The 55751-nt window shown below is 37.5% G+C and carries 49 protein-coding genes (1 of these 49 running past the window's edge); 23 read left to right on the forward strand and 26 right to left on the reverse strand.

Annotated elements, in window-relative coordinates:
- Positions 1–263, reverse strand: partial view of a cytochrome c biogenesis protein CcsA gene (ccsA, locus tag MED217_RS09180; protein WP_009780234.1) — the beginning only. It extends 2983 nt beyond the left edge of the window; 263 of the gene's 3246 nt are visible here — the first part of the coding sequence; its start codon is at positions 261–263; its stop codon lies beyond the left edge, outside the window.
- 112 nt (positions 264–375) lie between these two features.
- On the opposite strand from ccsA, the gene MED217_RS09185 reads away from it, so the two are divergent.
- Together MED217_RS09185 and MED217_RS09190 are read left to right on the forward strand one after the other, a co-directional pair.
- The gene (locus MED217_RS09185) at positions 376–1134 is read left to right on the forward strand and encodes a Rossmann-like and DUF2520 domain-containing protein (protein WP_040532697.1); all 759 of its coding nucleotides are present in this window, start codon (positions 376–378) and stop codon (positions 1132–1134) included.
- The gene (locus tag MED217_RS09190; RefSeq protein ID WP_009780236.1) at positions 1124–1663 is read left to right on the forward strand and encodes a KdsC family phosphatase; all 540 of its coding nucleotides are present in this window, start codon (positions 1124–1126) and stop codon (positions 1661–1663) included. The genes MED217_RS09185 and MED217_RS09190 overlap by 11 nt, the downstream gene beginning before the upstream one ends.
- 77 nt (positions 1664–1740) lie before the next feature.
- Here MED217_RS09190 and MED217_RS09195 read toward each other — a convergent pair whose 3' ends face one another.
- The 7 genes from MED217_RS09195 to MED217_RS09225 all read right to left on the reverse strand — a co-directional run bounded on the left by MED217_RS09195 (position 1741) and on the right by MED217_RS09225 (position 8847).
- Positions 1741–2355, reverse strand: coding sequence for an inorganic diphosphatase (locus MED217_RS09195; RefSeq protein ID WP_009780237.1), 615 nt, complete (start codon positions 2353–2355; stop codon positions 1741–1743).
- Positions 2355–3443, reverse strand: coding sequence for a glycoside hydrolase family 43 protein (locus MED217_RS09200; RefSeq protein ID WP_009780238.1), 1089 nt, complete (start codon positions 3441–3443; stop codon positions 2355–2357). Before MED217_RS09200 ends, MED217_RS09195 begins: the two co-directional genes overlap by 1 nt.
- A gap of 3 nt (positions 3444–3446) precedes the next feature.
- Positions 3447–3866: a PH domain-containing protein gene (locus tag MED217_RS09205; protein WP_009780239.1), complete on the reverse strand. Its 420-nt coding sequence runs from the start codon at positions 3864–3866 to the stop codon at positions 3447–3449.
- A gap of 79 nt (positions 3867–3945) precedes the next feature.
- A complete protein-coding gene (locus tag MED217_RS09210) occupies positions 3946–4470 on the reverse strand; it encodes a DinB family protein (protein ID WP_009780240.1) in 525 nt (174 codons plus the stop codon).
- Positions 4470–7055, reverse strand: coding sequence for a phosphoenolpyruvate carboxylase (locus MED217_RS09215; RefSeq protein ID WP_009780241.1), 2586 nt, complete (start codon positions 7053–7055; stop codon positions 4470–4472). The genes MED217_RS09210 and MED217_RS09215 overlap by 1 nt, the downstream gene beginning before the upstream one ends.
- A gap of 81 nt (positions 7056–7136) precedes the next feature.
- The gene (locus MED217_RS09220; RefSeq protein ID WP_009780242.1) at positions 7137–7616 is read right to left on the reverse strand and encodes an Lrp/AsnC family transcriptional regulator; all 480 of its coding nucleotides are present in this window, start codon (positions 7614–7616) and stop codon (positions 7137–7139) included.
- A 55-nt stretch (positions 7617–7671) separates the two neighbouring features.
- The gene (locus MED217_RS09225; protein WP_009780243.1) at positions 7672–8847 is read right to left on the reverse strand and encodes a M14 family zinc carboxypeptidase; all 1176 of its coding nucleotides are present in this window, start codon (positions 8845–8847) and stop codon (positions 7672–7674) included.
- A 291-nt stretch (positions 8848–9138) separates the two neighbouring features.
- Between MED217_RS09225 and MED217_RS09230 the strand changes: the two genes are divergently transcribed.
- The 3 genes from MED217_RS09230 (at position 9139) to MED217_RS09240 (ending at position 12096) form a co-directional block, all read left to right on the forward strand.
- Entirely contained in the window at positions 9139–9567 is a 429-nt protein-coding gene (locus MED217_RS09230) for a helix-turn-helix domain-containing protein (protein WP_009780244.1), read from the forward strand.
- Between the two features lie 62 nt (positions 9568–9629).
- Entirely contained in the window at positions 9630–10031 is a 402-nt protein-coding gene (locus tag MED217_RS09235; protein WP_009780245.1) for a hypothetical protein, read from the forward strand.
- Positions 10032–10335: 304 nt separating this feature from the next.
- A complete protein-coding gene (locus MED217_RS09240) occupies positions 10336–12096 on the forward strand; it encodes a tetratricopeptide repeat protein (RefSeq protein ID WP_154648927.1) in 1761 nt (586 codons plus the stop codon).
- Here MED217_RS09240 and MED217_RS18520 read toward each other — a convergent pair.
- The 5 genes from MED217_RS18520 to MED217_RS09265 all read right to left on the reverse strand — a co-directional run bounded on the left by MED217_RS18520 (position 12089) and on the right by MED217_RS09265 (position 20050).
- The gene (locus MED217_RS18520) at positions 12089–14146 is read right to left on the reverse strand and encodes a response regulator (protein ID WP_009780247.1); all 2058 of its coding nucleotides are present in this window, start codon (positions 14144–14146) and stop codon (positions 12089–12091) included. The two genes, MED217_RS09240 and MED217_RS18520, sit on opposite strands and share 8 nt — an antisense overlap.
- Before the next feature lie 129 nt (positions 14147–14275).
- Positions 14276–14728 (reverse strand): large conductance mechanosensitive channel protein MscL, encoded by a 453-nt coding sequence (gene mscL / locus MED217_RS09250; RefSeq protein WP_009780248.1) that lies wholly within the window; start codon positions 14726–14728, stop codon positions 14276–14278.
- 3 nt (positions 14729–14731) lie between these two features.
- Positions 14732–17359, reverse strand: a complete 2628-nt coding sequence (locus tag MED217_RS09255; protein WP_009780249.1) for a DNA gyrase/topoisomerase IV subunit A — start codon at positions 17357–17359, stop codon at positions 14732–14734.
- 40 nt (positions 17360–17399) lie between these two features.
- A complete protein-coding gene (locus tag MED217_RS09260; protein WP_009780250.1) occupies positions 17400–19256 on the reverse strand; it encodes a DNA topoisomerase IV subunit B in 1857 nt (618 codons plus the stop codon).
- 116 nt (positions 19257–19372) lie between these two features.
- Entirely contained in the window at positions 19373–20050 is a 678-nt protein-coding gene (locus MED217_RS09265) for a DUF2461 domain-containing protein (RefSeq protein ID WP_009780251.1), read from the reverse strand.
- Positions 20051–20179: 129 nt separating this feature from the next.
- Between MED217_RS09265 and MED217_RS09270 the strand changes: the two genes are divergently transcribed.
- On the forward strand, positions 20180–20611 hold the full coding sequence (locus MED217_RS09270) for a hypothetical protein (RefSeq protein ID WP_009780252.1): 432 nt from the start codon (positions 20180–20182) through the stop codon (positions 20609–20611).
- A gap of 115 nt (positions 20612–20726) precedes the next feature.
- On the opposite strand, the gene MED217_RS09275 is transcribed toward MED217_RS09270, so the two are convergent.
- Positions 20727–21635 carry a GIY-YIG nuclease family protein gene (locus MED217_RS09275; RefSeq protein WP_009780253.1) on the reverse strand — a complete coding sequence of 303 codons (909 nt, stop codon included), beginning with the start codon at positions 21633–21635 and terminating at the stop codon, positions 20727–20729.
- Between the two features lie 29 nt (positions 21636–21664).
- Positions 21665–22771: a magnesium/cobalt transporter CorA gene (corA, locus tag MED217_RS09280; RefSeq protein WP_009780254.1), complete on the reverse strand. Its 1107-nt coding sequence runs from the start codon at positions 22769–22771 to the stop codon at positions 21665–21667.
- A gap of 109 nt (positions 22772–22880) precedes the next feature.
- Here corA and MED217_RS09290 point away from each other — a divergent pair.
- Positions 22881–24118, forward strand: a protein-coding gene (locus MED217_RS09290; RefSeq protein WP_230199236.1) for an IS3 family transposase whose coding sequence is annotated in 2 segments (ribosomal slippage) — positions 22881–23223 and positions 23223–24118 — 1239 coding nt in all. Because the reading frame shifts where the segments join, the coding sequence is not laid out codon by codon here.
- 47 nt (positions 24119–24165) lie between these two features.
- Here the strand turns inward: MED217_RS09290 and MED217_RS09295 are convergent.
- On the reverse strand, positions 24166–24711 hold the full coding sequence (locus MED217_RS09295) for a type 1 glutamine amidotransferase domain-containing protein (RefSeq protein WP_009780255.1): 546 nt from the start codon (positions 24709–24711) through the stop codon (positions 24166–24168).
- Positions 24712–24864: 153 nt separating this feature from the next.
- Entirely contained in the window at positions 24865–25650 is a 786-nt protein-coding gene (locus MED217_RS09300) for a tRNA pseudouridine synthase A (RefSeq protein ID WP_009780256.1), read from the reverse strand.
- A gap of 64 nt (positions 25651–25714) precedes the next feature.
- Between MED217_RS09300 and epsC the strand changes: the two genes are divergently transcribed.
- From epsC to MED217_RS18525, 3 genes are all read left to right on the forward strand, one after another.
- Complete coding sequence (epsC, locus tag MED217_RS09305) at positions 25715–26524, forward strand: serine O-acetyltransferase EpsC (protein ID WP_230199254.1); 810 nt, start codon at positions 25715–25717, stop codon at positions 26522–26524.
- A 23-nt stretch (positions 26525–26547) separates the two neighbouring features.
- A complete protein-coding gene (cysM, locus tag MED217_RS09310) occupies positions 26548–27432 on the forward strand; it encodes a cysteine synthase CysM (protein WP_009780258.1) in 885 nt (294 codons plus the stop codon).
- Positions 27433–27540: 108 nt separating this feature from the next.
- Positions 27541–28233 carry a DUF1853 family protein gene (locus tag MED217_RS18525; RefSeq protein WP_262494760.1) on the forward strand — a complete coding sequence of 231 codons (693 nt, stop codon included), beginning with the start codon at positions 27541–27543 and terminating at the stop codon, positions 28231–28233.
- A 10-nt stretch (positions 28234–28243) separates the two neighbouring features.
- On the opposite strand, the gene MED217_RS09320 is transcribed toward MED217_RS18525, so the two are convergent.
- Positions 28244–28708, reverse strand: a complete 465-nt coding sequence (locus MED217_RS09320; RefSeq protein WP_009780260.1) for a cold-shock protein — start codon at positions 28706–28708, stop codon at positions 28244–28246.
- 307 nt (positions 28709–29015) lie between these two features.
- On the opposite strand from MED217_RS09320, the gene MED217_RS09325 reads away from it, so the two are divergent.
- From MED217_RS09325 to MED217_RS09335, 3 genes are read left to right on the forward strand one after another with little or no spacing between them, the layout of a single operon-like run.
- Positions 29016–29630, forward strand: coding sequence for a hypothetical protein (locus tag MED217_RS09325; RefSeq protein WP_009780261.1), 615 nt, complete (start codon positions 29016–29018; stop codon positions 29628–29630).
- Positions 29631–29633: 3 nt separating this feature from the next.
- Entirely contained in the window at positions 29634–30281 is a 648-nt protein-coding gene (locus MED217_RS09330; protein ID WP_009780262.1) for a hypothetical protein, read from the forward strand.
- A 7-nt stretch (positions 30282–30288) separates the two neighbouring features.
- Positions 30289–30930: a hypothetical protein gene (locus MED217_RS09335; protein ID WP_009780263.1), complete on the forward strand. Its 642-nt coding sequence runs from the start codon at positions 30289–30291 to the stop codon at positions 30928–30930.
- Positions 30931–30943: 13 nt separating this feature from the next.
- Here MED217_RS09335 and MED217_RS09340 read toward each other — a convergent pair whose 3' ends face one another.
- The gene (locus MED217_RS09340; protein ID WP_009780264.1) at positions 30944–31402 is read right to left on the reverse strand and encodes a DUF6428 family protein; all 459 of its coding nucleotides are present in this window, start codon (positions 31400–31402) and stop codon (positions 30944–30946) included.
- A gap of 163 nt (positions 31403–31565) precedes the next feature.
- Between MED217_RS09340 and MED217_RS09345 the strand changes: the two genes are divergently transcribed.
- From MED217_RS09345 to MED217_RS09355, 3 genes are all read left to right on the forward strand, one after another.
- Positions 31566–32036: a ferritin-like domain-containing protein gene (locus tag MED217_RS09345; RefSeq protein ID WP_009780265.1), complete on the forward strand. Its 471-nt coding sequence runs from the start codon at positions 31566–31568 to the stop codon at positions 32034–32036.
- Between the two features lie 238 nt (positions 32037–32274).
- The gene (locus tag MED217_RS09350) at positions 32275–33465 is read left to right on the forward strand and encodes a pyridoxal phosphate-dependent aminotransferase (protein WP_009780266.1); all 1191 of its coding nucleotides are present in this window, start codon (positions 32275–32277) and stop codon (positions 33463–33465) included.
- 2 nt (positions 33466–33467) lie between these two features.
- Positions 33468–34619 carry an AEC family transporter gene (locus MED217_RS09355; protein WP_009780267.1) on the forward strand — a complete coding sequence of 384 codons (1152 nt, stop codon included), beginning with the start codon at positions 33468–33470 and terminating at the stop codon, positions 34617–34619.
- Between the two features lie 363 nt (positions 34620–34982).
- Here the strand turns inward: MED217_RS09355 and MED217_RS09360 are convergent, their stop codons facing one another.
- Together MED217_RS09360 and MED217_RS09365 are read right to left on the reverse strand one after the other, a co-directional pair.
- Positions 34983–37436 carry a zinc-dependent metalloprotease gene (locus tag MED217_RS09360; RefSeq protein WP_009780268.1) on the reverse strand — a complete coding sequence of 818 codons (2454 nt, stop codon included), beginning with the start codon at positions 37434–37436 and terminating at the stop codon, positions 34983–34985.
- 108 nt (positions 37437–37544) lie between these two features.
- Positions 37545–38489, reverse strand: a complete 945-nt coding sequence (locus tag MED217_RS09365; RefSeq protein WP_009780269.1) for an aldo/keto reductase — start codon at positions 38487–38489, stop codon at positions 37545–37547.
- A 354-nt stretch (positions 38490–38843) separates the two neighbouring features.
- Here MED217_RS09365 and MED217_RS09375 point away from each other — a divergent pair, with 354 nt between their 5' ends.
- The 3 genes from MED217_RS09375 (at position 38844) to MED217_RS09385 (ending at position 41446) form a co-directional block, all read left to right on the forward strand.
- Positions 38844–39398 carry a sugar O-acetyltransferase gene (locus MED217_RS09375; protein ID WP_040532706.1) on the forward strand — a complete coding sequence of 185 codons (555 nt, stop codon included), beginning with the start codon at positions 38844–38846 and terminating at the stop codon, positions 39396–39398.
- Positions 39399–39676: 278 nt separating this feature from the next.
- Positions 39677–40633, forward strand: coding sequence for an ion channel (locus MED217_RS09380; protein ID WP_009780271.1), 957 nt, complete (start codon positions 39677–39679; stop codon positions 40631–40633).
- Between the two features lie 81 nt (positions 40634–40714).
- The gene (locus tag MED217_RS09385; RefSeq protein ID WP_009780272.1) at positions 40715–41446 is read left to right on the forward strand and encodes a phosphatase PAP2 family protein; all 732 of its coding nucleotides are present in this window, start codon (positions 40715–40717) and stop codon (positions 41444–41446) included.
- 3 nt (positions 41447–41449) lie between these two features.
- On the opposite strand, the gene tamL is transcribed toward MED217_RS09385, so the two are convergent.
- Both tamL and MED217_RS09395 read right to left on the reverse strand, forming a co-directional pair.
- A complete protein-coding gene (gene tamL / locus MED217_RS09390; RefSeq protein WP_009780273.1) occupies positions 41450–43744 on the reverse strand; it encodes a translocation and assembly module lipoprotein TamL in 2295 nt (764 codons plus the stop codon).
- Positions 43734–48725, reverse strand: coding sequence for a translocation/assembly module TamB (locus MED217_RS09395; RefSeq protein ID WP_009780274.1), 4992 nt, complete (start codon positions 48723–48725; stop codon positions 43734–43736). The genes tamL and MED217_RS09395 overlap by 11 nt, the downstream gene beginning before the upstream one ends.
- 174 nt (positions 48726–48899) lie before the next feature.
- Here MED217_RS09395 and MED217_RS09400 point away from each other — a divergent pair, with 174 nt between their 5' ends.
- Positions 48900–49166 carry a hypothetical protein gene (locus MED217_RS09400; RefSeq protein WP_040532710.1) on the forward strand — a complete coding sequence of 89 codons (267 nt, stop codon included), beginning with the start codon at positions 48900–48902 and terminating at the stop codon, positions 49164–49166.
- 98 nt (positions 49167–49264) lie between these two features.
- Here MED217_RS09400 and MED217_RS18530 read toward each other — a convergent pair whose 3' ends face one another.
- Positions 49265–50056, reverse strand: coding sequence for a hypothetical protein (locus MED217_RS18530; RefSeq protein WP_050759322.1), 792 nt, complete (start codon positions 50054–50056; stop codon positions 49265–49267).
- A 165-nt stretch (positions 50057–50221) separates the two neighbouring features.
- Here MED217_RS18530 and MED217_RS09410 point away from each other — a divergent pair, with 165 nt between their 5' ends.
- Together MED217_RS09410 and MED217_RS09415 are read left to right on the forward strand one after the other, a co-directional pair.
- Complete coding sequence (locus MED217_RS09410) at positions 50222–51502, forward strand: carboxypeptidase-like regulatory domain-containing protein (RefSeq protein WP_009780278.1); 1281 nt, start codon at positions 50222–50224, stop codon at positions 51500–51502.
- Between the two features lie 55 nt (positions 51503–51557).
- Positions 51558–52079, forward strand: coding sequence for an ExbD/TolR family protein (locus tag MED217_RS09415; protein ID WP_009780279.1), 522 nt, complete (start codon positions 51558–51560; stop codon positions 52077–52079).
- Here the strand turns inward: MED217_RS09415 and MED217_RS09420 are convergent.
- Positions 52068–54323: a response regulator gene (locus tag MED217_RS09420; RefSeq protein ID WP_195891559.1), complete on the reverse strand. Its 2256-nt coding sequence runs from the start codon at positions 54321–54323 to the stop codon at positions 52068–52070. The genes MED217_RS09415 and MED217_RS09420 overlap by 12 nt on opposite strands.
- Before the next feature lie 233 nt (positions 54324–54556).
- On the opposite strand from MED217_RS09420, the gene MED217_RS09425 reads away from it, so the two are divergent.
- Positions 54557–55180: a WbqC family protein gene (locus tag MED217_RS09425; RefSeq protein ID WP_009780281.1), complete on the forward strand. Its 624-nt coding sequence runs from the start codon at positions 54557–54559 to the stop codon at positions 55178–55180.
- Here the strand turns inward: MED217_RS09425 and MED217_RS09430 are convergent.
- Positions 55169–55751 (reverse strand): endonuclease/exonuclease/phosphatase family protein (locus MED217_RS09430; protein ID WP_009780282.1); only part of this gene is annotated, 583 nt, incomplete at its 5' end. The genes MED217_RS09425 and MED217_RS09430 overlap by 12 nt on opposite strands.

The raw sequence follows: 55751 nt of genomic DNA on the forward strand, positions 1-55751 counted from the left end.
GCTGCGTGAAAAACGAGTGTAGACCATTTTTCTTTACGCCATAGTCTAAACGTCCAGATGTTACCAATAAAGTTAATAATGAACAAAATATGAATAAGCTCAAACCACCAGACTTCATAAACAAGTTCACGAGTATACGGGGTGGGTGAAGTTTCTTGGCCGGCGTCAAGGATGGTCCCAGTTGCCATCGCTACAGCATAAACAATAAATAAAACGGCCATTAATCGGGTAGAAAACAGAAAATCTGCAATACGTTTTTGCATGATAAAGTTGCAATTTTTTGATGGCGCGAAGGTACGAAACAAATGAGCATTAATAAAGCTTTAACGCCTCCTAATCGCAAGGCTTTTTATCTATTTTGTTTACTTTTGAAGCGTGATCACAGTTTCGATAATAGGTACAGGAAATGTCGCTTTTCATCTCGCTAAAGCTTTTAGCAAGGCACAAATGATTCATATGCAGTTTGTTGCAGGGAGATCACGAGAAAAGCTTGTAGCCTTTCAGTCTTTTGCAAACACTACTATGCAACTCAGCGCGTTAGGGCAAAGTGACATCATACTCATTGCAGTAAGTGATGACAGCATCGCTCAAGTTGCAGCTGAAATTCCGGAGACGAATGCACTTATTGTACACACTTCCGGAAGTACCAGCTTAGAAGTTTTAGAACCCCGTGAGCGCATTGGCGTGTTTTATCCTTTACAGACATTCTCTAAAAACAAAGAGCTGAATTACAAAAAGATACCCTTTTTAATTGAAGTTAAAATTGAGGAGGATTTACAGCTGCTTTCTAAACTGACTCATGCGCTTCAGGCAGAACATTTCAGAATGAATTCTAAAGAGCGCGCTGCATACCATCTTGCTGCAGTCTTCAGTAATAATTTTACAAATCACATCCTGACAGAATCCGAAACGCTCTGTGAGCAGCACCGGATTTCATTCCAACTCTTGAAGCCTCTGCTTGAAGAAACGATTGAGAAAGCCTTTGAAAAAGGACCAGAAAATAGCCAAACCGGTCCTGCAAAGCGAAACGACTCTAAAACTATTGAAAAACAATTGGCAGCGCTACAAACAACCGAGCAAAAAGATTTATATACTACTTTAACCAAAGCAATACAAAAGCATTATGAGCGATAAAAGCTATAAAGAATACCTAAGAGATATAACCACCTTCATTTTTGATGTAGACGGCGTGATGACCGACGGTTCTTTAATGATAACCACCGACGGCGAAATGTTCAGGACTATGAACGTAAAAGATGGTTATGCCATCAAGTGCGCTTTAGACAATGGTTACAACATTTGCATTATAAGCGGCGGCACCAATGAAGGCGTACGCAACCGACTTAAAGCATTGGGTGTTACAGATATTCACCTTGGCGCTCACGCTAAAATGGAACAATTCAACAAATACATTTCTGAGAATAACATCAAAGCTGAAAATGTGCTTTATATGGGGGACGACATCCCTGATTATCCCGTGATGAAGGAAGTTGGTCTTCCTTGCTGTCCACAGGATGCGGTTAAAGAAATCAAGGAAGTGGCCAAATATGTTTCCCATAAGAAAGGTGGAAAAGGCTGCGTACGTGATGTCATTGAGCAAGTGCTTAAAGTGCAGGATAATTGGATGAATTATTTTAATGCCGGCCCGGTTCAAAATAAATAGACTTAAACAAAAAGCCGCTTTATAAAATCATAAAGCGGCTTTTTTATTGGCGCCGTTAAGGGTTTAATATTGGTTTATTACTGATTTTCAAATCCTAGAATAGCTTCATTCAATATCTGAGTAGCAGCCGCTGTATCTCCATATCCTGAAGATTTCATCAGTCCCTTACCTTTATAATTGGTAAACCAGGTTTCAATAATAGTAGTAACGCCTGGGTAGTTCTCATTCAAATCTTCAATAGTATTAATCGCGTAAAAGCTCGTATTTTTTGCGACGGCGATCAATTTATCATCCTGTTCTCCCCTATCTTGCAAATGTAGAACCCCGATCAACTTGCAAGGAACAACACTTCCTCGGGATACCGGATCTCCTAGCACTAAAACATCAAGAGGATCTCCATCACCTCCTTGATCTTTAGACAATAAGGTTTTAGGAATAAAGCCGTAATTACCAGGATATCCTAAGTAATCAACAATTCTGCCTTTACCCGCCACCTGCTCCCATTCTAACACCCCGGTCTTTTTATTGATTTCCCATTTTTGTCGCGTTCCGGAAGGAATTTCGATTACCGCATTAATAGAACCTTCTGCGGTCTTTGCCGCATAGAAAGTGAGAAGATTTTCTTCAGAATGTTGTTTACAGGATTGCAAGGCGAAAAGCAAAATACAAAGACCTTTTATTACGTTGGTCATTATTCAAAGTTTAAGGTATACTCCCAATGCTGTGCAAGCATTTGCGCTTCAGCTCTTGTTAGCTGAATAACCGCTCCATGTTTGGGCGAAGTAAAATTGGTGGTTTTCATTTTTCCTTCATTAAAATGCCCCAAGTCTTTAAAATTCTCAAAGTCGGACGTTTCTACAAAACCAAAATTATGCGGATTGATACTGTAAATATCATACATCAGCACGTAATTATCAGAATCGATACGCTGCCAAACGTTAGGTGCTTCACAAGAGCCCGGTTCCCTATCAACCCATTCCGGATTATAGACATAACCTGAATTGATCGAATCTGAAAACGCCATTTTTACACCGATAGGATTCTCCTGAGCGACATACATCATACAGTATTTTCCATCAGGCAGTTTAGTTATATCTGCATCTAGAATCTGAATCGAATCGTCAGGATACTCAAAAAGTGGCTGCGGTTCAGTCAATGTAGTAAAATCTTCATTGGCGTACGAATAGTATAATTTGGTAAGTCCGTGTCCCATACGCATGGTATAATACACCATCATTTTTCCTTCTTCAGGATCATAGATACTCTGCGGTGCCCAGGCACAACCAATTTCATCAAAACCTTCAAAATGCTCATCAAATAAGAAGTTCGTGTGTTCCCAATGAATCAAATCATAGGATTTCATCATCACAAAACCTTTATTATTTCCCCAGTCGTATTCTTCAATGGGGCGCTCCCAGGTTGTTTCGCGATACCCTAAATTTTTGGCAAACAAATGCAAATCAGTCATTACCACATAAAATGCACCATCGGGTCCTCGAGAAATATGCGGATCGCGAATACCTTTTTGACTGGCAATACTATCCCCTGCAACAATGGGTTTCCCCTCATTAATATCTGTAAATGAATAACCGTCTGTACTTAACGCCATATGCAAACTATGCGTATCATCTTTGAAATACGTCAACAAATACGCTTCCATAGCAGTCGGGCTTTCAGAGGATTCTTCAGTTTGATCTGGTGTAGTGGATTTTGGCGTGTTTTTACAAGCTGTAATTACAAAAAGTAATGCAGCAATGAGAGTGAAAAATTTTGAACACATGAATTAAATGATTTTTATATCTGCTTTATAAGATAAAATTGATTTGATGAATTCCTCATTATCCTGCGGACTGATATAAATCTCGTCATAAGCGTTGTATTTAATGATCAAACCTTTGCGAGCAGTCGCAGGCTTTAACCCTACCCATAGGGTTTTATTTTTGATGATTTCACGAATATTTTCTAACGGAATGGATCCTTTCAGCGGACCTGATTTATAGTTTAGAAATGAAGAAGTTAAAGAATATGAAGTGCCAAAAAAGAACCACAAAAAAAGTATCGATGTAGGTGTTATGCCTAACACATACCAATACCAGCCTGTTTCCTTCCCTGAATCTGAAAAAACACCTATCAGGATAAAAAGGAAAATCAGCACGAGCAAAGCACTCAAAAACAACGGATCTTTTCTGCTTTTAAAATTCATAATCAGGGTTAAGTTAATAAAAAAGGCTACACCAAATAGGTTGCAGCCTTTTTTTTGAATTTTAAAAATGCCTATTCAATTAAATCAAATAGTTGGATTGGATGATATTGGCATGGTGAATCTCATGACCACAAATGATAAAACCCGAAGCTCTTGCTGTTAAGCTAGCATCACTAGACGTACCTTTATTCAAAAGCGCTTCTTCATTAAAAGATTGAAAAAGATTGATGGTACAATCGCGTACTAAACTATATTCTTCCAGCATCGTATGCATATTTTTCTCATTTGCACGAGAAGGCGTTATATAATCATCCTGCTCAAATCCTGGAAGCGGTGTCTTATCACCTCTCCCAATACGAAGTGCTCGATAGCAAAATATACGCTCTGTGTCGATCACATGTTGCAAAACTTCAAGTATGGTCCATTTTCCTGATTGATACGCAAAGCGCCATTTATCCTCAGGAATTTCAGAATAAAAAGTGAGACTTTTTTCCTTACCGTCTTTTAAAGCTTCGAGCAACTCCTGATCAGGTTTAACGAGTTCTACATAATTTCTGTAGAACGCGTTAAACTCGCTGTGATCAAGATCTTTTACCGTCGCCATTATGCTGAGTTACGGCTAGCGTTGATATTTCCGAATAACGAACGCGTTACCATTTTTTCAAACATTTCTAGCTTTTTCTCATCAGGATTTTCTTCGCGCTGCATTTCCTGAATTTTCTTAAGCGCAAACTGCTGAATGGTTAACAAAGGCAATACAATACGCTCTCGTTCTTGAATTGAAGCTTTACCTGCTTGCTCATCTTCCATAAGTTCGCTGTAACCGGTAACTTTAAGCAATACGCGTTTACTGCGCTCATACTCTTCATGAATAAGCTCCCAAAACGCACCAAATTCAGGATCATCTTTCATATACGCTGTAAGCGCAAAGAAAGATTTGGTCAAACTCATCATACTATTTTCAAGCAAGGTTCTAAAGAACATGCTGTTGTTGTATAAAGATTGAACACGATCAAACTCGCCACGCTCTTCTAGTTTTTCTATAGCAGTACCAACGCCGAAAAATCCAGGAACGTTTTGCTTCAGCTGTGACCAAGATCCAACAAATGGAATTGCTCGTAAGTCTGAAAAGTTGAGTTTATCGCTTCCGCCACGTTTACTTGGGCGACTACCAATATTGGTTTTTGCATAAAACTTCAATGTACTCATACGCTCTAAATAGCCTAAAAATTTAGGATGCGCTTTAAAGTCTGAATACGCTTGATAGCTTATCTCAGCAAGCTCTTCCATGGTCTTACGATCTTCATCAGGGAAAGCTTTCGTTTTTTGAGAAAAGACTCCGTTGAAAATACCAGAACTCAACAATTGCTCTAAGTTGTATTGGCACGAGTCTGGCGTACCAAAATTAGAACTAATGGTTTGTCCTTGAACGGTTACCTGAATTTCTTCATCCTCAATAGTTTCTCCTAAAGAAGCGTAGAATTGATGGGTTTTACCACCACCACGTGCCGGTGGTCCTCCTCTACCATCAAAGAAAATCACTTTAATTCCGAATTCTCTAGAAACCTGAGTAAGCTCTTCTTTTGCTTTAAAAATACTCCAGTTAGCCATTAAATACCCACCATCTTTAGTACCATCACTAAAGCCTAGCATAATGGTTTGCTTCATATTACGCTTTTTCAAATGTGCTGCATAAGCTGGATTTGTGTATAACCCGCGCATCACTTCTTTAGCGATCTTTAAATCCGGTACTGTTTCAAACAAAGGAACAATATCAACCGTTGGATCCTCCCAACCGGTCAGGTGAATCATAGAGAATGCTTGCATTACATTGAGGCCGGTCTGGTTGTTACTTATGATGTAACGATTACAGCTACGCTCTCCGTTTTGCTTTTGAATTTCCTGCATTGCATAAATACTCTCTAGCGTTTTACGCGCAATATCATCTTCAAGCGTTGCAGGATCAACTTTTCCACGCACATCCTGAAGGATCTTGATTTGCTCCTCTTCAGAAAGGTCCAGATAGTTTTCAGGGAATATCCCTAAATTATCTTTAGCACATTGCTTTACGATTTCGTCCATCACGTGCATATGCACACGACTATCTTGACGGATGTCTAACACCGCAAAGTGGTATCCAAACATTTTTACCTTATTCAGGATATCATCGATCTCTTCTAAGAATAAGCTTTCATGACGCTCCACCACTATTTTGCGTATGCGTAATAAGGTAGTTTCTAACTCTTCAAGAGATACGGTAACTTCATCACCCGGTAAAAAGATGCTATCGTAAAGTCGTTTTTCAAGATCTGCAAGGGCTTCTTCGGTACCTACGAAGGTGATGCGACGTCTTAAACTGCGAATGTCGCGGTAGTAATTTTTAATAATGGTATTACGTAAACGAGAAGCAACCTTCAGCGTGATTTCAGTAGTAACAAAAGGGTTACCGTCACGGTCACCTCCCGGCCAGAATCCTAAATCAATAACTTCATTATCAAAGAATTCTCCTTTGAATACGTTTTGACGTAAATAATTATAAATGTGGCTAGAGGCTTTATAAAATACATTTTCTAAGTACCAGATTAAGCTCACCGCCTCATCATAAGGTGTTGGCTTCTCTTTCTTAAAAAACGGTGTCTTACCTAATTGAGATAATAATTTCTTAATCATCTCAACGTTGTTTTCATTTATCGCAGCGCTTAGGTCATTAATGATTCCTAATACAGCACCTGGATAAAACTGTGTTGGGTGTGCAGTTAAAACCGGTCTGATCTTAAAATCTTGTAGATATTCTTTTAATTCGCCGGTTTTAGATTGTGCTTCTGCTTCTTCTTTGATGTTTCTCAGCGTTCCACGACCGTCCATATTATTAACGGTACGATAGGCTGCATCTTCAATAGCATCAAAAAGCACTACCTGACGTTCTATATATTGAATAAATCGAAATAGTAAGTCATAACGTTCTTCTTCAGAAACGTCTCTTTGATACTTATCAAAGAAATAATTGACGATTTTTTCTGGGTTATAATGCTTGTCATAACCTCGCGTACAAATACGATCAAACAAGGGCAGCAAAACCCCAGTATCTGTAATACCTTGAAAAGGTAAAGTCATAAACAAGCTATTATATACCTGATATTTTGATTTTACCAGGTTATTAAAGCGTTCTAATTTTGGTTGTCTGGACATAAATAGTCTGGTTTTTGAATAAAAAAACCCTTTGTCAACAAAGCCAAAGGGTATATTTAAAGAAATATTCTTTGGTTTACTTTACAGGTCTTGAAAGATGCTATGCATTAAACGTTTCTTATCGTTAATGCTTTCATCAAGAGAAATCATTGTTTCAGTACGGTACACTCCTTCAATATCATCTAACATAAAAATAATATTTTTAGCGTGTTCTGTATTCTTAGCACGCACTTTACAGAAAATATTGAATTTTCCGGTAGTAACATGTGCAACCGTAACATAAGGAATTTGGTTAATACGCTCCAAGACAAATGTGGTTTGACTTGTCTTATTTATATATATACCTACATAAGCAATAAAAGAATAGCCAAGTTTTGCGTAGTCTAAGGTTAATGACGACCCCACAATAATACCAGCTTCTTCCATTTTCTTAACACGTACGTGAACCGTACCTGCAGAAATAAGCAATTTCTTTGCTATATCGGTAAAAGGAGTTCGGGTATTTTCAATCAGCATATCTAGGATTTGATGATCAACCTCGTCTAATTTGAATTTTGCCATTATTAAGTGATTAAATTATATATAAATCAAAAATAATACAAAATCACTGAATAATTCATAATAAATTGTTGCTTTTTACCGAAAACGTTGTAGGTAAATTACTATTTACTTGAAGATTCTCAAGATTTTGACCAACATCTAATGTGAAATTTTCAGGGAATTCTATTTTTTCTTGAGCAAAATCAATTTCGCTATGTCCAACAAAGCTATCTAAATCAGCGATTTGCGCTATCTTAGGTACAAAATATAAAATTCCGTCTCTTAAAGTTTCCTGATACTGAATCGCCATATCAGTTACTCCGTATTCCGGTAAATTAATATTACGAATTATACAGTCAAAAAAGCATTTTTTGTTCTCCGGAATAGCGAAATATGGATTTGAAGACACATTTTCTTCAGATTTAAGCAATAAAATAGACTCAAAAACGCGTATTAATGATAAAAACATAAAGCCTCGAGTCTTTTCACGGGCATAATCATTTGGAAAATGTCCCGCTTCAAAAAGAATTGTGGGAATATTGAGCTGCTGGAGCGTGTCGCCTACACAATTTATATTAAATCCATCGTCATAACGTCCTACTTGTCCCGGAATAAATTCCTGCAACATCTCATTGAGCTCAGCAATAATAGCCATTCCCTCTTTTCTAGACTGTGTAACTGTGCGCAAAGCATCCTGAGATGGTGATAAGAAAGAAGCAACAGCACTTTGAGCAGGTTCGCCTACACCAAAGATGGTACGCTGTCCATGTAGATTAAGACAATAATCAGGATCGAGAGAGGTATAAACCTGTTTCAAAATCAGGCTCTCCGGCTGCGTAAGTTCTTGTGCATCCCTATTCAAATCAACTTGATTGGCATTGACGCGTGTATAGGCTTCAGCACCATCAGGGTTCAACATTGGAATAAAGGTAAAATTGAACGTACTCAATAACTTTTGACCGATTTCAGTGTCTTTATTTGCTTCAAACCATTTAAAAAGATCGAATAAGGCTTTAGTAGTAGTGCTCTCATTACCGTGCATTTGTGACCAGCCTAGTATTTTAATCTCACCGGTTCCAAAAGTCACTTTATAAATAGGTCTGTTTTGTACGGAATAGCCAAGGCTTTCTTTGACAAAAAGGTCTGGTATACGGTCTAATAAAGGTTGTAGTTGATTTATGGTAAGGTATCGGCCGTAGAGCGCTTGTTCTTTGTGCGCGGTATGCCATTCAAGTAAAGAGGTATAATTCATCAAATAATATTAGGTTACAAATGTAAACATTCCATAATTTACAATTGTACACAATAGGGATACATCTGATTAGTCACTTATGTGAACAGACGTTACTGAATTAAACTTCGCTTTTTGGAATATTTCCTTTCTATAGCAAAGCAAGATTCATTTAATTAATATACAATAATTTAAACACATTAACCTGCAGTGATAGATCAATAATTAATAGCCTTGTTTACAAATGTAAAATATATAATTCAAAGAATTGTTTTACATTTGTAACAGTGATGTTTGAAATGTAATGTTACAATGGTAAACAGCGAATTATTTGCCAAAAGGCTACAAAAAGTGATGGATGAGTATGACTTAAATGCCACATCTTTTGCAGACGCTATAGATGTAGGGCGTTCTTCCATCTCTCATATTATCTCAGGCAGAAATAAGCCGAGTCTCGAATTTGTGATGAAAATAATCGAAGCTTTTCCTGAGGTTGAATTGTATTGGTTACTTAATGGCAAAGGAAGCTTTCCTAAAAAAGCCAGGCCTACCCCTAACTATAAACCTGCATCGAGTCAGTTGGCTGCAAATTTTGACAAGCCTTCAACTCCGGCTCAAGAAGATTTGAATTCTTCAAGTGAGTTCACGCAAAAAAAACCGGCAATAAATTCAGACATAAAAGAAATTGAACGTATTGTTATTTTTTACAATGATGGCACTTTTAAAAGTTTTAATCCCTAGTCATATTGGGATTGATATTTCTTCTATAAATTTGGAGTTATATAATCAAAATATAAACTCCCATGCGGTATTCGCTAATCGCACTTCTCCTCCTGCTATTATTAAACTCATGTTATAGTCCGGAACGTAAGTGTACCGATTTTAAAAATGGAACTTTTGAGTTTGAAACCTACCTTGAGGGTGAAATTGTCAAGACAACCTTTACGCGTAATGACACCCTTGAAATCGATTATTATCAAGGCAAAGCCGACTCTTCAGCAATACGCTGGATCAATGATTGTGAATACATCGCAAATAAAATTAATCCACAAAGTATGATGGATCGTAAAGCGATTCATTTTAAAATACTCACCACACAAGACAACACTTATACGTTTGAGTACGCTTTGGTGGGTGACTCTAAAAAACAAAAAGGGACGGTGACAAAAATTGCAGACGCCCCACGTTCTCCAGATGAATTTTAGGTGATTTTCCCCTGATGTTGTTTCTTCGCAACTGCAGTAAAATAATTATATTTAGATAATTTATAGATTTTGTAAAATGACTTAGAATCCTTGTCTATGTTGTATTTTAATTTACCACATCCTCTCAAACAAATTATTTAAAGTGTCTTTACAGCTCCGCGTTTTTTTATGCTTATTTATCGTTTACAGCGCCTCCGTTTCAGGACAGGACAGTATTGAAAATGCTATAAACACAAGTATAGAACAGCGACATGCTTCCTTTGATTCCCTTCAAAAATATACGTCTGCTTTTAAACGGGATTCATTGGCAATAGCCTCTTTTATTGAAAAGTCAAAGAATGCCGGTTATACCTACGGAAATGCCTTTGGCGAAAATTTATTAGGAATTTATCTAAGAGATCATTCGTATTATGAGGAAGCTCTAGAGCATCACGATAAAGCGCTAAAACTAGCAAACGAACTCAATGATGTAGAACTTAAAGTTTCGGTTTTAAATATGACCGGAGTCGTTTACCGTCGCATTGATGCGGTAAGTTCGGCTTTAGACAAACACAATGCTGCACTTGCTCTGGCTGAAAGTCAGTCTAAAAAATCAAGAGCGCTTTTAAAAGGAATAGCAATTTCTCAAAACAGTATAGGCAACATTTATTTGTTACTTCGAGATTATGATGACGCTGAAAAATTCTTTAAAATGGCGATCAATAGTGAAGCCAATTTAACCAGCGATCTAGGGCTGGCGATAAATTATGGGAATTTAGGAATCACTTACGAAGAGCGAAAACAATATGACAAAGCACTGGAGAATTACAAAAAGTCATTAGAGTACAACAATAAGATTAACAATGATTTAGGTAGGGTTATTTGCAACAATAGTATAGGTCAGGTTTATTTAAAACAGGGGAAATCTTCTAAGGCTTTGTCACTCATAAATGAAGTGCTTCCCAAAGCTGAAAAGATAGGTGATAAATTTTATATCGCGCTTACCTACATAAATCTAGGATGGGCTTATAGCGAATTAGGAAATCATCAACTTGGGGAAGAATACCTGATGAAAGGCAAAGATATAGCTGACGAAAATGATCATAAGCAATTTTTAAGTATGGCTTATATGCACCTGTCGCAACTTAAAGAACAACAAGGCAACTACCAGGAAGCATTGGCTTACCAGCGCTCTTCTCAAGAAGTTCAGGAAGAATACTTAAATCAGGCCAACCAGAAATATGTAACCAACCTGATTTATAAATACGATTCGGAGCAAAAGAAGAATACCATAGAATTACTGAAGCGAAACAATCAAATCGCTCAGATAGAGCTTTCTCAGAGCAAAAAGAATAATATTTTCATTCTATTACTATCGCTTCTCTTACTTATCATTCTTTTTATCTTATACCGTCAGATGCGCTTAAAAAACGCAAAGCAACGCCTCAATGCCGAGCAGAAGCTGATGCGCTCACAGATGAATCCTCATTTTATATTTAATGCGCTCTTGTCTATACGGATCTATCTTCAAAATAGCAATGTAGAAGACGCTATGCGCTATTTAAATCAGTTTGCAAAACTGATACGCTCTATCCTTACGAGTTCGTTAGAAAAGGAAATTACGCTTCAGGAAGAGCTAGACACGATGCAGCTTTATGTAAATATTGAGAATATTCGATTTTGCAACGAGATCCAGTATGCTGTACATATAGACGAACGTGTTGATTTGAAAGCGATAAAAATACCCTCTTTGATTTTACAGCCTTTTATAGAAAATGCGCTATGGCACGGCTTACAACCCAAAGAGGGTGAAAAACTCTTGACCTTAGACGTTGCTTTGAAAAATGATGAATTTGTTACCATCACTATTACAGATAATGGTATTGGCAGAAAGAAAACTATGGAAGTCGCCAGTGAAAAGGTAAATACGCAAAAGAAATCAATAGGAATAAACCTAACATTAAGGCGGTTACAAAATTTCTCTAAAAATTTAAGAAACACCTATGCGCTTCGCTTTATCGATTTGTATGATGAGCAAGAGTATCCTGCCGGAACTCAAGTTTTGATCGATTTACCCATTAAATAACATCTTTGGTCTTAGAACCAAAATGATCATTGAGAACCGTAGTGAGCTTGTTCTTATCTATTGGTTTGGTCAGATAATCACTCATCCCACACTTTAAACCGGAATCTACAGCGCTAATTGTAGAGTCTGCAGAAAGGCCTAATATAATAGTATCCTTGTACAACTGTTTAATTCGTCGCGTCGCTTCATAACCATCAATATCCGGCATATGAACATCCATAAAGATAAGATCATACTTTTTCTGATGAGCCTTGTCCACAGCCTCTTCCCCGTTGTAAGCTATATCAGTCTCTAGGCCAATTTTCTTGAGCAATTGCGATAACACAATAACATTAAGTTTGTTATCATCAACAGCGAGAATATTTAACTCAGGAATATCAACTGCTGTTAATTGATCTTGATCAATTTTCTTTTTGCTAAGCAGATCAAAATCCAAGTTTATTTTAAACTCAGACCCTTCACCTACTTTACTTTTTACCGAAATCGTTCCCCCTAATAATTCTACCAAATGTTTTACGATCGACAAGCCTATTCCTCCACCACTATGCTTTTTACGCATTCCGGTATCCAGCTGAATAAAACGATCAAAAATGTCATTTATTTTATCCTCTGGAATACCGATACCGGTATCAGTTACACGAATTTCTACAGCGACTTTATTGTTCTCTTGACGTTCTGAATAATGTATCGCGATCTTTCCTTTTTGGGTAAACTTGATCGCGTTGCTTACAATATTATTGAGTATTTGTTCAAATTTGGCCCGGTCGCCTAACACATAACTCTTTGTTTTGGTGTCAACCACAACTTCTAAATCAAGATCTTTGCTCTTGACTGGTTGCAAATTAAATTGGCGTAGGTTTTCAATAATATTCAGGGGGCAAAATTCAATATGTGCTACTTCAGAAAAGCCGGATTCCATCTTATCTAAACGTAAAATGTCATTGATAAGATTCAATAAGGTTTTTGAAGATTGTTTCAACAAGGATAGGTAATGCTCTTCTTCAAATTTATTATTCCCGGATCCTATTAAATCGCTGATTCCCACAATCGCATTAAGCGGAGTCCTGATCTCATGACTCATATTTGATAGGAATTCGGTTTTTGCGATAGATGCTTGATTGGCTTTAAGCGTTTGTTCTTCTAAACTCAGGTTGAGTTCCTTCAGCTTTTTATTCATACGCAACGTACGACTGGCTGCATTTTGAGCATTTCTGTTAAAAAATGAAAGCAAACCGATCGCAAGTGATAGGATCAAACCTACTCCAAGCGCATAATCGGCAAGACGCATATTTTCTGCCAAAAAATCTGGATTAGCAAAGGTTAGCTGAAAATTCCAGGATTCATTCATATCAGAATCCATAATCATAGCGGTTTCAAAAACGTAAAAGGGGTCTGTTTGCGCTTGATCGTAATTGTTGTAGTTATAAAAACGAGTTCCTTCTTCGTCCTTTATTTGAATAGCAAAATCCTTCAGGTAGTAACTTAATCGATCAAATTCATCGTTGAAATTCATTCCGCCGGTAACCGTGCCTTTAAATTCGTCTTCGATATATACGGGAACATCTACCAAAAAAGAATTTCCACCTTGAGACAATTGCACCCATTGCGTGATGTTGGTAACACCTTGACTAGATTTGCTTTGCCAGTCTTCATAACGATACGCTAATTTTGAAATATCGAGACCAATCGCCGGTACATTAGGTCTTCTCGGGAAAATATCCTCTACAATTCCTTTAGGATTGATAAGCTCAACAAAGTCAAGTGACTCGTTTTGTTTAAGTAAACGTTTGGCATCCTGGATCCAGTAATCGTAATAATCACCATTAGTTTCCTCGATACGTTCAGCAAGATTTTGAATACCTTGAACATTGCTTCGCACAGTGCGTTTAAAATCCTGAGTAGCAAGACTCCCGGTAAGCTGAACTTGATCTGAAAGTCGCTGCGGAAGTGTTGATTTAAAATTATGATACACATAAATACACACCAAAGCAGGTATCAAAAACCACAATAGGGAAATCAAATAATCTTTAGAGGGTACTTTTTTTGCCATTTACTTCGTTGTCACTACGATAAAGAGTATTAAAAGTAGTGAATTTAAATTACGCGAAGTATATAATATTACTATTTAATCGATAAAAAGCTTAAAAAAATATTAAAAGGAATCAAAGTAAGTAAACACTTACTTTTTATTAGAATTATTAGATTTTAACAAGTTGTTTTGTTCTTCAAGTAATTCATTCATTTTAGCCAATAGCGCTATATTCTTAGGGGTTTCAACAGCAGGATTTTTTTCATCTTCACTCTGCTTTTTCAAACTATTCATGAGTTTGACCACTATAAAAACAACAATAGCAATAATAAAAAAGTCAATAAGAACTTCTATTAATTCACCATACCCAATAGCTATTTCCGCTACTTCGGTACCGTCTTGTGCGGTATACGCATTCTTTAAAATGATTTTTTTGTTTGCCATCTGCACACCGTCTGTCAAAAGGGATAATGGCGGCATCATCACTTTTTTCACGATAACATCAATGACATTTTGAAAAGCAGCCCCAATAATAACACCTATAGCGATGTCTACCATATTGCCTTTGACGGCAAAGTTTTTAAACTCTTGAATTAAACCCATACCTTAAAAAAGTGATCCTTGAGTGCCATCCCCTTTTACATCATCATCCTCTTCAGGCGTAACTTCTGATTCGCTATCTGACTCGATCACTTCTTGTTCTGGCTCTTCTTCTGGTTCCTCCTCATAAGGCAAAGGATCAAGAAGATTGATTTGTTTTAATTTTTCAGTATAAAACTGATTACCTAAAGCATTGATTCCTTTAATTGCTATAAACTCTTCTATATCAACACTTTCGTTGGGTTTTTGATCTTTGTTTCTTTCTTTATAAAACACCATCTCAACCACCGGTCTATAGTCTGTAGACACGATCTCTAATTGAGTATCTGCGTGATCTGAAACAAAAACCTCTTCCTTTTCCGGGTTCTCGATCAAAAAGCGTTTTACATAATAGCGCTCCCGGTTTCCGTCCCAGTAAATTGCAGAGATGGGTTTGTTGGGGATCCATTTTTCAAGCACGATCATCTTGGTATCAAACCTTGTGGTGAGTTCTGGTGTTATGGTTTTTACAACACCGTCTTGAGTAATGATCAATAAACGATCTTCTCCTTTAAATTCTCCCAACAACTCTCCTCTTCCGTCAACATTAAGACGCTGAACGGTATCGTCGAACCATATTTTACGCGGCTTGAGTGTTGAAACTCCCTTCTCTTTTAATTCAATCGTGCGTACCGAATGCTTCGTAGCAAGATTTCCGTTAGCGTTTCTTCCTTTTATTAGAATATCAGAAAAGTCAAGATCAAATTTGAGTTTTTTGATATTCCCTACAGCTCTTAAATAAACCGATACAACTTCGGCCTCTCCATTAGGATTTGCTGAGAAATACAATACTTGCGAGCCTTTTTTACCTTTGGTCATATCGTATTCCCGGTCACGCGTTACACTCGTTACATTAAAGCGTTTAACATAAGTGGCACCGCCTTTACCGTCCCGATACAGCATATTATAAATCGTACGCTTGTCTTTCTTTTTAAATACGGCTACGTGTATGATGTCTTTACCTACAAAGGTCTTGGTGTCTACTTTGGTCACCATCATAACTCCTTCTTTGGTAAATACGATAATATCATCAATATCAGCACAATCGGTGACGTACTCATCTTTTTTAAGAGATGTACCTACAAAACCTTCTTTGCGATTTACGTACAACTTGGTGTTACGAATAACCACCTTAGAAGCTTCGATATCATCAAAAAGTTTTATTTCGGTCTTACGTTCGCGACCTGCACCAAATTCCTTTTTAAGTCTTTTGAAATAGGCGATCGCATAATCTGTGAGATGCTCCAGATGATGCTTTACCTCTGCGATTTGATCTTCTAAAGCTTCAATGCGTTGCTGGGCCTTATCGATATCAAATTTTGAAATACGCTTGATCCTAATTTCAGTAAGACGAACCAAATCTTCCTCAACAACGGGACGTTTTAAATGACCGATGTGTGGCTTAAGCCCTTCATTTATGGCGTGAAGCACGCCGTCCCAAGTAGTTTCTTCTTCGATATCACGATAGATCCTGTTTTCGATAAAGATGCGCTCGAGCGATGCATAATGCCATTGATTTTCAAGCTCTTCAAGTTGAATTTCTAATTCCTGACGCAATAAATCTTTAGTACGATCTGTAGAGATCCTAAGCATTTCACTAACCCCAACAAATAGAGGTTTGTTGTCTTCAATTACACAACCTAATGGCGAAATCGAAACCTCGCAATTGGTAAAAGCATAAAGCGCTCCAATGGTTTTGTCGGGAGAAAGACCAGCCGGTAAATGCACCAAGATTTCCACCTGAGAAGAGGTGTTATCCTCAATACGTTTTATTTTAAGCTTTCCTTTATCATTTGCTTTTAATATATTATCAATCAGCGATGTAGTTGTGGTGGTAAAAGGTATTTCGGTAATTACCAAAGTGTTCTTGTCGAGCTGACTTATTTTAGCTCTAACGCGTATGCGACCGCCACGTTTTCCATCTTTATAATCACTAAAATCGGCCTCTCCTGCGGAAGGAAAATCAGGTAAAATTTTAAATTTCTTTCCTTCTAAATGTTTAACCGAAGCATCGATCAATTCCACAAAATTATGCGGCAGCACTTTTGTGCTTAAACCTACCGCGATACCTTCAGCACCTTGAGCCAGCAAAAGCGGAAATTTTACCGGAAGGTTTATAGGTTCTTTTCTACGACCGTCGTAGGAAGCTTGCCAATCTGTAATTTTCGGACTAAACAAAACTTCCAATGCAAATTTTGAAAGTCTCGCTTCGATATATCGCGAAGCAGCAGCACTATCACCGGTAAGCGTATTCCCCCAGTTTCCTTGTGTATCGATCAAAAGGTCTTTTTGGCCCATTTGTACCATCGCATCTGCAATACTTGCATCACCGTGCGGATGGTACTGCATCGTATGTCCCACGATATTGGCTACTTTATTATAACGCCCATCATCAAGATCTTTCATCGAGTGCATGATTCGGCGTTGTACAGGTTTGAAACCATCTTCGATTGCAGGTACCGCACGCTCTAAAATAACATAGGATGCATAATCAAGAAACCAATCTTTAAACATCCCCGTTACACGGGTGATGGTTTCGCCGGAATTCTCGTCTTCTGGTTGGTCTAAATTTGGATCTTCGTAGTTTTCGCTCATAGTGCTTTATCTCAAAAGATAAATAGGGAGTTTTCTAATTTTAATTTTCTAAAACAGGATCTAATTCAACTTTAAGGTTGTTGATGATAAACTTTTGACGGTCTGGAGTGTTTTTACCCATATAGAATTGTAAAATTTCTTCAATAGACATCGCTTCATCTAACATAATTGGCGCCAAACGAATATTTTCTCCAATAAAGTGTTTAAACTCATCCGGAGAAATTTCACCAAGACCTTTAAATCGAGTAATTTCAGGTTTACCACTCAATTCTTCAATCGCATCTCTTCGCTCCTGCTCGCTGTAACAATAAATAGTTTTCTTTTTATTACGCACTCTAAAAAGTGGCGTCTCGAGAATGAACAAATGCCCCTCCTTGATCAGCTCCGGGAAAAATTGAAGAAAGAACGTTATAAGTAATAAGCGAATGTGCATCCCGTCGACATCGGCATCTGTTGCGATCACAATATTGTTATATCGCAAATCTTCCATCGACTCTTCAATATTCAAAGCAGATTGCAAGAGGTTGAATTCTTCATTCTCATATACGATCTTCTTACTCATATTGTAAGAATTAAGCGGTTTACCACGTAAACTAAAAACAGCTTGTGTATTTACATCCCGCGATTTTGTGATCGAGCCCGAAGCAGAATCCCCCTCGGTTATAAAAAGGGTGCTCTCTAGATTACGTTCCTTCTTACTGTCAGTAAGATGCACTCGACAATCTCTGAGCTTTTTATTATGTAAACTCGCTTTTTTTGCGCGCTCCTTAGCCAGTTTTCTAATTCCGCTTAACTCGGTACGCTCCCGCTCTGCCTGCAAAATTTTACGCTGAAGCTTTTCTGCAGTCTCAGGATTCTTATGTAAATAATTATCAAGCTTTGTTTTGAGGAAATCATTTACATAGGTTCGCACCGTAGGTAATTCCCCGCCCATATCTGTAGAACCGAGTTTTGTTTTGGTCTGCGACTCAAAAACCGGCTCCATTACCTTGATGCTTATTGCAGAAACGATAGATTTACGTATATCTGAAGCATCATAATTTTTATTGTAAAACTCTCTGATCGTACGCACAACGGCTTCTCTAAAAGCGGCCTGATGCGTCCCTCCTTGCGTCGTGTTCTGACCATTAACAAATGAATGATACTCTTCAGAATACTGCGTGCGACTGTGGGTAAGCGCAACTTCAATATCATCTCCCCGCAAATGAATTATAGGATACAGAATGTCATTTTCGGCAATACGATCACCCAGCAAATCTTTCAGTCCGTTTTCAGAATAGAATTTTTCACCATTAAAAACAATGGTCAATCCCGGATTGAGATAGACGTAGTTTTTAAGCATTCGCGAGACATACTCATTTCTGAACTTGTAGTTTTTGAAAATGGTATCATCAGGAACAAACGTAATTTTGGTACCCTTGCGTCGCGAAGTTTCGTCGAGAAACTCTTCATCTTTTAGAGTCCCGCGTTCAAACTCAGCCGAAGCCGATTTGTTATCTCGCGTAGATTCAACTCTAAAGTATTCTGAAAGCGCATTTACCGCTTTGGTACCTACACCGTTGAGTCCAACTGATTTTTTAAACGCTCGGGAATCATACTTACCACCGGTATTCATTTTAGAAACCACATCAACCACTTTACCCAATGGTATACCACGACCGTAATCACGTACGATCACTCGGGTTCCCTGAATGCTGACTTCAATGGTTTTACCGGCGCCCATCACAAACTCATCGATAGAGTTGTCAAGCACCTCTTTTAAAAGAATATAAATACCATCGTCTGCACTCGAGCCGTCTCCCAGTTTACCAATGTACATTCCAGGACGCATACGTATATGCTCCTTCCAGTCAAGGGATCTAATATTGTCCTCGGTGTATTTTGTTTGTTCTGCCATAAAAGAAAGGGATGTCTGCTAATATAGTATTTCGCAGAGGTTTTTTAAAGCCGAAAAACTCAATTTAATTAACAAAGTTTTGAAGAATCTCTAGAATCGCGCTAAACTACTGAAAATTAGATTATAGGTTCACCGTTCAAATCTGTGGTTAAAATTTCGCTCATATGATCAAAAAAAGGCATTAAAAGCTTGAAGTGTGCTAATAGTTGCTCCTGAAAATCTTCAGCCAGTACTTCAGCATCGGTATACTGATGCGTTACATAGAAATTCTTATTCCGAATAAGGTCTATATTGGGATCTTCTTTGCTAAAACCTTTAGGAGCGGTCTTCACCTGACTTTCGGTATTGAAGCCCCCATAAACCCTTTTGAAATCGGGTTGTTTTAAAATGTTACGAATGGGATCGGCATCCAGTTCAATTTCTTTTCTAATGCGCAACAGATCTGCCGGTTCGGGTTTGAAAAATCCGCCTCCTGCAAAACTGGCGCCGGGTGCCATCTGGAAGTAAAAACTCCCTCGCCGATGCACTCCTGATCGTGAAAAAATAGCTCCACGATTTGTTTTATACGGCATTTTATTTTTACTAAAACGTATGTCTCTATTGATTCTAAACACTTTAACACGCTCAATATCATCAAAACCGTTTAATTGATTTTTGGTGTCTTCACAAAAGTGTTTAAACTCTTTTTCTAAACGTTTATACTCGGCTTTATGAGCATCCATCCAATCTTTATGGTTGTTTGCTTTGAGTTCTTTTAAAAACTGAAAATAGGCCTTAGGCAAGGTTACAGACATGAGAAATTTAATTTAGGCCAATGAGTCAACGGCCTGATATTAATCTTTATAAAACTTAAAAAATTTGATTATTTTTATTAGAATCTAGAATTTTTGCAATTCGATATTCTTCTTTAAAAATAACCAATTATGACCACAGTTAAACCGAACCGCACGTATTGGATTATTACAACGCTAGGCCTTTTATGGAATTTAATGGGCGTTTTTGCATTCTTAGGACAAACCTTCGTAAGTGGCGATGCGCTTTCAGAATTGCCACCAGAGCAAGTTGCGCTTATTGAAAGCACCCCTCAATGGCTCACGGGTATTTTTGCTATTGCAACATTAACCGGACTTCTAGGGAGTGTGTTTCTTTTGCTTCGGAAAAGCCTCGCCGTATCCTTATTCTTGATCTCATTAGTTGGTGTGCTTATTCAGATGGGATATTCCTTTTTTGCGACCAATGCGCTAGAAGTCTACGGCACTGTACAAGGTCTAATAATGCCTTTGATCGTTATATTTATAGCATTTTACCTCTACTTTTTCAGCAAGCGATGTTCTAAGCAAAGGATTTTGAAATAAATTTAGTCAAAAGCTACTTCAAACTATTACAGTTAAAATATTAAACTCCTATGCTCAAGAGTTTATATTCATTTGACTTAAAGTCAAAATTGCATATAAACAAATCTATCTTTAGTTATTTTACTTCACTTTGTTCAATTTCTTTAATAGATTTTCCGTTTTCATTTTTCCAAACGTTACGACCATTAACAGAATATCCAAGTATTACAGCTGCAGCTGCAGAAGGGCTTGAAAATAGATGCTTTTTAGAAAAAAATAATTTTCCCTTTGAGGTTCTAGCAATAAAACCCTCATCAATCAAGGATTCTCTTAAAGCACCATATCCATAATTTTTTGTAGGATTATCAGCGACTTCTGAATTTTCCAAAACAACCAGACCTTCATTTGTTTGAATAGCGTGAGCTATAATTCCGCTTACATTTAAACTTAATTCTATTTCGTCTTTTTTATTGGATATTTTTTCTTCTGTATCATTAACTATTTCAGTTGTTTCCGGAATATTCTTAATAGAAATCGGATTTTCTAAAAATTTATGGCCTAAAGTACCTGTTAACAATTTGATATTGGCCAAAAATTCTTCCATTGCATCTCTGTCTGGCAAAGGTAGTCGGTTTAAGTTAGGACTGTTTCCATTTTTAAGTTTATACCTTTCTGTCTGTTTAGCAATTTCTACAATTCGACTTTCAAGATATTTTATATGAGATTTAGTTAAGTTATCGTCTTTACTTGTAAAAACTATAACTTCATTCCAAAAATCTTTTTTCAAATCATGATTTTTCAATCTATCCCAGACATTTTCAGCTTCTCCAATATATACCATTGGTTTCATAGTGTCCTGTTCGTAACCAATTAAGAAATAAACACCTTGCGTATTAATTGCAACCGAAAAATGTTTGTTTAAATCCGATATTTTAGTTCTAGGACAAGAAAGTGATTGAATTGTATGATTAACAAGTTCTGCGAACTTAATTCCAGTTACACTTCCTTCTTTTAAATATATTCTAATACTTTTTCCTAATATCATTGGCTTATTTTAACTAAAGGCAACATAAATTACAACCACTTTTTTCGCTTAAAATAATAGAGCAGTCCTAAGAACACAGCGATCATTGCTGCCCATAAATAGTAATAACCATACCTTAAATGTAGCTCCGGTATATGGTCAAAATTCATCCCGTAAATACCGGCCATAAACGTTAGCGGAATAAATATACTCGCCATAATCGTAAGCACCTTCATAACTTCGTTCATTTTATTACTTATGGTGGTCATGTACATGTCCATAAGTCCCCACGTCATTTCTCGATAAATATCGATACTGTCGGTCACTTGGGTAACGTGATCATATAAATCTCGAATGTAGGTTATGGTACGTTCGTCAATCAATTGACTATCGATTTTCTCCAGGCGGTTCACCACTTCCCTAAATGGAAAAACAGCTTTACGCAATCTTAGCACTTCCCGTTTCAATTCTTGAATATCTTGTGTAATATCCTGCTCTGCTGTATTTGAAAATAAAATATCTTCAAGTGCTTCTATACGGTCGCTCATAGTTTCAATAAGCGTAAAATAGTGGTCAACCACAGCATCCATTATCGCAAACATTAAATAGTCTGCTCCTGCATTGCGCACGCGGCCTTTTGCATTGGCAATACGTTGACGCAACGAATCAAAAACATCACCATCGGCTTCCTGAAAAGTGATCAGGTAATTTTCACCCAAAACAAGACTTATATGTTCGTTCATAAACACACCTTCATCATTGTAATAGAGCATTTTGAAAACGACAAAAAGATAATCTGGATATTCATCAATTTTAGGACGTTGACTGGTATCAACGATATCTTCTAAAATCAACGGGTGCAATTTATAATGCTCTCCTAAGCGCTCAATTTGATCAATATCACTTAATCCATTGATATTGATCCAGGATATTTCTTCAGGATGTTTTTTATTAAATGCCTGTGAGACATCGTCAACCGTTACATTCTTATGAATGGATGGTGAATAATCAATAAGATCAACTGTAACGTGCTTTTGCTCTTTGCTCCCAGTATAGGTAAGTGTTCCCGGTACGTCATTCTGTATTTTCTTATGCGCCAGTTTGATTTTAGGAATCTTAGGGATTTTCGGCTTTTTTATTTTAATTCTTTTGGTCATCGATAGCAATTTAACAAGCTAAAAATAGAAAAAGTCCGCCTAACGACGGACTTTTAATTTTCTATTTATGTCCCGTCCTGAAATAAGTTGACACAAATTCGACTTATTTATGAAAGACTCAGAAGGAGCTGAGAAGAAACGCACTCAGCGTGATTACAATTTAGGCTTTAAATTGGCGGTTGTATCTCAGGTAGAAAAGGGCGAAATGACTTATAAGCAAGCCCAAAAAGCATATGGTATTCAAGGAAGGAGTACTGTTTTGGTTTGGTTACGCAAACACGGTAACTTAGACTGGAGTAAACCAAAGACAAGACTTACCTGTAACACAATGAAAGAAACACCTGCTCAAAAGATCAAGAGGCTTGAAAAAGAGCTATCAGATGAGAAGCTTAAAAATAAGATTCTCAACACGATGATCGACATCTCAGATCAGCAATACGGAACTTCTATTCGAAAAAAGCATTTGCCCAATCAATCCAACGAATCCGGCAAGAACACCGACTAAGCCTGTCACGTTGTTGCAGATTGTTTGGGATAAGCAGACAGGCTGTCTATCAATCAGAAAAGCGAGAACAGATAAGAGCTGATGAACTTGCTTTAATCAAACCGCTGATTTTAAGGGTCCGCCGGCAAATGCCAAGGCTAGGCACTCGTAAACTGTATTATTTACTCAAGGTTGAGTTTCAAAAGATGGGAGTTAAAATAGGCAGAGATGCCCTATTTGACTATCTCAGGTCAGAATCAATGCTTATAAAACAAAAAAAGAATTACACAAGAACAACAGATTCTAGGCATTGGCTAAAAAAACACCCCAACCTGATGAAAGATGTTACGCCCGTAAGACCAGAGCAATACTTTGTAAGCGATATTACTTACATCAAGAGTAGAGAAAGAACTCACTATCTTTCCTTGGTGACAGACGCTTTTAGCAGAAAAATAATGGGCTACCACCTAAGTGATGATATGAGTGCAGAAAATGTAGTTAAAGCAATGAAAATGGCTAATAAAAGTAGAACCACATCAAGCGAGGTAATACACCATTCTGACAGAGGCTTGCAATATTGCTCCTCGTTATATCAAACTCAATTGAAGCGATCAAATGCATTACCATCAATGACAGATGGGTATGACTGCTATCAAAATGCGTTAGCAGAACGAATTAACGGGATATTGAAGGAAGAGTTCTTCATAAACAAATGCAATACAGGTAAAGAACTCAGACTGTTGATTCAGCAGTCAATAAAAACATATAACAATGAAAGACCACATCTAAGCCTTAACTACAAAACACCTAATTTTATACACAACAAAAAATCCGGTGAAGCTAGCTTCACCGGATTGATTTAAACTTTTAAAAACTGTCAACCTATTTTAGGACGACTCATTATATTGGATTATGCGTGTTGCAACTCGTGTTTTCCTTCATTGATTTCCTCAATTACTTTTGCATTAAATGCTGGTAAATCATTAGGATTTCTACTCGTTACTAGAGCTTCGTCCACCACTACTTCTTTATCAACCCACAATGCTCCTGCATTTTCCAAGTCTTTCTTGATCGATGAGAATGAAGTTAAAGTTCTTCCTTCAACTACGTCTGCACTGATCAATACTTGTGGTGCGTGGCATATTGCTGCTACAGGCTTATGTTGCTTGAAGAAATCTCTTATAAATACAAGCGCATTTTCATTTCTTCTTAACTGATCGGGATTGATCACACCTCCTGGTAATACCAATGCGTTATAATCTTTTGCTGAAACTTCGTCTAAAGTTTTATCTACATTATAATCTTTCCCCCAGTCGGTTTCTGCCCAAGCTTTAATGGTTCCAGATTTTTCACTTACGATATCTACTTGAAATCCTTCCTTCTTCATTGCTTCTAAAGGTGAAGTAAGTTCACTTTCTTCAAATCCGTTAGTTGCTAAAATCGCTACCTTTTTCATAGTATATTGTTTTTGTTGATTGTAAAATTAATTCAATAACAAAGTTAGCAGAAGACTTCATCTATAGGAGTTAATGACGGGTTAAAGCTTGCTGTGTAAGGGTTAAGCTTTGTTAAGCACGTGTCGATTTAACTTAAATTAAGTCAAATTCATCTACTCAAGATTGACCTCTTGCAAGATCAATCCGGAAGCCTGAGCGATATGCGTGAGTTTAAAGGGAATTTTACCGTCTAAGCTTTTTTCAAAAGCTTCCCAAGACAATACACCGCTCCCCAAATCAAATAATGCTCCCATCATTAAACGCACTTGATGCCTTTTAAATCCGGCTCCCACTACTCTAAAAACATAAGAATGCTTCGGAAAGAAATTAGCAGTATATAAGGTATTCTCTTCAATCACTGAAGATTCTATGGTCATCACCGTTTGCGTTTCGGCAGAAGCTTTATACGCATAATTGCGATAATCGTGGGTTCCTTGCATAAGTGCAGCTCCCTTTTGCATCAATTCAATATTAAGCTCCCCTTTTGCATTGATCATATATGGAGCGCAAAATGGATGATTTTTTTCACCGAAGGAAAACAGATAAATGTATTCTTTCAGTTTAGGCGCTTGTATGATATTGGTTTGATCGGCTTTTTCTATGATTTCTAACAAGCGAATGTCCTGCGGAAGGTTTTCATTAAAAAGCTTATGAAACTCTTGTAAATCAGTAAGCGACTCCTCTTTTAAAATAAGCTCTACATAGGTTTCATTTACCGAAACCTTAGCATCTGTACGCCCCGCTGCAATGAATTTAAAATTGTTACGACCTAATACATATTTTAGCGTACGCTGCATCATGCGCTCTACCGTGAGAAGATCGGGCTGCTTTTGCCAGCCGTGGTACCTAAATCCTAAATATTGAATTTTAAGTAAGTAATAAAACTCTTTTTTAAACATAATTCAAAAATAGAATTTTAGTGCTTTAAGAGCGTGTTGTGCAAATACAATTCAATAAATTTGAATGAATCGAAAGACTATGATCAATAAAGATAAAATCGTTAACCAGATCAAGGAGCATAAGCAAAATGCTAATCTCAATTTCAGGTTAAAAACAGATACTCAACGTTTTACAAAAGAACTTTTTGCGACGCTTTTTAATTTTCCCAATGATCTCGATGAAGATCTAGATCGTTTAGAGCGCCTTTTTGAAAATCTTGTTGAACTGGCCTGTTGGGATATTGATAAAAAATGTAGTAAGGTTTGGGACGAGTACGTAGCCGAGCTTCCTGAAGTTTTAAGAAAGCTAAATCTCGACGCCGAGGCTATCTTCAACAATGATCCTGCAGCTGCGAGTATTGAGGAGGTTTATCTGGCTTATCCCGGTTTTTACGCGATAGCAATTTATAGACTTAGTCACGCACTTTATAAAAAAGGCTTTCCTATCGTACCCCGATTAATGACTGAGTATGCGCATCACGTTACCGGAGTAGATATCAATCCCGGTGCAGAGATTGGCGAGTACTTTTTTATGGATCACGCCACGGGTATCGTTATTGGTGAAACCGCAGTCATCAAAGATCACGTGAAGCTCTATCAAGGTGTTACTCTGGGAGCACTAAGTGTTGCAAAAGATCTTCAAGCGGTTAAACGTCACCCCACCATTGAGGAGAATGTAACCATTTATGCAAATGCCACCATTCTTGGTGGAGATACCACCATTGGTGCCAATAGTATTATTGGAGGAAATGTCTGGTTAACAAAGTCGGTCCCACCCTACTCACTTGTTTCGCATAAGCCTGAAATATTGATAAGAGAATTAGAACAGAAATAGTAGGCTTTCCAAAATTTAATTAAATGAATTATTCTATAGAACGCCTTATTGGCAATACACCACTGGTAGAGTCTAAAGTTTTACAGACAAACCCTAAAGTGAAATTATTATTTAAGCTTGAAGGGCAAAATCCGGGCGGAAGCGTTAAAGATCGTGCAGCTTTTAATATGATCACCGCAGCCTTAGAACGTGGCGAGATTACAAAAGATACCAAATTGATCGAAGCCACAAGTGGAAATACCGGTATTGCTCTGGCTATGATTGCCTCGATGTACGGCTTAGATCTTGAAATTGTTATGCCCGAGAATGCAACCAAGGAGCGGGTGCAAACGATGCGAGCCTACGGAGCCACAGTAATTCTTACGTCAAAAGATATAGGTATCGAAGGTGCGAGAGATTTTGCTGAAGCTAAAGTTAAAAATGATGGCTATTTTATGTTTAACCAGTTTTCAAATCCAGACAATTGGAAAGCGCATTATAAAACTACCGGTCCGGAAATTTGGAGGGATACTGAAGGAAAGGTTACGCATTTCGTTTCTTCTATGGGAACTACAGGTACCATAATGGGAACTTCTACATATCTGAAAGAGCAAAATAAAAAAGTTCAAATTGTTGGGGTGCAACCTACTGACGAATCAAGCATTCCCGGTATACGCAAATGGCCAAAAGAATATTTACCTAAAATTTTTGATGCTTCTAAGGTTGATCAGGTTCTCGAAGTAAGCGAGGAAGATGCACGGGCAATGTCAAAGCGACTGGCTAAAGAAGAAGGGATTTTTAGCGGTATGAGCAGTGGTGGCGCTACAGTTGCCGCGTTACGCCTTTGCGAACAGTTAGAAGAAGGCGTGGTGGTCTCAATCATTTGTGATCGCGGAGACCGTTATTTATCGTCAGATTTATTCGATTAAGAAATCAGTTTAGAGAAGCAATATCAAGGATTTTTAGAGACGCCTCAACTAAGGTTTGATTCGTCTTTTTTTCCCTTTTCAAATTTTGAACTGAAGGCTACAAAGAGCATACTCCCCAATGCATTTACTATTTCAAATACGTTGCGCTTCGGTCATCGTATGGAATATTTTATGGAAGCTGCACTCAGAGCGAATGACTTTAGGATTCTGGCTAAAAACCTTCAAATCATTGCAAAGAAAAAGACCTTAGGCGAACTCGACTTTATCTTAGAAACGCCTGATAATTTTCATATTCATGTCGAAATGGTCTATAAATTTTATCTCTATGATCCTGATCGAAAAGGAAGTTGGATCGAAAAACTAGTCGGTCCAAATCTGAAAGACCACTTGTCCTTTAAATTACAAAAATTAAAGGAGCATCAATTTCCAATGTTACAGCAAGAAGAGACGCTTAAACTCTTGGAACAACTTAATATACGTACGAATGCTATTACCCAACAATTATTTTTTAAAGCTCAACTTTTTGTACCGGTCAGCACTAGGATAATTGATTTAGATAAAGAATTAATTGCAGGCAACTTTTATAAACAACACGAACTTGCACTCCTGAATCAAACAACTTATCGATTTTATATTCCAGAAAAGCAAGATTGGGTCTGTGAGCCGTATAACGATGCATACACGCTAAACTTTGATTCTTTTTATGCCACAGCTCAACAACTACTAGAACAGCAACGCTCTTTTATGTTTTGGTGTTTTACTTCAAAAAAGATTGAAAAGCATTTTGCCTGTTGGTGGTAAATAAAATCCTTTAAATTTTCTTTACCTGAACTGCGTTCATTCCTTTTTGTCCTCGCTCCAATTCAAAAGAAACTTTATCATTTTCATCAATGGCATCCTCTAAGATTCCACTAACGTGTACAAAATATTTCTCTTGATTTTCGGTATCAATGATAAAACCAAAACCTTTAGAATGATCAAAGAAAGACACTTTTCCTTTTCTAATTTTGGCCTCCTCAGCAGCGATTTTATCTTCTTCGGTAGTCTTAGGAATACTTATTTGAATATCTTCAATATCAACATCAACCTTCATTGATGGATCTGGCGGTGTGTCTGTAAGATTACCATTGTGATCAACATAAGCGATCATATCTTCAAAGTTTCCACCTGTTGCATTAGCTTTTCTAGCTTCTTTTCGCTTTTGTTTTTCTTCTCGTTTTTTTAATCTCTTTTTCTCTCGTTCTGTTTTGCTATACGTTTGTTGTGATCTTCCCATGGAAAATTTCGGTTAAATAAAATTAGTAATTAGAGTATGTAAAAAAGGAATTGGTACGAGAGGGATACTAAGAAGATGTACAAATAATCTAAACCAAGCGCTATCAATAACTGAGTAAGCCGAAAGCTTATCTCTACTCATCTGCTGTAAAGGTACAAATTATAAAGCGGTATTTTCTGATTCAGCAACACAAGAATATATTGTAGTATTTTTCTTACCTTAAAAATATTTAACCTCGATTATTTGCTCAATATCTTAAATTTCAGTTATTTTGACCTTGTATTAATCCACTTCAACTACTGCTTTTATGTTCTACGGTAAATATTATTTACTGTTTTTTATATCGTGCTCTCCTTTTTGCCTTCTTGGTCAAAAAGCAGTAGGTATAGGGACTTCAAATCCAAGAGTCACGCTTGAAGTTGCCGGGGATGCTATCACGAGAGACGGTATTGAGATTGGAGTCATCGACGACATGGTTGATGCTGATACTTCAACTTTTTTAGTGCAAGAAGACGCCTCAAATAAACTAAAGACCTTAGATGTAAGTAACCCTACCGGTACCGCTTTGGGTTATATTCAAGAATATATAATTGAAAATCCTAACGAAGACTGGGTTCTCAATCTAGATACAAACATTAGCGCTACAGAATTTGTAGTCAATACCATTTCGGCATATTATAATAGAGAATTGGATATTGATGGTTATGCCACAGTGCCAAACTTCTCAGCTTATATTCAAGATGGTACTTGGCGCTTGACTGCAGATTTTCCATCAGCAAATAATTTGTATGATAATGAGATAGGTACTTGGACCATCACTACACTTATTTATTCCCGAGATCTGTCAAAACAGTTGGGAACTATTACTATTCCAATGAATAATGGTTCAGAAGGTTCTCATGCAAACCCAATAATTGACTAGGTTATGCGGTTATTACTAGTATTAATTTTTATCATTTCAGCAAAAAGTTTGGCACAGGTAGGTATTGGTACTACGCAACCTGAAACCGATTTACACGTGGCGGGATCCACCCTAGTACAGGAAGAATTCGAAACAACTCAGCTTGGCTCAACTGATAATAATGATGTTGATTTTAAACTGATAACCCGACTGACCAATTCTAATCCGGTTGGAGAAATAAACAGATTAAATGTAGATAATCTTACCGTTGCTCCCATTAATGTTATAAAATATTATTTTGATGATGTTGATGGTGACAATCTTGAAGATATTGATCTCTCCTATGAGGCTGATCGATATTTGATTGCAATCTCTAATTTTCGATACATTGGTGCCCCCATAGAAAAGCAAGCTGTTGACAACCATAATAGGCCTACCATGGGGAATTTTATTACGCGCGTTTTTACTGCTCCTTCACTTAACGACTCAGAAGTTGAAACCTGGCATTTACAAATTCAAAATACCTTTTTAGACCCTGAATCTGATGAAGAAATTGAGTATGAAATTACTTTGATTGTTTACGATAGATCTTATTATCGAGAATTAACACCAATCGAGACAAACCTTGCAGGTTCAAACACCGGTAGCGTTGCAGCACCAGATATAAAATAAATTTACCGTGAAATCAATTTTATCAATATTTATTTTTTTCTACATAGGGACATCTCTAGCCCAAGTTGGAGTCAATACCATTACGCCTCAGGCTACGCTAGATGTTAATGGCCACATCAAGGTAGACGAGAAATTATTTCTTGAAGCACCAGGGGATTTTAATGAGATTAGAGGTTCTAAACTTTTGGTAGAAAAGCAGGATAAGGAAATCGTACAATACGATATTGAAAATAGTAGATACGGTCCTATAAATTATGCGGAATTAAAGTTTGAAAACACCCAAAATATAGGTATTCAAAATTATGATACTAAAATTCCAATAGATCAGTACGCAGTTACTGTACAGGGATTCTACGTACGCGGTCAATATGGAGAAACTAATGTAGTCGCTTCAAGTGACTCTGGAGATCAATACATCGAAGGTTCTCAAGTTTACTCCTATAAAGATACAGATACCGAGACTTGGCACATAAAGGCATTTGTTAATAATTCAAAATTTAGGCTCTGGAATAATGCTAATATCCAAGTAAATATTTATCTCAATCTCATAATTTATAGAAAAGGCTTACTTGCTAAAGAGGTTGCTGATCAGAGCATAAGTTTATCAAACTCTACAAGTCTCCAAATTGCCAAGCCCGCTGGTTTTTAAACTTTAAGGTTAATCAACAACAACTATTGCCCGGTAAGCTTGGATCTGACGCTGCATCTATTAAAGGCGTTGTTTGTGAAGTTATCCTATTGAGATTAATCGTTGAATCTGTTTTGATTGGCAACAGCTTAAAATATTTTTCTGCTTTTTCTAGATTATAAATGCTTGCTGTAGAAGTATTCCATAACATTACACGCACTTCAACATCCGGAAATTTAATTGAAGCTTCAGCATTCTTGATTAAGCTCAAAAAAGCATTTGGATTGCAGCGATGATTAAAGTTTGGGTTTAGATTTAAATGAACCAAAATACATTGGGTGTTTTCAATAATTCCATCAAGATTAATCATCTTTTCTGTTTGTAAGCCCACCTTTACTACTTGATACTGACTTGGTATTAATTTTCCATCAGGAAACTCAAAACCAATTTTATATGCTTTTTGTAAAATAGATTTAAGAACAGACAGTTTCATAAGGTCTCTTTTTAAATTGAACTCTAAATAAGCTATTTAAACTTTCTATTAGTGTTAACCTAATGCAAAATTTAACAAAAAACCAATGGTTTTAAATTAGGTTAAGTACTTTTACTACGCCTTTAATATCAAGGGGTAACGAAGTAAACATACTATATTAAAAATGAACGCTGAAAATCAAAAGCTGAATCAGGAACTTACCGAAGCATTACAAAAATTACTGGTAAAAAATTACGATGCCGAAAAAGGCTTTATCAAAGCCATGCAAGAAATTGAACACACGGCGCTCAAAGGATTTATGCAGCGTCAAGCAGCAAAGCGTAACCAGTTTGCAACAGAACTCGATAAAGAACTTCACGCTTTAAACGCAAGACCCGAAGATGAAGGTAGCCTTGCGGCTGATTTACATCGCTTTTGGATTGATGTCAAAAGTATCGTGAGCAAAGACGATATTTCTTCTGTACTTGAAGAATGCCTGCGCGGAGAAAAAATGAGTGCCGAAGAATATGAGAATGCATTAGAAAGTGATAAATTTCCACAGCATTTACGCACGGTGATCAACAACCAACTCTCTCAGATCTATCATACCATTGAAGATTTACAGCAACTTGACGATATTGCCAAACTTAGATAATTAACCTCTAATTTTACTTAGGCCTTCTACGGTTTATCACTGGTAGTCAGTATAATTTGAAGAGTAGTTTAGGAAAACTCACAAGTTGAAAAACCATTTTCGACTAAAATATATTCAATAAAACGACACTTTGTTTAAATTATCAATAATTTAAAGCTTTCTTTTTATCAAGTTTAGAGGTGATTAGCATTTAGGTTTTCTTAACTTTAAAGAAATACAAACTAACACTATCTAGACTATGAGTACTTCAAATCTTCCAAGAAGAGAATGGCTTAAAAAAATGGCTTTTTCGGTGGGCGCAGTTGCTGTTGCTCCCACAGCTTTATGGGCAACTACTGTAGAACAGGCTCAGAGAAATAATCAAAAATTTCTATACAAAAATTCAGCTTTTGACGAATTTACGCCTCCCAAATTCCCCGATCTAAGCACGGTAAAAGCACGCCTTGTTTGGAACGAGAATCCGCACGGGCCATCAAAAATGGCAGCAAAAGCATTTCAAGACAATGTTTGGGATGGAAATCACTATTCGTGGTCTTCTTTAGGTGAACTCGTTCAAAAGATCGCAGATAAAGAAGGGGTTTCTCCTGAAAATATTATGATGGGTCCTGGCTCTTCCGACTTATTAGAAAAAACCGCATTGGTTTATTTCAGTGAAGGTGGAAACGTAGTAAGTGGTGACCCAAGTTATATGTCACTCGTGAGTGTTGCCAAAGCAGCCGGTGGTTCCTGGAAAGCTCTAAAGTTAACTGAAGATTATCAGCATGATTTAGATGCTATGGAAGCCGCTATCGACGAAGATACTAAGCTTGTTTATATTACCAATCCCAACAACCCAACAGCTACCCTTACAGATACCGAAAAACTGAAGGATTTTTGTAAACGCGTATCTAAGACGGTTCCTGTATTTGTAGATGAAGCTTATCTCGAACTGGCTCCTGAAGGTTTAGATGCAAGTATGGCTCCATTGGTTGCTGAAGGTTATGATGTTTTTGTAACTCGTACGTTCTCTAAAATACACGGAATGGCAGGCCTGCGTATGGGATATATGTTAGGTAAAAAAGAATCATTAGAAGGAATAAACAAAATCACACGTGGTGGAATGGGTATTGCGGGACCAACCATTGCGGCGGCTTCTGCAAGTATGGATGACGAAGCCTATTTAACCATGTGTAAGGATAAGATCAAAGAGGCACGTGATTATACAACTTCTTACCTAGAGTCTCGAGGATTTGACTATATGCCATCTTCTACAAACTTCGTGATCTTCCCGATCGATATGGAAGGGGATGCTTTTCTTGAAAAAATCTATGATAAGAAAGTGGTTGTACGTGCATTTAAATTCTGGGATCAGAACTGGTGTCGTGTAAGTATGGGTACTATGGAGGAAATGAAATATTTTACCGATGCGATCGATGAAATCCTTGTGTAAAGATGGATATTAATCTGCAGAAAACATTTCTTTTTCTTCTGTTTATAGGTATTGGTCTATTACTTAAAGTTAAGCTCAAGGACAAATCTGAATTAGCAGGAATTAAGGTTATTATTCTTAACCTGGCTTTACCGGCAACGATTTTTATCGCATTACTTGGAGTGAATATTGAAGCTTCGCTCCTATTATTGCCGCTAATTGCACTCCTCCTTAATGTAGTATTATTTTTTGTGACGCCTTTGGTATTTCCCGTTTTAGGAATAAAACGAGGAACGCCTAATTTTAGAACAGGACAGTTATTGGTTTCGTCATTAGCACCAGGTCTTAGCTGTTTCCCATTTATTCTGGAGTATTTGGGAGATTCGTACCTCGCAAAAGCGGCTATGGCAGATCTAGGGAACAAAGTTTTTGTCCTACTTATCCTCTACTTAGTTGCGATGCGCTGGCATTACAAAACTCAGGAAATTCAGAATACGTCAAATAAGGCCAAATTAAAGAGTCTCTGTATTGCTATGGTTTCAGAACCGGTCAATATTTTTATTCTAGTGGCTTTGGTATTATTATCATTCGGCTTGCATATGGAAAGTTTACCTTTTATTGTAAGCGAAAGTCTAAGCCGGTTAAGTCTTTTGATGACTCCACTTGTCCTTTTATTTATTGGACTTTCAGTAAAAATAAAAAAGAGACAATTTGCTCAGATCATTTCTGTGCTCTTATTGAGAGCCGGAATTGTCGTCTTATTAGGTATTGGTCTTATATCCTTAGCAAATATCACAATTGCGCAAGACCGACTACTATTGCTAGCATTTGGGCTTAGCGCCTGTAGCTTTTGGCCCTTTGCTCATATTGCAGCCGTTGACGCACAAGAAAAGCGCGTACTGAATTTTAGAAAAACTTTTAATCAGAACTTTGCTATCAACATTTTGGCAATTTCTTTTCCGCTATCTGTAGTCCTTATTTTAGGAATACTCTCCGCCGGAACTTTGTTTGCCAATATTGATACCATGCTCCTATTAGCAACTTCATTGATCACGGGAGGCTTAGTCTATCCGGGGTTTATGCTTTTAGTTAAGAAGAAGTCTTTAGCACAAACAAAAACGTTAGATCAGGATGTAGACGAGCCCTATAACCTCAAACGCGTTACTGAAAATTAAAATCAAATTTATTCTATAAATTTAAAAGACCGATTAAAAATTCGGTCTTTTTTAGTTATAATAAGTAGTGTATGTATTTTCAATAAAAAACTTAATTACAGTCACTTACAAATAGTATTCATTGTAATTAGTACATGTTTCAATCAATCAAAAAGATTTCAGCTCGACGATAAAAATCAATCAATTCATACCTTTTAAAGAAAGAATAAGTAAGTCTGCGAAGCTTTTGAAAGTCATTTGTTTAAAATCATTTACAGTTCGAGAATAGCCTCAAAACATTTAATCTGGATTATCGAGGAAAAACAAAAAAAGACCGGTTTATAAAACCGGTCTTTTTCTTACAATTAATTGTGTTGCTAACTTTTATCTTGGATCAAGAATAAGATCTATACGCTCTAATAAATCCTGTAGATGATAACGACTAAGGCTGTCACCAGTTCTACCAATAGCACTTCTTACACTGCGTTTTAGGGTATTTAACTCGGCGCGTGCGATTGATCTGATATCAGACTGACTTACATTAACACTTGTAGAATTACGACGTCCTTCTTGTTCTTCAGTCAATAAGTATTCTAAGCGATCAACATAGGCACGTTGTAAATTACGGCGATACGTATCTATTTTTCTTCCAGCACGTAACTCACTAAAGATTCCTGAACGCAAATCGTTCATCATTTCAGTAAGGCTATACGCTTCACGACCATTAAGTGTTTCATTCTCGATCATACGAGCCATACGACCAAAGTCTAAAACATTATTTAATGTACGTACTTGTAATCCGCGGATGCGCTCGATGTTCCCATTATTTTCAATTTTATTGAGAATATCAGTATCGATCATCCATTCTGGAGTACTGAATAATTGCTCTTGTAAAAATGCAAGACTTTCTTCCTGACGCTCTTTAGGAACCGGCACAAATACAGCTCCATCTTGGTCGTAGGTTTTGTTATACTGATAAACGCCTCCAATGTTGTTGCTTACGTGGCCCATATAACGGTTAAACTGAGTCAACACTTGACCGTATAATGTTTCTAAGTCATCATAATTCTTACCATCTTCAGCAGTCCATTCTATAAGATTAGGAACGATACGCTTCAAGTTTTCGATACCGTAGTTACTCGCTTTAACAGCGTCATCTCCTAAATCTTCAGTTTGTGAACTCGGATCAACAACATCCCACTGCTGTGCACCAAAACGGTACATAGGATCTCCGGCATGCTCTAGAATCCATTGGTCAAGAACAGGTTTTTCTTCCATTCCTTCTTTATCAAGAATTGGACGATATCCCCAATTGATCGCATATTTATCATAGATTCCAATATTTGGCATCATAGAAACGCCTTCATCTCCTGGCTGTGCTACGTAGTTAAACCGTGCATAATCCATAATTGATGGTGCTGTACCGTATTTCTCTGTAAAGCTTTTAGAGCGTAATGAATCTACAGGATACGCTACACTACTTCCCATGTTATGAGGTAAACCTAAGGTGTGACCAACTTCGTGAGAAGACACAAAACGAATTAAACGTCCCATAATCTCATCTTTAAATGCAACACCACGTGCTTCTGGATTGATCGCAGCTGTTTGTACGAAATACCAGTTACGTAAAAGGGTCATCACATTGTGATACCAGTTAATATCAGATTCTAGAATCTCACCACTACGCGGGTCACTTACGTGAGGTCCGTTTGCATTAGGAATTGGAGATGCCAAATAACGTACCGTTGAAAAACGTACATCCTCTGGAGACCAATCTGGATCTTCTTCTACAGTTGGAGCTTCTTTAGCAATAATTGCATTTTTGAAACCTGCTGCTTCAAAGGCAACTTGCCAATCTTCAATTCCTTGTTTTATAAATGGTACCCATTTTTTAGGTGTTGCACGATCAATGTAGTAAACGATTTGTTTTTTAGGCTCAACGAGTTCACCTGCTTTGAATTTAGCTTCATCTTCAGGCTTCACTTCAAGTCTCCAACGGTCCAAATAACGAACGGTTTTACTTTCTTGCGCATCAAGACCGTAATCTACCTGTCCACGTGCAAACCAACCTACTCTGCGGTCAAAATAACGACGCTCCATAGGTTCTTTAGGTAATAAAACCATACTGTTACTCATTTCAACAGTAATAGACCCTACGCTTTGGTTACTTGGTGGATTACCTGCGTTATAGGTTTTAACGTGTCTTGCTTCGATGTTTAAAGGATAACTTTTAAGGCTTTCAATATAGCTTCTGCCTTTATCCACGTTACGCACTTTGTAAGCATCACGGTAATATCCTGGTAATCCTAAAGCCTGTACATCATCTGAATATAGATCATTAACCTGAACTACTGTAGCTGTACTGTCTTTATTGATGGTTTTAACATCGAAAGAAAAAAGTACAGGTTCAAAATTAGAATTGTTTACGGCCTCATGAATCGGAAGTGAATCTGCAGCAAAAATTTCGTGAGAAACTACTCGTAAAAGTACTTTTTTGTCCTTTTTCTCCCATCTCAATACCTGAGTGTTGGCTTTTCCTCCACCAAAACCGATACCTGATGCGGTTTTAGCAATACGCGTTACCATCAACATCTCACGATCAAAAATAGTATCGGGAATTTCGTAGAAATAATCGTCCTTAACTTTGTGAATAGTAAAAAGACCTGAGTCGGTAACGGCCTCTTTGGTAATTACTTTGTTGTAGGGTTTTAAGTCGCCTTTAGACTCTTCCTTTTTTGTTTCGGCTGCTGCACTTTTTTTGTTCTGCTTAGTACTCGCACAGTTCACCGTAAGCATTGCGAGCGCAAAAGTCGCAATGGGGTAAAGTTTTAATTTCATTATTCAATTTTAGAGTTGCGCCAATTTAATATACTTAAACATAAAAAGGTGTTAAGATTGTCTTAACACCTTTTCTTAATACTTCGTAAAAATATTTTGCAAGAGCAATTACGCACTGGCATCTTTCAATAAATCAATCGCTTCCTGATCAAGGTTAAGTTTTAAAGCCTGATCAAAAGCCTCTAAATGAGCTATTTTGGTAGCACTAACGATGGGTGCTGTAATTCCGGGCTGTGCAATAGTCCAAGCGATAGCAATAGCCGCCTCTGAGCAATTATATTTTTTGCTGAGCGCAGTTAAGGCTTTTAAAACGCGATTGCCTTTGGCTGTAAAATACTTTTTCACAAAGCGCTCTCTGGCTTTTCCAGAAGTTTCTTCGACCGATTGATATTTACCGGTTAAAAAACCTGATGCTAAAGTGAAATAACTTATCACCTTCAGGTTTTCTTCAATACAAAGCCGTTGATAATCCCCTTCAAAACCTTCTCGTTCCATCAAATTATATTGCGGCTGAACATAGTTATACATCGGTAAATCTTCGGCCTTCGATAATTCGATCGCATCCCTCAAAACTGCTAACGGAAAATTAGAAGCGCCAATTTCTCTTACCTTTCCTTCGTTAATCAAATGCTTGTAGGCTGCTAATGTTTCCCTTTGGGTGACGCTTTCATCATATTTGTGACTAAAATAGATATCCACATAATCTGTTTGCAGCCGTTTTAAGCTAAGGTCAATTTGCTCTTTTATATATGCTGCAGATAGATTATTTGATTCGTCACCGATGGGACTTCCTACTTTTGTAGCGATGATCACTTGATCTCTATTTTTTCTTTCGTGAAGCCACTGCCCTATTACGGTTTCGCTTTCTCCACCTGAATTTCCTTCTCCCCAATAAGAATACACATTGGCGGTATCTATTACGTTAAGTCCACGCTCTAAAAGCGCATCCAGTAAATAAAAGGACATTTTTTTATCTGCAGTCCAGCCAAAAACATTTCCTCCAAAAACTATTGGTGGCATTTTAAATAAACGTGTTCTATCCTGAGTTGTCATAATTTAATTTCTTGAAAAATTAAAATTACAAAAGCACTAAACCAGTCGGTGCCTAGCTGCTTTTAAAGTATTGTTAATCTGTATAAAAAGAAACATCGCTTGAGCATAACGTAGTACTTTAGTAATCAAACAACCTATTCCATTATTATGAAAAAATTATTGCGAGCTCTTATAGCAGGTTATGGCGCCAAAAAAATAGGTGGCGGTCGATGTGGATGTATTGGTACCATCGTGGTTTTTATTGTTTTATATTGGCTGCTCGGATTTGTATTTGACGTGCTGTAAAAACCTTTGAAACCTAATATTTAGGCTTTACAGTATGGTAAAGTCTTTTCTTCTTTTTACCTCAATATAATGAAAACTGAAAAACAGAAAATGTTTGAAGGCTTGCCCTATGATGCGCATACTCCAGAAATGATTGCGCTACGGAAGAAAACCAAACATCTTTTACATAAACTGAATGTAACTGAATATTATACCGAAAACTTTCAGAAAACAATAAATGAACTTTGTCCTAATGCAGCTTCAGACCTTCATTTAGAACCGCCTTTTTACTGTGATTATGGTGATCACATTTTTGCAGGAGAAGGTGTTTTTATCAATTTTGGAGCTACCATTTTAGACGGTGCTAAAGTGACTATCGGAAGAAAAACGCTTATTGCTCCAGGCTTACATATTTATACTGCAAGACATCCTTTAGAAATTAAAGAGCGTCGCGAATGGGAAGACTGTGCACCGGTAAGCATTGGCGAAGAATGCTGGATTGGCGGTCGAGTAACCATCTGCCCCGGAGTGACTATTGGAGACCGGGCGGTGATTGGCGCAGGTTCTCTGGTGACCAAAGATATTCCTGCAGACACTCTTGCTGTAGGTAGTCCCGCAAAAGTGGTGAAGAAACTCAATCAATAAATTACTTCTGGAGCAAACTCATAAAATGTTCCTTAAAGTAAATTTTTAATTTCACAACATCCCCACAGTTATAGAAATAGAATATTAAACCCTTTTGGGACGTTAGTAAACTCCCTCAGGGCAAGCCTGTCTACCGACAAAGGCAGGCCCATAAGGCATTGTTGGGAAACGAATGTTCAATTTCGCGGCATCCCGATAGCTGTCGGGACGGAGTAATTGACCCTTTGGCGGTGCCAATAAAAAAATAGTTTCTAAATTAGAAGACTTATACTTCTTTTATGGCTGAAAAGAAACCGGAAGCTTACGAGAAAAAAAAGTACAACGATTTTGGACTTGGGGAAAAAGCGACCTCTGGCCATTATCGGGTAATAAATAAGGACGGTACTTTTAATATAAGAAAAGACAATGTGCCTTTGCTTGAAAAAATCAACTTTTTTCATACACTGGTTTCCATGTCTTGGACCAAATTTTTGATCGTTGTTCTTGCTACTTACTTTTGTATTAATATACTGTTCGCAAGCATTTATATGCTCATTGGCGTTGAAGACCTCACCGGAATTTATGGTACAACACCATTTGAACAGTTTACCGAAGCTTTTTTCTTCAGCGCTCAAACCATTACCACACTAGGCTACGGTCAGGTTGCACCTACAGGAATTTTAACAAATATCGTTGCTGCTACAGAATCTATGCTGGGTCTTTTAGGTTTTGCCTTGGCAACCGGTATGGTTTACGGTAGATTCTCTAAACCCGCAGCGAAACTTAAATACAGTAAAGGAGCGGTGATCGCCCCTTATCAAGACATCAACGGTTTTATGTTTAGAGTCGTGAATCCGCACGGGAATCAGCTACTCGAATTAGAAGCTAGCGTTGCCCTCTCTATGCTACGCGACGATTCTAACCTTAGAAATTTCTTTCCGTTGGATCTTGAGCGATCTAAAGTGGTTTTCTTACCGGCTGCCTGGACGATCGTTCATCCCATAACTACAGAAAGTCCGTTTTATAATCTTTCGCGTGAAGAATTGATGTATAAAGATGCTGAAATCATTGTCACCTTGAAAGCCTTTGATGACACCTTCTCACAATCGGTTTACTCCCGTACTTCTTATAAATATTCTGAAATTGAATGGGGAGCCAAATTTGTTTACCTGATGAGCCATCATAATGATGGTGGTATTGCTGTAGACATCAGTAAAATTGATCATACCGAAAACGCAAACCTCAATCAGTATTAAAATTATAATAAAAATCTGAGGAAGCATTTTTGGTTTGATATGTTTGTAATACTACACAATAGTAGAAGTTTATAACATTTTATGAGACAATCACTCTATCAGTTTATTTCAAAAATCAGAACGCTGCTTTCTGATAAATTTCAACAGTATGATGCAAAACTTCCGTATCTCTTGACTGTTTTAATTGCACTGATCGTTGTAATTGTAGGAGTAAATGCATTTATCGAGTTAACCGATACCTTAGAGTCTGAAATGCTCAATAAATGGGATACCGCGGTGACTGATTATGTGATCTCTTTTCGTACGCCGGCGCTTACAAAGTATTTTATGTTTGTGACAGATGTAGGTGATCTTTATGGATACTTGGTAGTTATGGGACTTTTTGTATGTATTTCTTATTTCGTTTTCAAGCGCTGGAAATACGTCGCGCAAACAGCACTGGTGCTCTTACTTGCCGCGATATCTAATGTGATTCTAAAACGCTTTATAGATCGTGCTCGTCCGAGTATAGAACATTTAGTTTCGGTAGAAACGTTAAGCTATCCCAGCGGTCACGCGATGAGTGCTATGGCTTTTTATGGTTTTCTTATTTATCTGTTTACGCAATTCAAAATGAATCGCATTTTGAAAGTTGTTGCCATACTCTTCTTTGCCTTTTTACTATTAAGCATCGGCATAAGCCGAATTTATCTAGGAGTTCATTTTCCGTCAGATATTGCCGGAGGTTTTATCGCGGGATTGATCTGGGTTATTTTTTGCATTTTACTCTTTAACGTGATCGAATTATTTCAGCGCGATCCGCGTACCAAGTAAGTTTTAGAAAGGATAACCAATAGCAAAATTGAGAATAGGATTTTCAAAATCCCAAGACCAGCGTTGTCCTTCAGCTAAACTAGGGTCGTGAAAGGGCGCTGCCAGATCCAAACGAATTACAAAATTTTGAATGTCTACACGCATTCCGAAGCCACCTCCAATACCTAATTGATTCATAAAATCACTGGTAAAAGTATCGCCTTCAAGCGCCTCGTTGTCTGTAGTATTCCAGACATTTCCGGCATCTACAAAAACTGCTCCTTGTAACAAACTAATCAGCGGAAAACGGTATTCTAAATTTGCCTCTAATCTTAAATTCCCGGTTTGATCGTAATAGCTGAAAGTTTCGCTGTTTTCTGGTTGAAAGGTTCCGGGTCCTAAAGAACGTGTTCTAAATGCACGCACGCTATAGGGCCCTCCGGAAAAATACTGCTTGGAATACGGGATCACATCAGAATTACCATAAGGAACTCCCCACCCCGCAAATAAGCGTGTTGCGATTTTTTGATTTTTAGCAAAATTGAAATGATAGCGAATATCAGTATCCAAACGTACAAATTGAGCGTATTCCAGTCCAAAAATGCTTTGTGGTCGTTCGCCGCCAGCGATTAAACTCAAACTATTTCCTGCGGTTTCAAAATTGGTATTGAGGTAAAATTGATGGGTTTTACCGGTATCTACCATTCCGTTATAAATGAATGAATAGGTTAATCCTGAAATAAACTGTTGGTCAAAACTGCTACGTAAGAATGGATTTTCATCTAAAATCGTTTCAAATTCTTCGGTTGTATTTGCCAATGAAACATAATTTATCGATACCGGATTGATCTCGTGGGTTACGTATTTATTGGCTTGCCAGATATAACCGAATTTAGATTCTACAGATCCCAATGTAAAGAGCTGCGTACGATTTAAATACGCTATTCCTAGTTCGATTTTAGTTTTAGGAATATCATATTTAAAATAGTTCTTCGAAATTTCGACAGGGAAAAGCATTCTCGGGAAAATGAGTTTTCCAGACAAACCCAATTGCAAACTTGTAGAACCACTATTGCTATCTGAACCTCCGGCTTGTACTTCATAAGCCCCGTCAAGCGAAATATTTAAGGTTTCACCGCCGTGAAATAAATTTCGATTCACAAACGTAAGACCTAAACCGGGACCCGAAAAACCGTTGGATTTAGTAACTCCTTTGACTTCTGCGCGTATAGCTCGCTTTTTTAACGGTGATAGGTAAATGTTTGCTTCTAAAAGGCCGAGGCTATCTTCAGACGAACCTTTAATCTCGTCATAACGGATGTTTACAAACTTGTAAGCTCCTATATTTCCTAGACGTCTTCCTGTCGCTTTAGACTTCGCGGGGCTGTAAAGATCCCCTTCTTCAAGCAACACATACGGGTCTAAACGTTTTGGCTTAAAATATTCTTCATCTTGAATAAAATTCTTTTCTGCATATCTGGTAGTATCTAATGCTGCACTATCAACATCCACCCGATTATTAGGATATATATTGATTTTACTTAATTTATACGGAACGACAGCTTTCTGAGGTACATCTTTTTTCAATCGTAGATACAAATCAAATCGTTTATTTCTATACTGATTGGTATCGGTCTCAAAAATTAAAAACCCACTATTAAAATTGTAATAGCCTTCTTCTTTCAAATAGGAATCAATTCGGTTGCGTTCTGATTTCATTGCGCTTAAATCGAAATTCATTCCAGATTTTAAAAGCGTTTCATTCATCGAAGTTTTGATCTTCGAATACACCGGAAGCGTATCGGTATCTAATTGATAGGTTTGAAGTCTATAAGGTTTTGCAAGTCTTAAACTATAAATGGCCTCAGCTGTTTTATCGCTGGTATCTCTTACAATTTCTGAACTTACAATACTATAAAAATAGCCTTTGTTCTCCAGGCGGTTTAAAAGTATCTGCTCCATCTCATAGGTCTCTATATCTGAAGCGTAAACCGGCTCTTTTCCAAATTTCTTATTCAAAAATTTATTTATAAACCCCGGTTTTTCACGTTGAGCTTTATAGTGGTAATACAAGCCGGGATAACCGCCCAAAAATGAATTTATAGGCTGTGGTCGCAATGCTGCTTTAAGATCGGTACGGATTGCTTCCAGGTTTTCTACAACCGTATCAGGGCTAATATTAACAGTTTCTTTGGTATACAAATATTCGTCTTCAGGAATGAAACGTTCTACCGAACAGCCATACAATACCATAACAAAAAGCATCGCAACAAGCGATCTTATTAAAACTTTATTCATCAACACCTTATTATTCTTCATTCGTATCGTCTTCTTCTTCCGTTTTTGCAGGAAACATAGATTGCCAGAGTTCAGTAAACTTGTTAAACTCCCGGGTAAACAATAAGGAAATACCGTTTACAATTATTTGTCCGTCAATAATATTTTCAAACTGACTGCTTCGATAGCCTCGTAAACGATAACGACCATCTTCAGTCAATAGATATTCAATAGAAACATTTCCTACTACAGGAGCCGTCCCATTATCTGTATTTCCGCTTCCTTGCAAGTCTACAGCGCTTCCCACACTTACTACCACACGATCATCAAACAATCGCTTTTGTGCAGCTATATCAAGAGTCGTACGGTCTGTAGGTGCATTGCCCTGATAATCGGTATAACTGTCTAAACCAAAGTTGAGATCAAAACCGGTATCGCCAAGCAGCTTATCTGAGAACATATTCAATTGGTCTGAAATCGCATCATTGAGGTTATCACGAGCGATCGCAGCTGTTCCACCGCCGCTGCCGTCTGTAGAGGAATTGGGGAAAAATCTATTTAAAACCAGCAACGAAAACACCTGTTTGTTGAGTTCGTTTTCTTGCTGATTAAGCTGCTGAACTCTGCTATACACTTGTCCGCCGGCAACGCCCCTACTACCCTCAGGAATATCAAGGTTAAAATTGATCAGCGGTTGCATCAACTCCCCGTTAATATTGATATACACTTGAAACGGAACTTCCTGACGGAACTGCATCTGCGTGCTCATATCTGCACCACTGGTTTGAGAAGCCATAAGTCCGCTGGCTGAAGTCTCCACCCTGTAAAAAGCTTTGATATCCAGATCTGCGTCAAAGGGATCACCCGTCCACGTAATACGGCTATCGGGAGCCAGTTCAAAACGGCGATTGACGAGATTGTATAAACTCATCTCATAATGACCATCTGTAACATCATAGCGTCCGCTCAAAGTCATTCTTCCGTTAGGATACATATCAAATTCAAAATCACCGGTACCACTCACTTGAAAATTATCTCCGGTCTGCTCATCGATGACCAAATTGAAAATTGCGCCTTTTTCAATACCAAAATCAGCATCTATCGTAAACCCGGATGCGGTATACGACTCCTCTTCATTATTAGTCAAGATCGCATCAGGATTTTCTTTATTAACAAAAAGTACCACACCGTCTTTTGACTCTATCTGAACTTCTGAAGGTGGCAGCACATAGGTCACATCGGTCTCAGCATTTACGGTTAGATCCAAAGTCACATTTGGCAAGTTAAGATCTCCGGTGATTTGAGCATCTGCATCAAAAACGGCTTTTCCGTACACTAAATCAAAATCTTCTTTAGTAGAATTTAAAGCGGTAAAATTTTCTGCCTTGAGGTTGAGATCAAAAGTAGGATTGATGAAACTTTCCGTTCCCACTGAACCATTGATTACAATTGAATTTTGATTTTTATCTAACACTTTAAAGTCGTCGAAATCTATCCCCTTGTTGTCCAGGTCAATTTGCTCGTCTGCTAATAAAAAGGAAGCATTGAGTTTGGTAACTTCAAATTCTGCTTCTTTAAAGTTGAAACTTCCAGAATATTCCGGAGTTGTGGTATTTCCGTCAATTTTCATCGCTCCACTGATGGTTCCGCTTGCATTTGAAATTTCACCAAAGGAAAATTTCTCAAGTGCAGCTACGTCAAAACGATTAAGATCTAAGTTCATGTCGAGTCGTGCTGCATCAGTATTAGCAACATAACTGCCTTGTAAATCAAGGTCTGCCGCCCCCTCTTTTATAGCCAGTTCAAAATCATATTCAGCACTGCTAGAAGAGTTTCCTTTTGCAGTAAGGACGCCCATATCGGTCTCCAGGACTTCAAAATCATTAATATTCAAATCTAAGATCATCCCCGGTGCGTTGTACGGATCTTCAATAGCAAAGCGCCCGCTTAGCTTTCCTCGTGCCAAGGAAGTATCGGGATTGAGCAAACTCATAATATTGGCGAGTTTGAAATTTTCAAAATTGATACCCAGATGTTCTTTGGAGACGCCTTGAAGATCGTTTCCTGCTACAATACGCTGATTGTTATAGGACATTTCGAAATTTTCAAAAACCGTATTGGTTTTGGTCATCGTGACCAAGTTATCCGGGTTGATCGTCCATTGCTTTTTATTTAAAATAAAATCTTCAGGATCTATTTGTATCGTGATGTTATCTTCTTCCAGCGCCAGCTTATACAATACGTGAACAAGCTTTTCGCCCTCGTGCTGCGATAGAAAATCAATGTACATTTTACTATTAGTCACCCTTCCGCCTATGCGCGTATTTTGCATATCGACGGGCCCTGCAGTGAGTTCTTTAAGACCAAAGCCAAAATCCATGTTTTCTTTATTAGAAACCATTTTAAAGGCAAGGCTATCAATGGTATATCCGCTATAATTGATGTATGGCAGTTGTATATCAGCATTAAACGTACGCTTGTATTCATCAAATTCAACTGCAATATTCACCGTGTCTAACTCTCTCAAATTAGGAACAAACACTTCACCCAAAATCGGAGCTTGATGTATAGAACCTGTGATGTTCATTAAAACAGGGTCTGCGATAGAATCGAGTACCGGATCTTTTTCTAAATAGCGTTTAAAATGATTTTGTAAAGCAGCTATAAACTGTTGAGGGTTGGCATTTGATTCTAAATCAAGATCTAAAATGCGATTGCTAATATCAACCGATGTGGTATCGGGTTTAACAAAAGCTGCAATATCAAGATCTCCAACCTGATACGCCCTATTGTCATAAACAGCAACTCCTCTATTGATCTGTGTTTTGATTTGATAATCTTCAGGATCTCCTTTAAACGTTCCATTAAGGTGAAATGCAGCTTTGATACCTTGACTGGTAAGTCCTAAAGCCTGCAAATCTGCACCTATAAGATCAAGATCAAGCTTTGCTTCTGAAGCGATAGAATCGAGGATAACTTCAGCGGCGAGGGTCATATTTAAATTGTCATCTTTATAAGATGAATTCAAATCTCCTACTCCATTTTGAAAACTTCCCTCAAGCGCTAATTCCTGAAATGTATACGTATTGAATTGTATACTATCAATCTGAGCGCTAACCTGAGCATCAAGATTATTTATAAAATTTCCTGTTCCTTCTGCGTCAAGATTAAGACTCACAAAACCAAGAGATTCATTTTGTAAAAGTTTACCCAAATTGACTTCTGATGCATTTACTTTACCTTCGAAGTCGATATTGTCACCAAAGTTTGCCCTTCCGTCAAGGGTGACAATTCCATCTGTCGTGGTCAAGGTACTTTTTGTGATCGCTCGGGAAGTGGTTCCTTTTAAAGAACCTTTCAATTGTATATTCTTCGGAAACTGAACTACAAGAGAATCGGTTGCAACAAATTTTTCTATATCTGCTTTGGTACTTGTCACAGAATACACCGGAAGATTGAAAGCTAAATTGTCTAGTGCTGAAGCATTATAAATACTACCCTGAATGGCAAGGCTGGTTTGACGACCCCAATTAAAACGCGTCGGCGCTACATCAATCGCATCGAGTTTGCCGGAAAGATTCAACCGCCCGCGAAGTAAGCGCTGACTTAAGGTTGCTAAATATTCATTTGATCGTAATTCCGGAGTTATTTTAAAAAGCGTATTTATATCTAGAACCACGCTGGGTAAATTAAGGTTCACTCTGGCATCTCCTGGTTTTTCAATCAACGTGTTCAGACTCGAATAATCAAGCTGAAGCGATCCTTCAAGTGCATTTTGATTCAACTGAAAAGCCAAATCATTCACACCCAACTGTGTATCTGAAACAGAAAGATTTAATGCCAGTTGCTCTAATGTGATTCCTGAAATTTCATTAAAATTCAACGTATTCAATACCGCATCTAACCGCTGCTCTTTAAGCGAGACCGCTTCAAGATCCAGATTAAGATCAGAAAGTGCAATTGCATTGGGATTAAAACGCCCGGAAGAAGGTTTGGATCCGTCAAGAGTATAATCAATTTTGGTATTGGCTAAACCAATATGGTCGACGGCTATTGTAAACGGAGGCCAAATGCTTTCGCTGGTATTCGCTTTAACTTCGGTGGAAGAATCCTCATTTTCTATCGTTTTTAAATCAAGCGCGATGGCTGAATTATTCAGTAAAAACTGGTCTACTGTGATCACATTGGCCTGTAAATCGATCAACGGGATTTGCGTTTCCAGAGATGCGATCTCACCTTGCGCCTGAATACCTTGAGGTGCAGCATCGTACTCAAAATTCACCTGATCTAAAACAAGATCCCCAATGTTTATAATAGGTAAAGGAACTTCCGTAGTATCTGTTGAAGGTGGTAAAGGTTTGGTTTGTCGGTAAACCACTTGAGTGTTTTGAATGCGTGTTTCTGCCACATCAAAAATCATGCGCTCCAAATCTGTTTCTTGCATTCGCAGGCTTAAATTGCCCAAATCAAGATCAGCGATCATTCCGCTAACAGCATCTTCGTATTTGATTTCAAAATCAGAAAACTCAAAATCACCCAAATTAAGCTGAATCCCTGTAGTATCTTGTGGTGTTTGAGAAACTGAAGTAGTATCTGCAGTAGCAAAAGCATCGATCAAAAATTGATAATTAAATCCATTCACCGAATCCTTCCGTATAATGTTTGCCCGTAAACCTTGCCAACTAACATCGTTAATCCCTATTCCACCACCGTTAATAATAGACCAAAGCGGTATTTCGGCTTCCAGGTGTTTACTATATACCAATGTATCTCCTTGCTTGTCTTCTAGGTAAAGACCGTCTAAGGAGACATTTCCATCAAAAGTGATAAAGAGTTTCTCAATGGCTACTTCAGTCTGCGTTTTATCCTCAACATAATTGACCACCTTATCTACGATAATTCCCTGTCCCCACGGACTGCGAACAAAAAGTACGATCAAGAGCAATAGCAGCAAAATGACCCCAAGAATTTTACCTAAAATTTTGAGGGTTTTTATTAAAATTCTTTTGCTTTTACTACTCATAGAATTAAAAATGCGCGTGTTAAGCTGTTTGCGCTTTAAAAAGCTAAAATACTATTAATACAAAGGTCATAGGGCTTCGCGAGTATTAAAACCTTGTTATAGTTTTCTATATACGCAGTTAAAGACACCAAGATAACCTTGTATATTTTTTACCTTTTATCAAAAGAAAAAGTTATGAGTACAAAAGAAAAGCAAAAAGCAGATTATAATCCTGATTTAACCAAAGAAGACTTAGATCTTTTAAATCAGAAAAACATTCATAAAGATGGCGGCGTTGATGAGCAATTGCGCGATCGTAAAAAAGATGTTGATTTTACGGGAAGTGACCTGGATATTCCCACAGGTTCAGATCAAAACAACCTCAAGGACGAAGAAAATAAATTGTACAGTCAAGGAGGTTCCAGAAATAATAATCTTGAGGAACAAAAAGGTAAATTATAAAAACCTCAAAAATAAAAATAAAAAAGCCATCGATGAGATGGCTTTTTTTATTAGCGGCGCAGTGGTTTTCTTTAACCTTGTGCTTAATTTGATGTAGTTTATTCTTCCTTTACGATCATAATATTGGCTTTTACTCCGGTGAGTAAGTTCCATTCATTTGAACTTATCACATTTCCGGCATCATCATAAACAATAAATGATGCGGTATTAGGACCGGAAGAGCCTTGATTCAGGGCTTTAAACGAAATTCTATTGAATCCTTTTTTTAACGGCAGATAAAAGCTTGACCAGGTTTCGGTTAACCAGATGCTTGGAACCACAACTTCGTCATTCACCAAAACCGCAACACGATCTCCATCAACAAACTGGTAATCTCTACACATAATTTTTACCTGTTGTGCTCCGCTGTGAAACGTACCCAAATCTTGATCTGACTGATGCGCGGGCTTATCGGTGCGGTCTCGTGTACGCTTTGCCTCACGCTCATTCATCATATCGGTATATTTTTGCCCGGCATCTGCAAAATCCTCACGTTTCATCATATAAAAGTCTAAAGACTCCGGAGCCTTCAACTCGGGTCGTTCTTTAAGCTTACCTTGAGCATCTAATTGTAATCCCCCACGCGATAGTTTTAAATCTGGCTTTGCTTCGTTTTCAGCAGGAATCGCAGTTGGAGTTCCGGTGGTGTCAACCACAGCAGGAATCTTAAAGGAACCTGATTTACTATCTATTTGTGCCTGAAGGCCAAAACTAAGAATCAAGAATATTCCGCTTAAGATACACTTGAGCGCAAACGGATGTATTTGATTATTCTTAATTTTCATAGGTTCGGTAATTCTTCTTCTACAAATACGTATAAAATCTGCAGTTGTTACGTAGATGTCATACAAATTTAAAGTTATTTAGTCGATATTCCTTAGCAAGCCTATAAAGCGAATTTGACTAAGGATTAAACTATTAACAGAAATCGTGCCAGCCCAAGCTTTTTCCGAATTCTACTATTGAATTATTCTTAATTATTCGTATCTTCAAAAGACAAAAATGTATTATAAGCTATGAAAAATTACAGATTTAAAGATTTGGTTCTGTTTAGCAGATTTTTTTCCATTTGTATGGTACTTCTTTTTTGTTGTGTTCAAACTTTTGGTCAAGAAAATCAAAGAATTATTGAATATAAAGGTACCGTGATCGATGCCAATACAGGAGACGAACTTCCTTTTGTAAATCTTGAGATTGCAGGGACCAATATTGCTACAGTTACTAACAGCGAAGGGAACTTCCTACTGAAACTTGATGAAGCAATGCCCAACGCTAAAGTTGCGCTCACCTATCCCGGCTATAAAAAATTACTAGTGATCTTGGCCGATTTGAATAAAGAAGGTAATACCATCTCCCTTACGCCTCAGATGTATGAGTTAGACGAAGTAAGTATCACACGTCCTAAAGATGCACAAACCTTAGTTGCTAAAGTATTTAAGAACCGCTCAGAAAATTATTTGGACACAGAGACTTATATGACTGCATTTTATCGGGAAGCCATTAACAAACGCAACAGAAGTGCTTCTCTTGCAGAAGCAGTAGTCGCTATTAAAAAACGTCCGTATACAAGTTCAGCGGTAGACTTAGTGGGCGTGTATAAGGCCCGGAAAAGCACCAATTACAACCGTTTAGACACACTCGCCATAAAACTACAAGGAGGTCCATTAAACGCGCTATATGCAGATTTGATTAAGTATCCAGAATATTTTATGACTCCGGAAACCTTATCTAATTATGATTTCAGTTTTGGCGAACCTTTAATCAATGATGGAAAGCTGGTTTACGTGGTCAACTTTAAACAAAAAGATAATATTCTAGATCCGCTGTACTTTGGAAAACTTTATATAGAAGCCGAAACTTTTGCGTTAACCAATGCGATTTACAATATGAACGTTGAAAACCGAAAACGCGCTTCTGCCCTATTTGTAAAACGGAAACCAAACCGTGTCAAGGTCTATCCTACAGAAATAAGCTACCGTGTAGATTATCGCAATACTGATGGAAAATGGTATTACAGCTACAGCAATGTTCAGCTGGAGTTTGTAGTCAATTGGAAGCGTAAATTATTCAATAACAAATACCGTATTCGCAGTGAGATGCTCATAACCGATTGGGAGAATGAACTTGGTCCTAAAAACATTACCAATAAGACAAAATTTAAAGCCAATACCATTCTAGCAGACGAGGTTTCCGGTTTTAGAGATCCTGATTTTTGGGGTGCCTATAATGTTATCGAACCTGAAAAATCCATTCAGCAGGCAATAGATAAAATTCAGCGACAAATCAGAAGAGACTGATTTTAGGCATATTACTTGATATGTTTTTTAAATATTCATTTTAAAACATATCACTATGAGAACATCTACTACTGTAAATGCAGGATCTATGGCAGACATCGCCTTCCTGATGCTTATCTTTTTTTTGACGACCACAACAATAATGAATGATGCTGGTCTGGATCAAACATTACCCAAACCCTGTGAAACAGAGGATTGCAGCACAGATATAGCCAAGCAAAATCTTTTGTCAATTGCTATCAATCATGAAGGCGCAATTATGCTTCAGCAAGAAGAAGTTGTCGTAAATGCTATTGCAGAGGAGGTCATTAGATTTGTCGATAATGCAAGTAATTCAATTGAAGGCGCAACCTCACCTGATAAAGCGGTAATTCAATTTACCTGCTCGAGAGATGTTCCTTACAGCGACTATGTGAAGGTTTTGGATCAAATTAAATCAGGTTATGCTACAATGCGAGAGGATTACAGCAAACTTAAGTTTGACAAACCTTTTAATGAATTGAATGGAATAGAGCGAAAATTAGTCTTAAAACAATACCCGCTTCAATTGGCTGAAGCTTCCGGTTTAAACAGGTGATCCGGTTATCAGCGTATTGATTTTTAACTCTTTTACAATAACTTTTGAAAATTGGCTAAGGTTATAAGGTTTGGTAATCACATCATTCATACCATATTCCTTAGCTTTTTTTCTAATATATTCTGCCTCTGCAGCGGTTAAAGCAATAATTGGGATTTCTTTGTCAAAGGCTCTAATTTCCTTAGAAGTCTCATAACCGTTCATTCCCGGCATATTGATATCCATCAAGATTAGATCATAATGACTCTTTTGAGTTAAAGCCAATGCTTCTTCCCCATTTTGCGCTTCAAAAACTTCAGCATGTTGTCGTTCGAGTACACGACGGGTCACCATTCGGTTTATTTTATTGTCGTCAACAATAAGAACACGTTGATTGGTTAAATCTGCAACAAAAGCTTCAGCATCTTCACTTTCCTCCTTCTTGAGCTTGCCTATAACCTCGAGTAACGTAGCTTCTTTAAATTCGATAACAAAACTAAAGGTACTACCTCTACCCGGTTCACTCTTAAGCGCTATATCTGAACCCATTTTGAGCAAGAGCTTACGTACAATAGGTAATCCAAGACCGGTTCCCTTATTAGCTGTAGACTTCTCATCGATTTGACTAAATTCATCAAAGATCGATTCGTGCATTTCTTGCGGAATTCCAATCCCGTTGTCTTCCACTTCAAAATAGATCGCATGTTTGCCTGATGGCAATAAGCGATCTTTTAAACGTAAAGCAATCACACCCTTTGGGGTGAACTTTACTGCGTTACCTAAAATATTTAATAGAATTTGCGAAATTCTTCTTGAATCCCCCACTACATAATTAGGAATCGAAGCATCTACATCACAAATGATTTTACAATTAGAGTTTTTAAGACTGTGTTGTTCAAAGCTAGTAACCAATTCTTCGGCTAATAATTTAATATTAAATGGCTTTTTAACCAGTTTAAAACTCTCATCTTCTAATTTTGAAAGATCAAGCAAGTCATTAATGATCTCTAGTAAATGGTCTGCACTAAATTTTAAAGAACCTATCTCTTCTTTATAATCTTTAAATGCCTCACTCTTTTCTAGAAGAGAAACAATCCCGGTCACTCCATAAAGAGGAGTTCGCATCTCGTGACTCAAATTAGAAAAGAATTTGGTTTTAGCCCGTTCACTCTTTTCTGCGCGCTCCTTGGCTTTTTTAAGGTGTTTGTTATTAACCTTAAGATTTTTGATAAGCCCCAAGCGTAACTTTTCACTATAAAACAAATAGGCCAAGAACAATACCATCAATCCAATAATCGAACCCAGCAAAACCGACTGTGTTTTTTTGCGTTTTAAATTTTGGTCTAAGATTTCTTGTTTGAATTTGGCGTCGTTGCGTTCGCGGCGTAACTCTTCGGCTTCTAGTCGCGCCTGAGCAAGTTGAACGGTTTCTGTAGCTTTGGTCCGTTCTTTATGGCTGTAATAATCAAAATAGCGCTGATGTACAGCGTAAGCTTCTTCGGGCTTATTGTTTTCGGCTAAAAACTTAGCGTAACGATCATAAAAATCGAGCGCCAGATACTCCATTTTTCCGGCCTCAACCAATTCAAAAGCACTTTTATAATAGCTTAAAGCCTTATTATCAAATTGTAAGCCTTTGTAATAATCACCCCACAAAATATCAAGATAAGCTTTGGGATTGTCATAGTACAACGATTCAGGATCATAAGAATCCTGAGCCTCTTTGAGATACGGATACATCATGGTATAGTTACCATCGTCTCGGTAAAGCTCTGCAATATTAAGTGCTGCATCTATAAATTCGCCATCATTTAGACGCCGTTGAATGACCAAAGACTCTTTGTAGAGTTTTAAAACTTCATTTTTTCGCTTTGGAAAATACGCAAGACTAGCGGCAAGATTATTTAGTCCCCAGGATATTAAAGTATCATTTTTAGATAACTTAGCGTAATGCAAGGCTTTTTCAGCGTAATCTAATGCAGGAATAGTATCACTTAGCAGATCGTAGGTAAGACTGAGATAATTATAACCATGAAATAAATAACGATTATCATTTTTCTGTTTTGCTTCAGTGATCAAGGTTGAAGCCATTTCTATACTGCGATCATACTCAAGACTATCAGAAAGTTCTCCCAGCTTCATTAAGCGTTGATGCATGGTGAGACGCTCTTGCTCCTGCATTACAAGCTTAGCAGGCTCAAATGCATAGTTTGCATAAGCCCCAATGACACTAAGAAAAATAAATAATGTAAGTAGTCTTTTCAACTGTTGTAAAAAATATAGACAAAAATACATTTTTTTGCGTCATAATACATCTAACTATCTCGTTTTTAAGCATAAAAATAATATTATTATCGTTTAGCAATAACATTGTTGAATATCAAATTTAGATGATCATCAAAAATGTAATCCTATTCTTACTAAAATACAACAGCAGTCTATTAAGTTTTCGATCTGGCAGAAAAATTAAAGTATATTTGCCGGCCTAAATAGCACTTATGACTTGTGTTCTTAACCCTACTTATTTTCCAGATATTGTAACTACGGCTGCTATGCTTCAAGCAGAACAGTTAACTATTGAAGTTTGCGATAATTATCAGAAACAGAGTTTTAGAAACCGAATGTATATCGCTACGGCCAATGGACAACTGCTCCTCAACATCCCCATTAAGCACACTAAAACGCAAGGCCATAAAAAAACGGCTGAAGCTCAAATTGAAAATAACTTTCTTTGGCAGCGGCAACATTGGAGATCTATAGTAATCGCCTATCGTACTTCTCCTTTTTTTGAATTTTATGAAGATGATCTATATCCCATCTTTCATACTGAATACCAGTCTTTACTAGAGCTTAACAAAGCCACGATGGATTGTATTTTTGAAATGCTGGATGTAGACATAGAATATACTGAAACTGAAGTTTATCAGGCTGAATACTCTGATGCTTTGGATTATCGTTTTTTAGCCAACGCCAAACGTAAGAACAGAATAAGCATTCCGGAGTACCGACAAGTTTTTGCTGAAGAAAATGGTTTTACACCACACTTGACTGTATTGGATTTGATTTTTAATCTAGGTCCTGAGGCGCTTCCGTATTTACAAAATTTAGAGCTAAAGCTCTAAGACAGCCATAATAGGAAAGTGATCTGAATATTCCACATCAAAATTCTGAAAAGCTTGAGTTTTAAATTCAGGATCTGTGAGAATAAAATCAATCCGTAAGGGAATTACATCAAAAATAAAAGTACGACCGAAGCCGCTCCCCTGCTCTTCAAAAGCGTCTTTCTTATCTCCTCTAATCTTATTGTAGGTATAAGAAAACACCGTGTTATTAAAATCTCCGGCAACTATTTTTTTATAGGGACATTCCGCCTGATGCGCTAAGAATTTATAGACTTGGTCTTCCTGTTTCTTAAATGCTCTTCCCAGACGCCCTACTAAGCTTTTAGTATTCTCTTGTTCTAACGCGCCTAATTGTGGGGTTAAAGCGAGAGACTGCATATGCATATTATACACGCGTAGGGTATCTTTTCCTTTTAGGATATCAATAAAAATGGCATTATTAAAAGAGCTTTCAAAATTCAATGAACCCTGATTTACAATCTTATATTTGGAGTAAACCGCCTGACTTTTAGACTTATTGTTCACATTAATTCCATTATAAAAAAAAGGATAATCCAAATCTGGAGCTCCT

Origin of the sequence: Leeuwenhoekiella blandensis MED217 (assembly GCF_000152985.1) — a bacterium.
Taxonomy (GTDB): domain Bacteria; phylum Bacteroidota; class Bacteroidia; order Flavobacteriales; family Flavobacteriaceae; genus Leeuwenhoekiella; species Leeuwenhoekiella blandensis.

Coding starts and splice junctions, on each gene's coding strand:
- MED217_RS09190 (WP_009780236.1), top strand. CDS start 1,124: ATGAGCGATAAAAGCTATAAAGAATACCTAAGAGATATAACCACCTTC.
- MED217_RS09195 (WP_009780237.1), bottom strand. CDS start 2,355: ATGACCAACGTAATAAAAGGTCTTTGTATTTTGCTTTTCGCCTTGCAA.
- MED217_RS09200 (WP_009780238.1), bottom strand. CDS start 3,443: ATGTGTTCAAAATTTTTCACTCTCATTGCTGCATTACTTTTTGTAATT.
- MED217_RS09205 (WP_009780239.1), bottom strand. CDS start 3,866: ATGAATTTTAAAAGCAGAAAAGATCCGTTGTTTTTGAGTGCTTTGCTC.
- MED217_RS09210 (WP_009780240.1), bottom strand. CDS start 4,470: ATGGCGACGGTAAAAGATCTTGATCACAGCGAGTTTAACGCGTTCTAC.
- MED217_RS09215 (WP_009780241.1), bottom strand. CDS start 7,055: ATGTCCAGACAACCAAAATTAGAACGCTTTAATAACCTGGTAAAATCA.
- MED217_RS09220 (WP_009780242.1), bottom strand. CDS start 7,616: ATGGCAAAATTCAAATTAGACGAGGTTGATCATCAAATCCTAGATATG.
- MED217_RS09225 (WP_009780243.1), bottom strand. CDS start 8,847: ATGAATTATACCTCTTTACTTGAATGGCATACCGCGCACAAAGAACAA.
- MED217_RS09230 (WP_009780244.1), top strand. CDS start 9,139: ATGGTAAACAGCGAATTATTTGCCAAAAGGCTACAAAAAGTGATGGAT.
- MED217_RS09235 (WP_009780245.1), top strand. CDS start 9,630: ATGCGGTATTCGCTAATCGCACTTCTCCTCCTGCTATTATTAAACTCA.
- MED217_RS18520 (WP_009780247.1), bottom strand. CDS start 14,146: ATGGCAAAAAAAGTACCCTCTAAAGATTATTTGATTTCCCTATTGTGG.
- mscL (WP_009780248.1), bottom strand. CDS start 14,728: ATGGGTTTAATTCAAGAGTTTAAAAACTTTGCCGTCAAAGGCAATATG.
- MED217_RS09255 (WP_009780249.1), bottom strand. CDS start 17,359: ATGAGCGAAAACTACGAAGATCCAAATTTAGACCAACCAGAAGACGAG.
- MED217_RS09260 (WP_009780250.1), bottom strand. CDS start 19,256: ATGGCAGAACAAACAAAATACACCGAGGACAATATTAGATCCCTTGAC.
- MED217_RS09265 (WP_009780251.1), bottom strand. CDS start 20,050: ATGTCTGTAACCTTGCCTAAGGCCTATTTTCAGTTTTTAAAAGAACTC.
- MED217_RS09270 (WP_009780252.1), top strand. CDS start 20,180: ATGACCACAGTTAAACCGAACCGCACGTATTGGATTATTACAACGCTA.
- MED217_RS09275 (WP_009780253.1), bottom strand. CDS start 21,635: ATGATATTAGGAAAAAGTATTAGAATATATTTAAAAGAAGGAAGTGTA.
- corA (WP_009780254.1), bottom strand. CDS start 22,771: ATGACCAAAAGAATTAAAATAAAAAAGCCGAAAATCCCTAAGATTCCT.
- MED217_RS09295 (WP_009780255.1), bottom strand. CDS start 24,711: ATGAAAAAGGTAGCGATTTTAGCAACTAACGGATTTGAAGAAAGTGAA.
- MED217_RS09300 (WP_009780256.1), bottom strand. CDS start 25,650: ATGTTTAAAAAAGAGTTTTATTACTTACTTAAAATTCAATATTTAGGA.
- epsC (WP_230199254.1), top strand. CDS start 25,715: ATGAATCGAAAGACTATGATCAATAAAGATAAAATCGTTAACCAGATC.
- cysM (WP_009780258.1), top strand. CDS start 26,548: ATGAATTATTCTATAGAACGCCTTATTGGCAATACACCACTGGTAGAG.
- MED217_RS09320 (WP_009780260.1), bottom strand. CDS start 28,708: ATGGGAAGATCACAACAAACGTATAGCAAAACAGAACGAGAGAAAAAG.
- MED217_RS09325 (WP_009780261.1), top strand. CDS start 29,016: ATGTTCTACGGTAAATATTATTTACTGTTTTTTATATCGTGCTCTCCT.
- MED217_RS09330 (WP_009780262.1), top strand. CDS start 29,634: ATGCGGTTATTACTAGTATTAATTTTTATCATTTCAGCAAAAAGTTTG.
- MED217_RS09340 (WP_009780264.1), bottom strand. CDS start 31,402: ATGAAACTGTCTGTTCTTAAATCTATTTTACAAAAAGCATATAAAATT.
- MED217_RS09345 (WP_009780265.1), top strand. CDS start 31,566: ATGAACGCTGAAAATCAAAAGCTGAATCAGGAACTTACCGAAGCATTA.
- MED217_RS09350 (WP_009780266.1), top strand. CDS start 32,275: ATGAGTACTTCAAATCTTCCAAGAAGAGAATGGCTTAAAAAAATGGCT.
- MED217_RS09355 (WP_009780267.1), top strand. CDS start 33,468: ATGGATATTAATCTGCAGAAAACATTTCTTTTTCTTCTGTTTATAGGT.
- MED217_RS09360 (WP_009780268.1), bottom strand. CDS start 37,436: ATGAAATTAAAACTTTACCCCATTGCGACTTTTGCGCTCGCAATGCTT.
- MED217_RS09365 (WP_009780269.1), bottom strand. CDS start 38,489: ATGACAACTCAGGATAGAACACGTTTATTTAAAATGCCACCAATAGTT.
- MED217_RS09375 (WP_040532706.1), top strand. CDS start 38,844: ATGAAAACTGAAAAACAGAAAATGTTTGAAGGCTTGCCCTATGATGCG.
- MED217_RS09380 (WP_009780271.1), top strand. CDS start 39,677: ATGGCTGAAAAGAAACCGGAAGCTTACGAGAAAAAAAAGTACAACGAT.
- MED217_RS09385 (WP_009780272.1), top strand. CDS start 40,715: ATGAGACAATCACTCTATCAGTTTATTTCAAAAATCAGAACGCTGCTT.
- tamL (WP_009780273.1), bottom strand. CDS start 43,744: ATGAAGAATAATAAGGTGTTGATGAATAAAGTTTTAATAAGATCGCTT.
- MED217_RS09395 (WP_009780274.1), bottom strand. CDS start 48,725: ATGAGTAGTAAAAGCAAAAGAATTTTAATAAAAACCCTCAAAATTTTA.
- MED217_RS09400 (WP_040532710.1), top strand. CDS start 48,900: ATGAGTACAAAAGAAAAGCAAAAAGCAGATTATAATCCTGATTTAACC.
- MED217_RS09410 (WP_009780278.1), top strand. CDS start 50,222: ATGAAAAATTACAGATTTAAAGATTTGGTTCTGTTTAGCAGATTTTTT.
- MED217_RS09415 (WP_009780279.1), top strand. CDS start 51,558: ATGAGAACATCTACTACTGTAAATGCAGGATCTATGGCAGACATCGCC.
- MED217_RS09425 (WP_009780281.1), top strand. CDS start 54,557: ATGACTTGTGTTCTTAACCCTACTTATTTTCCAGATATTGTAACTACG.